Origin of the sequence: Actinocatenispora comari (assembly GCF_017312725.1) — a bacterium.
GTDB classification, from domain to species: domain Bacteria; phylum Actinomycetota; class Actinomycetes; order Mycobacteriales; family Micromonosporaceae; genus Actinocatenispora; species Actinocatenispora comari.
Genome location: NZ_BOPO01000037.1, coordinates 55,262 through 101,059 on the forward strand (window position 1 = coordinate 55,262; position 45,798 = coordinate 101,059).

At 73.5% G+C, this 45,798-nt stretch carries 40 protein-coding genes and 1 pseudogene (1 of these 41 running past the window's edge); 21 read left to right on the forward strand and 20 right to left on the reverse strand.

The genetic code is table 11. From position 1 onward, the window contains the following. The 4 genes from tig to clpX form a co-directional block, all read left to right on the forward strand. Positions 1-776 carry the 3' portion of a trigger factor gene (gene tig / locus NUM_RS11710; protein WP_207124829.1) on the forward strand. Its footprint begins 655 nt before the window's first position, so the window shows 776 of its 1,431 coding nt (coding positions 656-1,431); its start codon lies off the left edge, out of view; the stop codon is at positions 774-776. A gap of 223 nt (positions 777-999) precedes the next feature. Then, positions 1,000-1,623, forward strand: a complete 624-nt coding sequence (locus tag NUM_RS11715) for a ClpP family protease (RefSeq protein ID WP_207124830.1) — start codon at positions 1,000-1,002, stop codon at positions 1,621-1,623. A 91-nt stretch (positions 1,624-1,714) separates the two neighbouring features. Continuing rightward, positions 1,715-2,359 carry an ATP-dependent Clp protease proteolytic subunit gene (locus NUM_RS11720; protein WP_030447034.1) on the forward strand — a complete coding sequence of 215 codons (645 nt, stop codon included), beginning with the start codon at positions 1,715-1,717 and terminating at the stop codon, positions 2,357-2,359. A gap of 143 nt (positions 2,360-2,502) precedes the next feature. Continuing rightward, on the forward strand, positions 2,503-3,795 hold the full coding sequence (gene clpX / locus NUM_RS11725) for an ATP-dependent Clp protease ATP-binding subunit ClpX (protein WP_207124831.1): 1,293 nt from the start codon (positions 2,503-2,505) through the stop codon (positions 3,793-3,795). Between the two features lie 120 nt (positions 3,796-3,915). Here the strand turns inward: clpX and NUM_RS11730 are convergent, their stop codons facing one another. Next, positions 3,916-4,815 (reverse strand): hypothetical protein, encoded by a 900-nt coding sequence (locus tag NUM_RS11730; RefSeq protein WP_207124832.1) that lies wholly within the window; start codon positions 4,813-4,815, stop codon positions 3,916-3,918. 136 nt (positions 4,816-4,951) lie between these two features. After that, on the reverse strand, positions 4,952-5,866 hold the full coding sequence (locus tag NUM_RS11735) for a hypothetical protein (RefSeq protein WP_207124833.1): 915 nt from the start codon (positions 5,864-5,866) through the stop codon (positions 4,952-4,954). A 225-nt stretch (positions 5,867-6,091) separates the two neighbouring features. On the opposite strand from NUM_RS11735, the gene NUM_RS11740 reads away from it, so the two are divergent. Continuing rightward, a complete protein-coding gene (locus NUM_RS11740) occupies positions 6,092-6,592 on the forward strand; it encodes a hypothetical protein (RefSeq protein WP_207124834.1) in 501 nt (166 codons plus the stop codon). Between the two features lies 1 nt (position 6,593). On the opposite strand, the gene NUM_RS11745 is transcribed toward NUM_RS11740, so the two are convergent. Continuing rightward, a complete protein-coding gene (locus NUM_RS11745; RefSeq protein ID WP_207124835.1) occupies positions 6,594-7,652 on the reverse strand; it encodes a hypothetical protein in 1,059 nt (352 codons plus the stop codon). Next, positions 7,637-9,100: a phenylacetate--CoA ligase family protein gene (locus NUM_RS11750; protein WP_207124836.1), complete on the reverse strand. Its 1,464-nt coding sequence runs from the start codon at positions 9,098-9,100 to the stop codon at positions 7,637-7,639. Before NUM_RS11750 ends, NUM_RS11745 begins: the two co-directional genes overlap by 16 nt. A gap of 360 nt (positions 9,101-9,460) precedes the next feature. Between NUM_RS11750 and NUM_RS11755 the strand changes: the two genes are divergently transcribed. The 4 genes from NUM_RS11755 (at position 9,461) to NUM_RS11770 (ending at position 16,645) form a co-directional block, all read left to right on the forward strand. Next, entirely contained in the window at positions 9,461-12,007 is a 2,547-nt protein-coding gene (locus NUM_RS11755) for an ATP-binding protein (protein WP_207124837.1), read from the forward strand. A gap of 174 nt (positions 12,008-12,181) precedes the next feature. Next, complete coding sequence (locus tag NUM_RS11760) at positions 12,182-14,803, forward strand: valine--tRNA ligase (RefSeq protein ID WP_207124838.1); 2,622 nt, start codon at positions 12,182-12,184, stop codon at positions 14,801-14,803. 67 nt (positions 14,804-14,870) lie between these two features. Further along, complete coding sequence (locus NUM_RS11765; protein ID WP_207124866.1) at positions 14,871-16,145, forward strand: bifunctional folylpolyglutamate synthase/dihydrofolate synthase; 1,275 nt, start codon at positions 14,871-14,873, stop codon at positions 16,143-16,145. Further along, entirely contained in the window at positions 16,142-16,645 is a 504-nt protein-coding gene (locus tag NUM_RS11770) for a DUF4233 domain-containing protein (protein WP_207124839.1), read from the forward strand. Before NUM_RS11765 ends, NUM_RS11770 begins: the two co-directional genes overlap by 4 nt. A 58-nt stretch (positions 16,646-16,703) precedes the next feature. Here the strand turns inward: NUM_RS11770 and NUM_RS11775 are convergent, their stop codons facing one another. Further along, entirely contained in the window at positions 16,704-17,102 is a 399-nt protein-coding gene (locus NUM_RS11775; RefSeq protein ID WP_207124840.1) for a DUF3592 domain-containing protein, read from the reverse strand. Between the two features lie 146 nt (positions 17,103-17,248). Further along, a complete protein-coding gene (locus tag NUM_RS11780) occupies positions 17,249-17,641 on the reverse strand; it encodes a hypothetical protein (protein ID WP_207124841.1) in 393 nt (130 codons plus the stop codon). A 90-nt stretch (positions 17,642-17,731) separates the two neighbouring features. Here NUM_RS11780 and NUM_RS11785 point away from each other — a divergent pair, with 90 nt between their 5' ends. From NUM_RS11785 to NUM_RS11795, 3 genes are all read left to right on the forward strand, one after another. Beyond that, positions 17,732-18,940 (forward strand): ROK family transcriptional regulator, encoded by a 1,209-nt coding sequence (locus NUM_RS11785; protein WP_207124842.1) that lies wholly within the window; start codon positions 17,732-17,734, stop codon positions 18,938-18,940. A gap of 160 nt (positions 18,941-19,100) precedes the next feature. After that, the gene (locus NUM_RS11790; RefSeq protein WP_207124843.1) at positions 19,101-20,207 is read left to right on the forward strand and encodes a Gfo/Idh/MocA family protein; all 1,107 of its coding nucleotides are present in this window, start codon (positions 19,101-19,103) and stop codon (positions 20,205-20,207) included. Positions 20,208-20,255: 48 nt separating this feature from the next. Further along, positions 20,256-21,263: a sugar phosphate isomerase/epimerase family protein gene (locus tag NUM_RS11795; RefSeq protein WP_207124844.1), complete on the forward strand. Its 1,008-nt coding sequence runs from the start codon at positions 20,256-20,258 to the stop codon at positions 21,261-21,263. A 27-nt stretch (positions 21,264-21,290) separates the two neighbouring features. On the opposite strand, the gene NUM_RS11800 is transcribed toward NUM_RS11795, so the two are convergent. Then, positions 21,291-21,845: a DUF2087 domain-containing protein gene (locus NUM_RS11800; RefSeq protein ID WP_207124845.1), complete on the reverse strand. Its 555-nt coding sequence runs from the start codon at positions 21,843-21,845 to the stop codon at positions 21,291-21,293. A gap of 271 nt (positions 21,846-22,116) precedes the next feature. Between NUM_RS11800 and NUM_RS11805 the strand changes: the two genes are divergently transcribed. Next, positions 22,117-22,665: a HEAT repeat domain-containing protein gene (locus NUM_RS11805; RefSeq protein ID WP_207124846.1), complete on the forward strand. Its 549-nt coding sequence runs from the start codon at positions 22,117-22,119 to the stop codon at positions 22,663-22,665. Between the two features lie 64 nt (positions 22,666-22,729). Here NUM_RS11805 and NUM_RS11810 read toward each other — a convergent pair whose 3' ends face one another. Genes NUM_RS11810 through NUM_RS11820 form a run of 3 tightly spaced genes read right to left on the reverse strand, consistent with a single transcriptional unit; the run spans position 22,730 to position 25,583 of the window. Beyond that, positions 22,730-23,833, reverse strand: a complete 1,104-nt coding sequence (locus tag NUM_RS11810; protein ID WP_207124847.1) for a Gfo/Idh/MocA family protein — start codon at positions 23,831-23,833, stop codon at positions 22,730-22,732. Then, positions 23,830-24,594 (reverse strand): sugar phosphate isomerase/epimerase family protein, encoded by a 765-nt coding sequence (locus NUM_RS11815; protein WP_207124848.1) that lies wholly within the window; start codon positions 24,592-24,594, stop codon positions 23,830-23,832. The genes NUM_RS11810 and NUM_RS11815 overlap by 4 nt, the downstream gene beginning before the upstream one ends. A gap of 53 nt (positions 24,595-24,647) precedes the next feature. After that, a complete protein-coding gene (locus NUM_RS11820; RefSeq protein ID WP_225918506.1) occupies positions 24,648-25,583 on the reverse strand; it encodes a LysR family transcriptional regulator in 936 nt (311 codons plus the stop codon). A 137-nt stretch (positions 25,584-25,720) separates the two neighbouring features. Between NUM_RS11820 and NUM_RS11825 the strand changes: the two genes are divergently transcribed. Next, on the forward strand, positions 25,721-26,962 hold the full coding sequence (locus tag NUM_RS11825; protein WP_207124849.1) for an MFS transporter: 1,242 nt from the start codon (positions 25,721-25,723) through the stop codon (positions 26,960-26,962). Between the two features lie 11 nt (positions 26,963-26,973). On the opposite strand, the gene NUM_RS11830 is transcribed toward NUM_RS11825, so the two are convergent. Beyond that, entirely contained in the window at positions 26,974-27,489 is a 516-nt protein-coding gene (locus NUM_RS11830) for an ArsR/SmtB family transcription factor (RefSeq protein ID WP_207124850.1), read from the reverse strand. Between the two features lie 96 nt (positions 27,490-27,585). Between NUM_RS11830 and NUM_RS11835 the strand changes: the two genes are divergently transcribed. Beyond that, the gene (locus tag NUM_RS11835) at positions 27,586-28,506 is read left to right on the forward strand and encodes a S41 family peptidase (protein ID WP_207124851.1); all 921 of its coding nucleotides are present in this window, start codon (positions 27,586-27,588) and stop codon (positions 28,504-28,506) included. A gap of 67 nt (positions 28,507-28,573) precedes the next feature. On the opposite strand, the gene NUM_RS11840 is transcribed toward NUM_RS11835, so the two are convergent. Beyond that, positions 28,574-29,008, reverse strand: coding sequence for an RpiB/LacA/LacB family sugar-phosphate isomerase (locus tag NUM_RS11840; protein ID WP_207124852.1), 435 nt, complete (start codon positions 29,006-29,008; stop codon positions 28,574-28,576). 123 nt (positions 29,009-29,131) lie between these two features. On the opposite strand from NUM_RS11840, the gene NUM_RS11845 reads away from it, so the two are divergent. Next, the gene (locus NUM_RS11845; RefSeq protein WP_207124853.1) at positions 29,132-30,052 is read left to right on the forward strand and encodes a GNAT family N-acetyltransferase; all 921 of its coding nucleotides are present in this window, start codon (positions 29,132-29,134) and stop codon (positions 30,050-30,052) included. On the opposite strand, the gene NUM_RS11850 is transcribed toward NUM_RS11845, so the two are convergent. Beyond that, complete coding sequence (locus tag NUM_RS11850) at positions 30,045-30,314, reverse strand: VOC family protein (protein ID WP_207124854.1); 270 nt, start codon at positions 30,312-30,314, stop codon at positions 30,045-30,047. The two genes, NUM_RS11845 and NUM_RS11850, sit on opposite strands and share 8 nt — an antisense overlap. Positions 30,315-30,439: 125 nt before the next feature. Here NUM_RS11850 and NUM_RS11855 point away from each other — a divergent pair, with 125 nt between their 5' ends. Further along, positions 30,440-31,408, forward strand: a complete 969-nt coding sequence (locus tag NUM_RS11855) for a helix-turn-helix transcriptional regulator (RefSeq protein ID WP_207124855.1) — start codon at positions 30,440-30,442, stop codon at positions 31,406-31,408. A 72-nt stretch (positions 31,409-31,480) separates the two neighbouring features. Here NUM_RS11855 and NUM_RS11860 read toward each other — a convergent pair whose 3' ends face one another. After that, a complete protein-coding gene (locus NUM_RS11860) occupies positions 31,481-33,652 on the reverse strand; it encodes an NEW3 domain-containing protein (RefSeq protein ID WP_207124856.1) in 2,172 nt (723 codons plus the stop codon). A gap of 173 nt (positions 33,653-33,825) precedes the next feature. Here NUM_RS11860 and NUM_RS11865 point away from each other — a divergent pair, with 173 nt between their 5' ends. Further along, entirely contained in the window at positions 33,826-34,791 is a 966-nt protein-coding gene (locus NUM_RS11865) for a class I SAM-dependent methyltransferase (protein WP_207124857.1), read from the forward strand. An 87-nt stretch (positions 34,792-34,878) separates the two neighbouring features. On the opposite strand, the gene NUM_RS11870 is transcribed toward NUM_RS11865, so the two are convergent. The 5 genes from NUM_RS11870 to NUM_RS11890 all read right to left on the reverse strand — a co-directional run bounded on the left by NUM_RS11870 (position 34,879) and on the right by NUM_RS11890 (position 40,441). Continuing rightward, positions 34,879-36,798, reverse strand: coding sequence for a putative Ig domain-containing protein (locus NUM_RS11870; RefSeq protein ID WP_207124858.1), 1,920 nt, complete (start codon positions 36,796-36,798; stop codon positions 34,879-34,881). 327 nt (positions 36,799-37,125) lie between these two features. Next, positions 37,126-37,920, reverse strand: coding sequence for a DUF3152 domain-containing protein (locus tag NUM_RS11875; protein ID WP_225918507.1), 795 nt, complete (start codon positions 37,918-37,920; stop codon positions 37,126-37,128). A gap of 105 nt (positions 37,921-38,025) precedes the next feature. Next, a complete protein-coding gene (locus tag NUM_RS11880; RefSeq protein WP_207124859.1) occupies positions 38,026-39,012 on the reverse strand; it encodes a HAMP domain-containing sensor histidine kinase in 987 nt (328 codons plus the stop codon). Continuing rightward, a complete protein-coding gene (locus tag NUM_RS11885; RefSeq protein WP_207124860.1) occupies positions 39,009-39,686 on the reverse strand; it encodes a response regulator transcription factor in 678 nt (225 codons plus the stop codon). Before NUM_RS11885 ends, NUM_RS11880 begins: the two co-directional genes overlap by 4 nt. A gap of 134 nt (positions 39,687-39,820) precedes the next feature. Then, positions 39,821-40,441, reverse strand: coding sequence for a DUF5134 domain-containing protein (locus NUM_RS11890; protein ID WP_207124861.1), 621 nt, complete (start codon positions 40,439-40,441; stop codon positions 39,821-39,823). A gap of 322 nt (positions 40,442-40,763) precedes the next feature. Between NUM_RS11890 and NUM_RS11895 the strand changes: the two genes are divergently transcribed. Further along, positions 40,764-41,516, forward strand: a complete 753-nt coding sequence (locus tag NUM_RS11895; RefSeq protein WP_207124862.1) for an NRDE family protein — start codon at positions 40,764-40,766, stop codon at positions 41,514-41,516. A 493-nt stretch (positions 41,517-42,009) separates the two neighbouring features. Here the strand turns inward: NUM_RS11895 and trpS are convergent, their stop codons facing one another. Further along, a complete protein-coding gene (gene trpS, locus NUM_RS11900) occupies positions 42,010-42,990 on the reverse strand; it encodes a tryptophan--tRNA ligase (protein WP_207124863.1) in 981 nt (326 codons plus the stop codon). Between the two features lie 464 nt (positions 42,991-43,454). Between trpS and NUM_RS11905 the strand changes: the two genes are divergently transcribed. Then, a complete protein-coding gene (locus tag NUM_RS11905; RefSeq protein ID WP_207124864.1) occupies positions 43,455-45,392 on the forward strand; it encodes a hypothetical protein in 1,938 nt (645 codons plus the stop codon). Positions 45,393-45,395: 3 nt separating this feature from the next. Further along, a pseudogene (locus tag NUM_RS11910) lies at positions 45,396-45,798 on the forward strand (hypothetical protein); the annotation flags it as partial.

Genomic DNA, 45,798 nt, shown 5'->3' on the forward strand with positions numbered 1-45,798 from the left:
TGGGCGGCCCGAACGCCGGCGAGGACGCGCAGATCGAGGTCACCGTGCGCAGCGTCCGGGAGAAGGAGCTGCCCGAGCTGGACGACGAGTTCGCCCAGCTGGCGAGCGAGTTCGACACCCTGGACGAGCTGCGCGCCGACAGCCGTGGCCGGGTCGAGCGGCAGAAGAAGCTCGACCAGGCGTACCAGGCGCGGGACAAGGCGCTGGAGGCGCTGCTCGCGGCCACCGATGTCCCGATCCCCGAGGGCGTGGTGACCGAGGAGGTCGACTACCGCAAGCAGAACATGTCCGAGCAGCTGGAGCAGATGGGCTCCAACCTCGACCAGTACCTTGCGGCCGAGGAGAAGTCGGCGGAGGACTTCGACGCCGAGCTGAAGGGCAACGCCGAGGAAGCGGTGAAGACCCAGCTGGTGCTGGACGCGCTGGCCGACGCCGAGGAGGTCGGCGTCAACGACCAGGAGCTGACCGAGGAGGTCGTGCGCCGGGCGCAGCAGGCCGGCGCACCGCCGCAGCAGTTCGCCGACCAGCTGGTTCGGTCCGGGCAGCTCGCCGGCGTGGTGGCCGACGTGCGCCGCGGCAAGGCGCTGTCGATGGTGCTGGAGCACGCCAAGGTGACCGACTCGGCCGGTAACGAGGTCGACCTGACCGCGGTGCTCAACCCGGCCGGTGAGCCGCGCGCCGAGGGCGACACGCCCGAGGGCGACGCCGCCGAGGCCGAGGCGCCGGAGGCGCCCGCCGAGGCGACCGAGCAGGAGGCCGCGGCGAAGGCCGAGTGAGCTGGTTCGTTTCTGCACCGACCGGCCCGTCACCCGTGTCCCGGGGGCGGGCCGGTCGGTGTTTGTCGTCCGGTTGTCGTTGCGTGCCCGCGGCGATGCGCTGAGAGCGAACACCCGGCCCGTCGGCGGCAGCCGGGCGCACGTACCGGCTAGGGTCGATGACGAAACCAGCGCCGGGCCGGCACATCGCCACCGGTGCCGTGTGGGCCGAGAGGATCGCAACATGACTGACCTGTACACGCCTTCCGCGCGCTCCGCGGACTCCGGCGCCGGTGGCGGATTCGACGACCTGGTCTTCAACCGGCTGCTGCGGGAGCGGATCATCTTCCTGGGCAGCGAGGTCAGCGACGAGTCCGCGAACCGGGTCGTCGCCCAGCTGCTGCTGCTCGCCGCCGAGGACCCTGCGCGCGACATCTCGCTCTACATCAACTCGCCCGGCGGTTCGGTCTACGCCGGTATGGCGATCTACGACACCATGCAGTTCGTCAAGAACGACGTGGCGACCTACGCGCTCGGCATGGCAGCCTCGATGGGGCAGCTGCTGCTGTGCGCCGGCACCACCGGCAAGCGGTACGCGCTGCCGCACGCGCGGATCATGATGCACCAGCCGTCCGGCGGCATCGGCGGCACGGCGGCCGACGTGGCCATCCAGGCCGAGCAGATGGTGTACACGAAGAAGATGTTCCAGGAGTGCGTCGCGCGCCACACCGGGCAGACGCTGGAGCAGATCGAGACCGACTCCGACCGGGACCGGTGGTTCACCGCCGAGGAGGCGAAGGACTACGGCTTCATCGACCACGTGGTGACCGGCGCCTCGCAGGTCCCCGGCGGCGCCGGGCTGTCCTGAGTCAGCATCGTCCCCGAGTCAACGCCCGGCCTCAACGAAGGAATTCACCATGAGTCTCTCCACACCCGGCAGCCCGCTCGGCGGGGTCGCCATGCCGACCGGTTTCGCGCCGGTGCAGAACCGCTACATCCTGCCGTCGTTCGTCGAGCGCACGTCGTACGGGGTGAAGGAGTCCAACCCGTACAACCTGATGTTCGAGGAGCGGATCATCTTCCTCGGCGCGCAGATCGACGACGTGTCGGCCAACGACGTGATGGCGCAGCTGCTCGCGCTGGAGTCGATGGACCCCGACCGCGACATCACCATGTACATCAACTCGCCGGGTGGCTCGTTCACCGCGATGACCGCGATCTACGACACCATGCAGTACATCCGGTGTGACATCTCCACCGCCTGCCTGGGCCAGGCCGCGTCCGCCGCGGCGGTGCTGCTGGCCGCCGGCGCGCCCGGCAAGCGGATGGCGCTGCCCAACTCGCGCATCATCATCCACCAGCCGGCGACCGAAGGCGGGTACGGTCAGGGGTCCGACATCGAGATCCAGGCGCGGGAGATCATGCGGATGCGCACGCTGCTGGAAGACCTGATCTCCAAGCACTCGGACCGCGACGTCGAGCAGGTCAAGCGGGACATCGACCGTGACAAGATCCTCACGGCCGACGAGGCGATGGCGTACGGGCTGGTCGACCAGGTGCTGCCGAGCCGCAAGAAGAACGCGGCCGCGGCGGTGGCGGGCTGAAAGCCCCGCTCGGGGGTCCGTTTCGGGCCTCCGAGCGGGTACGGTCGAAGAGTCTGTTCGACAGGTACGGCGCTGGAGCAGGTGCAGCGCGAATCAGTCAGGAGCGGTCGGGTGCCCCGGCCGCCGGTGCAGGGGAGTCGTAGGTGGCACGGATCGGCGACGGCGGTGACCTGCTCAAGTGTTCCTTCTGCGGGAAGTCTCAGAAGCAGGTCAAGAAGCTCATCGCGGGCCCTGGGGTCTACATCTGCGACGAGTGCATCGACCTGTGCAACGAGATCATCGAGGAAGAGCTCAGCGAGTCGGGCGACGTCAAGTGGGACGAGCTGCCCAAGCCCAAGGAGATCTGCGAGTTCCTCGACCAGTACGTGGTGGGCCAGGACGGGGCCAAGCGCGCCCTGTCGGTGGCGGTCTACAACCACTACAAGCGCATCCAGGCGGATGCCGCCGGGCACCGCACCTCGGGCGCCGACCCGGTCGAGCTGGCCAAGTCGAACATCCTGCTCATCGGGCCGACCGGGTGCGGCAAGACGCACCTGGCGCAGACCCTGGCCCGGATGCTCAACGTGCCGTTCGCGATGGCGGACGCGACCGCGTTGACCGAGGCCGGCTACGTCGGTGAGGACGTGGAGAACATTCTCCTCAAACTCATCCAGGCAGCCGATTACGACGTCAAACGCGCCGAAACGGGCATCATCTACATCGACGAGATCGACAAGGTGGCCCGCAAGAGCGAGAACCCGTCGATCACCCGCGACGTGTCCGGCGAGGGCGTGCAGCAGGCGCTGCTGAAGATCCTGGAGGGCACCACTGCGAGCGTCCCGCCGCAGGGCGGCCGCAAGCACCCGCACCAGGAGTTCATCCAGATCGACACCACCAACGTGCTGTTCATCTGCGGTGGCGCGTTCGCCGGCCTGGAGAAGATCATCGAGCAGCGGGTCGGCCGTAAGGGCATCGGCTTCGGCGCCCAGCTGCACAGCAAGGAAGAGCGCTCCACCGACGACGTGTTCGCCGACGTGATGCCGGAGGACCTGCTCAAGTTCGGCATGATCCCGGAGTTCAACGGCCGCCTGCCGATCGTCACCAGCGTGCGCAACCTGGACCGCGACGCGCTCATCCGGATCCTGCAGGAGCCGAAGAACGCGCTGGTCAAGCAGTACGTGCGGCTGTTCGAGCTGGACGGCGTGGAGCTGGTGTTCGACGCCGAGGCGCTGGCCGCGATCGCCGACCAGGCGATCCTGCGCGGCACCGGCGCCCGCGGCCTGCGCGCCATCATGGAGGAGGTCCTGCTCCCCGTGATGTACGAGATCCCGTCCCGGCTGGACGTGGCCCGCGTCGTGGTGACCCGCGACGTGGTGCTGGAGAACGTCAACCCGACGATCGTGCCGCGCGAGGCGCGCGAGACGCGGAGCCGGGAGCGCCGCGAGAAGTCGGCCTGACCGAGGAAGACGACGAACGGCCCGGGCGATCGCCCGGGCCGTTTCGCGTCTCCGGGTGCCGGTCCCGCCGCGCCGAGGTCCTGGTGTGTCGGGCCGAGCCAGGCCGGGTCCGTCGTGTTCTCAGCTGCCGCCCTTGTGCACGACGTCGGGGAGCAGCGTGCCCGCGAGCGTCTCGACGGTCGGTTCGTCGCTGGTCAGGCTCATCACGCCGACGAGGGCGACCCGGTCGGCCCAGGCGCAGACCCCACCCTTCGCACCGGCCGACCCGAAGTCGACCTTGGCGCACTCCATCGACCCGCCGACCGCGGACGGCGGGTCCACCGAGTGCTGCCCGCTGACCGTCACCGAGTCGCCGGACAGGCCGGAGAAGAAGTCGTCGAGGTGGTTCTCGACGCTGTCCGCCGAGCTGTCCATGGTGCCGCCCCACACGTAGACGGTGGTGTCGGAGCCGTCGGTGTACGCGGCTCCGATGGTGGTGGCGAACTCCTTCTCGCCGTCGAGCTCGCGTTTCATCGAGGCGGCGACCCGGTCGCTCGGCTTCTTGGTCAGCCCGCCGGCCGAGTCGGGGGTGGACAGCTTCGTGGCGGAGTTCTTGGCGCCGAGCCCGATGCCGACCGACCCCTGCACCAGCGCGTACCCGCCGATGCCGCACAGCACCAGCAGCACCGCGCCGGCGCACACCAGCGTGATGATCAGCCCGGTGTGGGACTTCTTCGCCGGTACCGGCGCCGGCGGGTACCCCGGCGTGGGGTAGCCGGGCGCGACCGGCGGCGGGCCGTACGCGGTACCCGGCGGCTCGGCCCCGTACGGCCCCGGGTACCCGCCCCCGCCGTACTGCGGGCCGGCCGGCTGGCCCCCGCCGTACTGGGGCGCCGGCGCTCCGCCGTACTGCGGGGCCGTCGGCCCGTACGACTGCCCGCCGGGGGGCTGGCCCTGGTCGCCGAACGGCGAGACCTCGTACTGCTGTGGCTGCCACTGCGGATCCGGCCCGGGGGAACCTGGGGGGTACGGCGAGGACATCGGTGCTCCGATCGGGGTGCGGGTGCCGCCAGGGTACGACCCGGGATCAGGGATCAGTCGCGGTGCACGAGGTCGGGCAGCGCCCGCCGGGCGTACCGGATCGTGTCGTCGAGGTCGTGGTCGACCATCGTCGTGCTCACCAGCGCCACCCGGTTGGCCCACATGCACACACCCCCGTGCGCGGTGGCCTGGGGAACATCGGTGCTCCGATCGGGGTACGGGTGCCGCCAGGGGTACGGTCCGCACCCATCGGGTCACGCCCTGCTCGCCGCGGGTGTCCGCCCGCCCAGCCGGACGGGGTACGGCCGGGTCGGTCACGGTGGACCAGGTCGGTGAGCATCGCGGCAGCGGTGCCGGCGAGTTGGTCGGCGGAGCCGGCGCCCACGAAGCCGACGGCCGCCTTGTGGTTGCCCCACAGGCAGAACGCGGTGGCGCCGCCCCGCGCGCCACCGTTCGCCTGGTCGGCGCACTCCATCTCGCCGCCGATCGAGCCGGGTGAATCGACCCGGTGCAGGTCGCCCCAGCGGCCGAACGCGGCGGAGTCGAAGAAGTCGCTGTCGTCGAGGACGCTGCCCGGTTGTGCCTCCGCCAGCTCGCCGCCCCACACCAGTACCAGCGTCTTCGCGCCGGGCTTGCGGTAGGCGGCGCCGATGCTGTGGGCGAACACGCCGGCGCTCGACATCTGCTGGGCCAGCGTGGTGGCGGTGGCGTTGCCGTCGACCTTCGTCAGCCCGCCGGCCCGCGCCGGGGTCCGGACGGTGGTGTGCGCGTCGGCCGCGAGGTCGGCCCGGTGGTGCAGGTAGCCGGCGGTGATCGCGCCGACGACCAGCACCACGACCCCGAGCGCGATGACCGCGATCAGCCCCTTGCGCGACTTCCGGTCCGAGGGCGGTGCGTCGGGGAAGCCGGCCACCCACTCGTCGTCGGCCGCCCTCCCGCTCCGCGCGGCTCCCCGCTCCGGTGGGCTGGTGGCGGGCGCCGCCGGTGGGGTCGCCGGCGATCCGCCGGGCGGCGCCGACCCGGTGGGGACGGTGTCCTCTGCCGAAGTCATGGTGCTCCTACGAGATGCGCGGGCCCCGGGGATGCGGAAGTGCCCCGGGACGGGCGCAGGGCGGTACGCGTAGGGGCGTGCCGCCGGGGCGTCGCTGGGGATCGGCGTGGGGCCGAGACACGTTATCGTCCGTTCCGGCGTCACGGCCTCGGCCTTTCGGCGGATTCGGACGGTCGGCACGAAAGGCCGACGGCTCGGGTGGAGCCGGGCGGCTATCTTGCGATCATGGCGTACCAGCCGTACCAGCCCGCAACGGCGGCTCCACTTCGGTCCCGGCCGCCCGGTGTCACCGGCGCCGGGGTCGCACTGATCCTGTCCGGCGGCGCGAGCTTCGTCTGCGCGGCGCTCTGGATGGCCGCCGACCTGTCCGTGCTGCACGACGACGTGCAGCAGCAGGTGGGCATCGGCGGCAGCGAGATCTTCGCGTACGTGGTGCTGTTCTCGCCGGTGCTGTCGGTGTTCCTGTCGCCGGCGACCATCATCGGCGGGGTGCAGCTGTTGCGCCGCCGCAACCGCCGGTTGACCACGGTCGGTGCGGTGCTTGCGATCGTGCCGCTCACCGGATGCTGCCTGCTGGCCGGCATCCCGTGCGGCATCTACGCGCTGTTCGTGCTGCGCCGGCCGGAAACCATGGCCTGGTACCGCTCCGGCGCGGTGTCGCAGCAGCCACCACCACCCGACCCGTACGGCCAGTACGGGCAGGGGCCGTACGGGCCCTGGCGGTAGCTCAGCCGGCTGGCGCGAGCGTCAGCACCGGCGTCGCGTCGGGGCGGGCGGCGCCGGCGTCACGCAGTACCGCGGCGGGATTGGCGCCGGTGGCGAGGACCGCGCCGTCGTGCACGGCCTGGTAGCGGACCGGTCCGGCGCCGGCGTGTGCGGCCAGGTCCACCGCGACGAGCAGGTCGTCCAGCGGCCGGCTGGGCGCCGGGACCAGCGGCGGCAGCTCGGGATGCAGCCGTACCTCGTGCTCGCCGGCGGTGCGCTCGCGCGGGTGCCGGTGCCGCAGCCACAGGTAGTGCGCGAGGATCGCCGGGCCCATCAGCACCATCCCCGGGATCGCCACGGTCAGCAACCCCAGCTGGTACGACGCGGTGACCGCGGCGACGCAGCCCAGCGTCACCGCGATCGCGGCCCGGCCGGCGGCCGCCGAGTACGCCTTCTCGGCCACCAGCGGCCACAGCACGATGAACAGCAGGTCGCCGAGGCCGGTGAACACCGCGGCGGCGCCGCTGCCCCAACCCATGGTCGGCGCGAACGGCAGCGCCTGCAGCTGCCCGACGAACTCGGCGGTGGTGGGCAGCAGCCCGGTGGCGATCGCGTCGTAGCCGGTGACGACGGCGGCGAACACGGCCATGTCGCGGGCCCGGATGCCGCTCTGCGCCCAGGTGTTGCACACCCCGACGACCACGATCAGCAGCACCACGTCGTTGATGCCGGTGAACCACGCGGACCGGGCCAGCCCGGTGAACTCCAGCGCGACCTCGGTGCCGGTGAGCAGTACCGCGAGCCCGACCGCGGCCGGCCGGCGCACCAGCGGGGTGAGGGTGAAGTAGAGCAGCCCGGTACCGAACAGGGCCAGGATGGTGCCGATCAGCCCGCGCGGCAGCTGCAGGTACAGCGGCGGGACGACGACCAGGACCAGGAAGCTAAACCCGACGTCGCGCAGGTTGAACACGCCGACCGGCGGCCGCTCGATCCGGACCCGGTGGAAGTAGACCCGGGCGGCGGCGAGGGTGGCGACGACCAGCACCACCGTGACGGCGAGCGAGCTCAGCGGAGCATCCATGTACCGGTCTCCTCGTTGCGGGTGGCGACGGTCTCGCGCAGCAGCGCCCGGACGAACTGCGGCCGGGCCAGCGCCGCCGGATCGTCGTGCAGCACGATCTTGCGGATCGGCAGGTCGTGCTCGGCGGCGTGCGTCTCCAGCCGGGCGACCAGTGCGGGGTCGTCCTCCGGGCCGAGCACGTGCAGGTCGAAGCCGTCCGCGGCGGCCGCCACCTGGTAGCGCACCGGCAGCGGCACGGCCGGCTGGCGTTCCAGCAGCTCCAGCACGTCGCGCTGGTAGAGCCGCAGGTCACGTACGGTGGGGCTGAACTCGGCCTTGCCCAGCAGGGGCGAGGTCGCCGGCTGGCCGGCCATCTCGCAGCTCGGCGTCTCGGTCAGCACCCGCACCAGGTCGCCGGTGGCGTAGCGCAGCAGCAGCGTCGTCTCCCGGAACGGCGGGTACGGCGTGACCACGAGCTGGCCGACCGCACCCGGTGCGGCGGGCTCGGCGGTGACCGGATCGAGCACCTCGATCAGCCCCTGCTCGGCGCCGAAGTGCAGGTGGCCGGCCGAACAGTTCTGGCCGGAGATCGGGAACGCCTCGGTCATCCCGTACGTGTCCTGCACCCGGGCGCCGAAGGTGCGCTCGGCGCGCTCGGCGAGCGCCGTGCTCAGCACCTCGCCGCCGCAGCCGATCAGTTCCAGGCCGAAGTCGTGCGGCCGGTAGCCGTCCCGCTCGGCCTGCCCGACCAGCGCGGCGAGCTGGCTGGGGTTGATCGTCAGCGCGCTGACCCGCGGTTTCTTGCCCGGCAGGTGCACCGGCGTGGTCAGCCGGGCCAGCGTCTCGGCCGGATCGATCACCCCGGTCTGCACGTACCCGGCGCCCACCATGCCGATCGCCCGCAGCGTCGTGCTCACCGCGAGCGCCGCCCGCGAACTGACGCACACCTGCAGCACGTCGGCCGGCCCGAGCCCGGCGGTCATCAGCCAGTACATCGCGCTGTAGGCGGCGGCCAGATCCAGCTCGTAGGCGGAGAACCAGCACGAGGTGGGGGTGCCGGTACTGCCGGTGGTGAAGGCCTGCAGGACCGGTTCGGACCGGTCGCTGACGAACGCCTCGGGCAGCGCGCGCAGGCTCGCCTTGGTGGTCAGCGGCAGTTCGGTGCGCCGGGCCAGGCTCAGCTCGTCCGGCCGGATCCCGAGCCGGTCGAACAGCCGCCGGTAGTAGACGGTGTGCCGGTACGCGGTGGTCACGCTGCGGCGCCAGTGCCGGGCGTCGGCCGCGGCCCGTACGTCCGGGTCGGTCACCCGGCCCATCGCCTCCATCACCCGGTCATGGTCGAGCCGACCGAACTCGGCGTGGGTACGCCGGATGTGCTGCACCAGGGCGGCCACGTCGCCGGGGCGGATCCGGCGGCCGGTGGCGATCGCGAGCCCCTGTCGCAACTGCCGCAAGGCGGTGTCGAACATCGCGCGTCCTCCGTTCTCGGCAGCTGCGGTACTCGGTGGTACTGCCGGCGGGCGAGGGGCCCGCCGGCAGTGGCCCGGTGCCTAGGAGCAGAGCTCACACATGAACACGACAGCCGAGAACGAGCTGAGCACGTACTTCAGGTGCTTCGCCGACGCCAACATGGGACACACCTCCCTCCGCGGTCACGGTCGTCCGCCCCCGGGCCGTGGCTGGCCGGTCGTACGCCGGGTGCGGCTGCCACCATCGAAACGCCCGCGGTCCGGTACGACCAGGAAAGGCGACCGGAGGTTTCGCTCGCGGTTTTCCGGTCCGTTCCGGCGTTCCTTCCGGTTGTGGCGGCCGAGAACTACCATCGGCGCGTGTCGGAGCGGTCCACAGGGGCGCTGGCCGAGCTGCGTCGGGCCGCCGGCGTGACCCAGGAGGAGCTGGCCGAGCGCTGCGGGATGAGCGCCCGGGGCATCAGCGCGATCGAGTGCGGCCAGGTGCGTCGACCGCACCGCCGCTCGCTGCTCGCGATCGCCGCCGCGCTCGGGCTCGCCGCCGCCGACCGGGACCGGCTGCTCGGCCACTACGGGCGCTGTCCCGCCGGTCCGGCCGATCCCGCGCCGGCGACCGCGGCGGAACCGGCGGGCCCCGCCCCGACGATCGAGGGGCTGGCCGACGTGGCGCCGGTCGGGTGGCCGCCGGCGCAGCTGCCGGCGGCGACCGCGAGCTTCGTCGGCCGGCGGGCCGAGACCGCCCGGCTGGACGCGCTGCTGACCGGCCTCGGTGCCGCGATGACGATCGTCGCGGTGGACGGCGCGGGTGGGCTGGGCAAGTCCACCCTGGCCCTGCAGTGGGCGCACCGGGTCCGGCACCTGTTTCCCGACGGCCAGCTCTACGCGAACCTGCGCGGTTACGGCCCGACCCCGCCGGCCGACCCGACGGCGGTGCTGGCCCGGTTCCTCACCGCGCTGGGGATCCCGGCCGCGCGGCTGCCCGCGGACCTGGAGACCCGCTCGGCGCTGCTGCGCAGCCGGCTGGCCGACCGCCGGGTGCTGGTGGTGTTGGACGACGCGCGCACCGCCGACCAGGTCCGGCCGCTGCTGCCGGGCAGTCCCGGCTGCCTGGTGCTGGTCACCAGCCGCAACCGGCTGGTCGGGCTGAGCGTGCACGAGGGTGCGCACCGGGTGCCGCTGGGCCCGTTGCCGGGTGCCGAGGCCAGGGCGCTGCTCGGCCGGTTCGTCCAGCCCGACCGGCTCGACGGCGAGCAGGCGGCGGTGGCACGGATCCTGCACGAGTGCGCGGGGTTGCCGCTCGCGATCAGCCTGGTCGGCGAGCTTGCCTCCGGTGGCCGGTCGTTGCCCGAGGTCGCGGCCGGCCTCGCCGACCAGCGGACCCGGCTGCAGCTGCTGGACCGGTCGGCCGATGAGACGGACCGGCCGGTGAGCCTGCGCGCGGTGTTCTCCTGGTCGTACCTGGCGCTCGGTGCCCCGGCGGCACGGTTGTTCCGGCTGCTCGCACTGCATCCGGGGCCGGACTTCGACGCCGCCGCGGCGGCCGCGCTCGTCGACGAGTCTCCGGCCGGGATCGGCGCGCTGCTGACCGTGCTGACCGGCGGGCACCTGCTGGAGGAGCGTGCCGGCGGCCGGTACGACCTGCACGAGCTGCTGCGCAGCTACGCCGCCGAGCTGTGCCGGCGGGACGATCCGGAGCCGGCGCGACGGGCCGCGCAGGGCCGGCTGCTCGACCACTACCTGCGCACCGCGGCGGCGGCCGACCACCGGCTGGATCCGTACGGCGGGAGCCCGGTGCCGGCCGACGCCGACCGGTTCGGCGAGCTGGCCGACGCGATGCGCTGGCTGGCCGCGGAGCGCACCAACCTGCTCGCCGTCGCCCGCTCCGCCGCGGCCCGCGGCGAGGACGACCGGGTCTGCCGGCTGTCCGAGACGCTGTGGCGCTACCTGCACCAGGTCGCCGCGCACGAGGACGCGGTCGTGCTGCACGGCGAGGCGCTGGCGGCGGCCCGGCGGCTGGGCGACCGGGGCCGGGAGGCGACCGCGCTGACCCTGCTGGGTACCGCCCGGCACCGGCTGGGCGACAACGAGCAGGCGCTGGCGCTGCTGGAGCGGGCGCTCGCGCTCGGCGCCGAGCTGGACGACCCGATGATCGGTGCGCGTGCCCTCGACTATCTCGGCCTGGTCCGGGCGTCGGTGGGTGATCTGCCCGGCGCGGTCGAGGCGCACCAGCAGGCGCTCGACCGGTACCGCCGGATCGGCCACCGGGCCGGCGAGGCGCAGACGGTGAACAACCTGGGGTTGGTCTGCTGGCGGTCGGACCGGTCGGAGGAGGCGCTGCGTCACTTCACCCGGGCGCGGGAGCTGGCCCGTGCGGTCGGGGACGCGGCGACCGAGGCGGGCAGTACCAACAACATCGGGCTGATCCTGCGCGGGCTCGGCCGGTACGAGCAGGCCCGGGACCATTTCGAGCAGGCGCTCGCGCAGGCCCGTGACCTCGGCCACCGGGAGGGCGAGGGGTTCGCCACCTGCAACCTGGGCATCGTGTCGGCGCTGCTCGGCGAGCACGCCGCGGCGCAGCGGTACCAGCGGGAGGCGCTGGCGATCGCCCGGTCGACCGGGATGCGGGAGCTGGAGGTCTCGGTGCTCAACCAGTTGGGCCGGCTCGCCGAGCTCACCGGTGACCCGGCCGAGGCGGTCGAACTGCACACCCGGGCGTTGCGGCTGGGCGAGCGGATCGACGAGGCGCACGGCCGGGCGGTCGCCCTGGACGGGCTGGGTCGGGCATACCGGGCGCTCGGTGACCGGGCGGCCGCGCGGCGCCACTTCGAGCAGGCGCTGGCGGCGCGACCGGGGCTGCGGCCGGTCGAGGCGGACGAGGTTCGTGCCCTGTTGACCGGCCTGGGCTGAGCGTGCACCGGGCCCGTGATCGGTGCCGTTGGTGTCCGGTTGACCGCGCCGCGCCCGGCGGCCGGGGCTTGGCGATCGGTTCGCCGGGCCGGCGGGTGACCGCCCGGCCGGTCGGGCTGCCGGGCGGCGGCGCCCCGTGGCACCGCGTGACGTGGGCTCCGTAGACTCGTTGGGGTGACCGTGACTCCGCAGACCCAGCCCGACCTGTCCGCTGCGTACCAGCCCGGCGAGGTAGAGGCCCGCCGCTACGAGCAGTGGGTATCGGCGGGGTATTTCGGGGTGGACGCGGCGTCGCAGCAGCCGCCGTTCTCGATCGTGATCCCGCCGCCGAACGTGACCGGTTCGCTGCACATGGGGCACGCGCTGGACCACACCATCCAGGACTCGCTGATCCGCCGTCGCCGGATGCAGGGCTACGAGGCGCTCTGGATGCCGGGCATGGACCATGCCGGCATCGCCACCCAGAACGTGGTCGAGCGCCAGCTCGCCGAGCAGGACGGCAAGTCTCGGCACGACCTCGGCCGGGACGCGTTCGTCAAGCGGGTGTGGCAGTGGAAGGAGGAGTTCGGCGGTCGGATCCTCGGCCAGATGCGCCGGCTCGGCGACTCCGTCGACTGGAGCCGCGAGCGGTTCACCATGGACGCCGGGCTGTCCCGCGCGGTGCTGACGATCTTCAAGCGGCTCTACTCCGAGGGCCTGATCTACCGCGCCGAGCGCATCATCAACTGGTGCCCGCGCTGCCTGACCGCGCTGAGCGACATCGAGGTGGAGCACTCCGACGACGACGGCGAGCTCGTCTCCATCCGGTACGGCGAGGGTGACGACGCGATCGTGGTGGCCACCACCCGGGCCGAGACGATGCTCGGTGACACCGCGATCGCGGTGCACCCCGACGACGAGCGGTACGCGCACCTGGTCGGCCGCGAGATCGAGCTGCCGTTCACCGGCCGCCGGATCCCGGTGGTGGCCGACGCGCACGTCGATCCCGAGTTCGGTACCGGCGCGGTGAAGGTGACCCCGGCGCACGACCCGAACGACTTCGAGATCGGCCAGCGGCACGACCTGCCGTCGATCACGGTGCTCGACGAGCACGGCGTGATCACCGTGCACGGCCCGTTCGAGGGGCTGGACCGGTTCGAGGCGCGGCCGGCGATCGTGGCGGCGCTGCGCGAGCAGGGCCGCATCGTCGCCGAGAAGCGGCCGTACGTGCACGCCGTCGGGCACTGCTCGCGCTGCAACACCACCGTCGAGCCGCGGTTGAGCAAGCAGTGGTTCGTCAAGGTCGGGCCGCTCGCTGCGGCGGCGGGTGACGCGGTGCGCGACGGCCGGGTCACCATCCATCCGGTCGAGCAGCGCAAGCGCTACTTCGACTGGGTCGACAACATGCACGACTGGTGCATCTCGCGCCAGCTGTGGTGGGGCCACCGCATCCCGATCTGGTACGGGCCGGGCGGCGAGATGGTGTGCGTCGGTCCCGACGACGAGCCGCCGACCGGCGACGGCTGGGTGCAGGACTCCGACGTGCTGGACACCTGGTTCTCCTCGGCCCTGTGGCCGTTCTCGACCCTCGGCTGGCCGGAGCAGACCCCGGAGCTGGCGAAGTTCTATCCGACCAGCGTGCTGGTCACCGGGTACGACATCCTGTTCTTCTGGGTCGTCCGGATGATGATGTTCGGGCTGTACGCGATGGACGGTCGGCAGCCGTTCGATCACGTGGTGCTGCACGGTCTGGTGCGTGACCAGTTCGGCAAGAAGATGTCGAAGTCGCGCGGCAACGTGGTCGACCCGCTGGAGTGGATGGACGCGTACGGCGCGGACGCCACCCGGTTCACCCTCGCCCGCGGCGCGAACCCCGGTTCGGACGTGGCGGTCAGCGAGGACTGGGCGCAGGGCTCCCGCAACTTCTGCAACAAGCTGTGGAACGCGACCCGGTTCGCGCTGCTGTCCGGCGCCACCGTCGAGGGTGACCTGCCCGCGGTCACGGAAATGTCCACTGTGGACCGCTGGGTGCTGTCCCGGTTGCAGCACACGGTGTCGCAGGTCGACCGGCTGTTCGAGGCGTACGAGTTCGGCAAGGTCTGCGACCTGCTCTACCACTTCGCCTGGGACGACGTCTGCGACTGGTACCTGGAGCTGGCCAAGCCGGTGCTGTCCGCCGACGGCGACGCCGCGCGGGTCACCCGGCGGGTGCTCGGGCACGTTCTCGACACGCTGCTGCGGCTGCTGCACCCGGTGATGCCGTTCGTCACCGACGAACTGTGGTCGACGCTGACCGGCGCGGACAGCGTGATGGTGGCGAGCTGGCCGACCGCCGACGAGGCGTTGACCGACCCGGGAGCCGAGGCGGAGGTCGCCACCCTGCAGCGGGTGGTCACCGAGATCCGCCGGTTCCGCTCCGACCAGGGGCTCAAGCCGGGGCAGCGGGTCGCGGCCCGGCTGACCGGCTTGGAGGCGGCCGGCATCGGCGGGCACCAGCAGCTGATCGGGTCGCTGGCCCGGCTGAACGACCCGGCCGACGGCTTCGAACCGACCGCGAGCGTCACCGTCACCGGCGTCACGGTCGAGCTGGACACCCGCGGCAGCATCGACGTCGCCGCCGAGCGGGCCAGGCTGGAGAAGGACCTGGCCGGGGCCCGCAAGGAGCTCGACGGAACGACGAAGAAGCTGGCCAACGAGGCGTTCCTGGCCAAGGCGCCGGAGCAGGTGGTGGCGAAGATCCGGGACCGGCAGGCCGCCGCGACCGCCGACATCGAGCGGCTGACCGCCGCGCTGGCCGGGCTGGCCGGGCGTGGCTGACCGCGGCGACGACTCGGCGGACTTCGCGGCGGTCGACGCGGAGCTGCTGGAGCGCGGCTTCACCCGGATGGTGTTCGAGCCGGAGCGCATCCGCACCCTGCTCGACCTGCTCGGCAACCCGCAGCGAGCGTTCCGGGCCATCCACCTGACCGGCACCAACGGCAAGACGTCCAGCGCCCGGATGATCGACTCGCTGCTGCGCACGCACGGGGTGCGCACCGGCCGGTACACCAGCCCGCACCTGGAGACGGTGCGGGAGCGCATCTCCATCGACGGCGAGCCGATCAGCGAGCGCCGCTTCGTCGAGGTGTACGAGGAGATCGCGCCGATGGTGGCGATGGTCGACGCCGAGTACCCGGAGCCGGTGACCTACTTCGAGCTGACCACGGCCATGGCGTTCGCGGCGTTCGCCGACGCGCCGGTGGACGTCGCGGTGGTGGAGGTCGGGCTCGGTGGGGCCACCGACGCCACCAACGTGCTGCACGCGCCGGTGTGCGTGCTGACGCCGGTCGGCCTGGACCACTCGGAGTGGCTGGGCGACACCATCGCCGAGATCACCACCCAGAAGATGGGCATCGTGCACGAGGGCGCCACGCTGATCGCCGCCGCGCAGGTCGAGGAGGCGGTCCGGCCGATCGTCGAGCGCTGCGCCGAGATGGACGCCACGCTGGCCCGGGAGGGCAGCGAGTTCGGGGTGCTGCGCCGGCAGGTCGCGATCGGCGGCCAGCTGCTCAACCTGCAGGGCCTCGGCGAGGTGTACTCCGACGTCTTCCTGCCGCTGCACGGCGCCCACCAGGCGCAGAACGCGGCGGTCTCGCTCGCCGCCGTGGAGGCGCTGTTCGGTGCCGGTGCCGCTGGCCGCGCGCTGTCCGCCGACCTGGTACGGGAAGGGTTCGCGCAGGTCAGCTCGCCGGGACGGCTGGAGCGGGTGCGCACCTCGCCGACCGTGTTGCTGGACGCGGCGCACAACCCGGCCGGGATGACCGCGACCGTGGGCGCGCTGACCGAGGAGTTCGAGTTCCGCCGGCTGGTGGTGCTGGTCGCCGCGCTCACCGACAAGGACGTCGGTTCGATGCTGGAGCTGCTGGAGCCGGTCGCCGACGAGATCGTGGTCAGCCGCAACTCCTCGTCGCGGGCGATGCCGGTGGCGCAGCTCGCCGCCCTGGCCACCGAGATCTTCGGCGCCGACCGGGTGCACGTCGAGCCGCAGCTGCCGGACGCGATCCAGGAGGCGGTCGGGCTGTCCGAGCAGGGCGAGGACCCGGCCCTGGGCGGCCTCGGCGTGCTGATCACCGGGTCGGTGGTCACCGTGGCCGACGCGCGGAAGCTGCTGCTGCGATGACCGACGACCACCCCGACCACCCCGACCACCCCGACCAGCCTCGCGAGCCGGGCAGCACCGGCGCCGCGAACGACGCCCCCGCCCAGCCCGCGAACGACGCCCCCGCCGAGTCCGCGAACGGCGCCGAGCCGACGGAGGTCGGTACCGGTGCGGGCGGGGCACCGGTGTCGGGGCTGCGGAACCCGGCCGGTGCGCTGCGCGGCGCCGGCGCCGGGGTGCTGTCGATCGAGGCGCTGGTGCTGCTGCTCGCGGTGTTGCCGCTGCGGATGCTGAAGGCGCCCGGCTGGGGCATGGCGGCGGTGGCGATCCTGGCCGTGCTGGCGATCGTGCTGATCGGGCTGCTCAGGCGGCGCTGGGCCTGGTACGCCGGGATCGTGTTGCAGGCGCTGGTCATCGCGACCGGCCTGGCGCACTGGGCCATCGCGGTGATCGGCTGCCTGTTCGCCGCGATCTGGCTGTACGTGCTGCACGTGCGCCGCACCGTCCTCGGCCGCATCTGACCGCCGCGCCGGCCGCCAGGACGGTCCCCGCCGGGGCCGGCGGGCCATTCGACCGGGATCAACGCAGGCCGGTGCAGAGCGCGCCGAGCACGCCGACGGCGAGCGGGATCAGACTCCAGTACACCGTCGGCCACGAGCTCAGCTCGACCGCGACCGGACGGTACGGACGTTTCGGCGCCACCGCGAGCCGGATCGCGGTGCCTTCCCGCAGGCCGGCGTTGGCCGTGTAGTTGGCCAGCCGGGCGTCGTACCGGTGCCCGTCGAGGGTGTAGCCGACGGTGGGGATCCGCCAGCTGCCGCCGTTGCCGACCCGTTTGAGGTCGTTGCCGGTGACCGTCCCCGTCACCAGGGTGCCGGTGCGCCGCACCCTGGCACTGCGCACCATCGGCACCAGGTTCGACAGCAGGAACGCCGCGCCGGCGGCGGCGATGGCCAGAAACATGATCAGCACCAGCACGGCGCGGAGCGTACCTCGCGCCGTCCAGGCCGGTCACCTGGCCGACGAGTGAGTCAGCGCGCGACCGGTCGGCGGGTGCCGAGGCTGCGCCTGGTCGATGGCTGCCGAAGGCGGGCCTGGTCGGTGGGTGCCGAGGGCGGGTCTGGTCAGCGGGCGCCCAGGCGGGCGCGGAACCGGTCGCTCAGGACGACCTCGTGCGGCAGCCGGGCCAGCCGCGCGGCGTCGACGGTGACGCCGGCCCGGCGCAGCACGTCGGCGAGCTGCGCCCAGTGGTCGGCGGCCATGTCCGCCGCGGTGTGCCCGTCGAACGGCTCGTCCGGGCCGACCACGGTCCGCGCGGTGGCCTCGACGTCCGCGACGCTCGTCGCGGCCCAGATCCCGGGCGGACCGGAGGCACCCCAGCCGCGGTCGTCGAGCAGCAGCACCCGGCGCCCGTCGGCCAGCACCGCCTCGTGCCGCACGCTCGCCGACAGGCGGCGCCCGCTCGACGCCGCCTCGTCCACGTCCACGATCGTGCGCAACCCCACCACTGCCGCCATGTACCCATCGTGCCAGCGCGGCCGGCGTCCACGGCCGTGGGTGATCGATCGCCGGTTCGAAGGTTGTGTTCGGGGCTACTTTCGTTCAAGATGGCAAAAGTTGGGTTGCGTACGACCGAAGGGGCCGCAGTGGCGGAGGGGCTGGCGTACCAGGTGCTGTGCCTGTTGCGGGAACACGGGCCGCTGTCCCGGGTCGAGCTCGCCGACCGGCTCGCGGTGCCGCGCGCCCGGCTGCTGGCCGAGTTGACCCGGCTCACCGAGGCCGATCGGGTACGGGAGGCCGGGCCGGCGGCGTCCCGCGGTGGCCGGCGTTCCACCCTGGTCGAGCTGTCGCCGAAGCACCGGTTCGGCGCGGTCGACCTGGGCGCCACCTCGGTACGGATCGAGGTCACCGACCGGCGCCTCGACCCGGTGGCCGCCGTCGAGGAGCCGGTGGACATCAGGTCCGGGCCGCGGCCGGTCCTGCGGGTGGTCACCGAACTGCTGGAGAAGCTGCGCGCGGAGGGTGCGTACCGGCAGCTCGACGGGCTCGGCGTCGGCCTGCCCGGCCCGGTCAGCTTCCGGGACGGGGTGCCGGTGTCGCCGCCGATCATGCCCGGCTGGGACGGCTTCGGCGTGCGGGAGATGCTGGCGCACGAGCACAACTGCCCGGTCGTGGTCGACAACGACGTGAACATCATGGCGATCGGCGAGGGCTACGGGGGAGTGGCCCGGTCGGTCGACGACTTCCTGTTCGTCAAGCTCGGTACCGGCATCGGCTGCGGCATCCATCTCGGCGGTGAGGTGTTCCGGGGCAAGGACGGGTGCGCCGGCGACATCGGCCACATGCAGGTCGTCGCGCACGGCCCGGTCTGCGCCTGCGGCAACACCGGCTGTCTGGAGGCGGTGTTCGGCGGCGCGGCGCTGGCCCGGGACGCCGTCGCGGCGGCGCGGGCCGGCCGGTCCGAACCGCTCGCCGCGCGGCTGGCGGCGGCGGGCACGCTCAGCGCGTACGACGTGGGGCAGGCCGCGGCGGCCGGGGACGCGACGAGCGTGGCGCTGATCCGGGCCGGTGGCGCCGCGCTGGGTGGCGTGCTGGCGAGCCTGGTCAGCTTCGTCAACCCGTCGATGATCGTGATCGGCGGCGGCCTGGCCGGGCTCGGTCACCGGCTGCTCGCCGAGGTCCGTGCGGTGGTGTACGGGCGGTCGTTGCCGCTGGCCACCGGCAACCTGCCGCTGGTGGTGTCCGAGCTGGGCGAGCGGGCCGGCGCGCTCGGCGCCGCGAAGCTCGCCAGCGACCTGGTCTTCCGGCAGTCCTGATCGAGCGCACCGAGGAAAGGCGGGCCGTGTGTCCAGCGTTGACGGAGCCAACCGCGCGTCCGGCGCCGACGGAGGCGACCGGGTGTCCGACTCCCCCCGTGTGTCCACTGTAGACGGAGCCGGCGATGCGGTCGGTCGAGGTCGCACCATCGGCGTGGGAATGGTCGGTACCGCGTTCATGGGCGCCGCGCACTCCCAGGCCTGGCGTACCGTCAACCGGGTCTTCGAGCTGCCGGTGGCCGCGCGGATGGCGGCGATCTGCGGCCGCGACCCGGCGCGCACCGAGGCGGCGGCGAACCGGTTGGGTTGGGCCGCAACCGAAACCGACTGGCGCGCGCTGGTCGCCCGGGACGACGTCGACCTGGTCGACATCTGTACGCCCGGCGACACGCACGCCGAGATCGCGCTCGCCGCGCTGGCCGCCGGCAAGCACGTGCTGTGCGAGAAGCCGCTCGCCAACACCGTCGCCGAGGCCGAGGGGATGGCCGCCGCCGCCCGGGATGCGGGCACCGTGGCGATGTGCGGCTTCACCTACCGGCGGGTGCCGGCGGTGACGCTGATGCGCGATCTCGTCGCGGCCGGCCGGATCGGCCGGATCCGCCAGGTGCGCGCCTGCTACCTGCAGGACTGGCTGATCGATCCGGCCGCACCGTGGACCTGGCGGCTGTCGGCCGACCGGGCCGGCTCCGGCGCGCTCGGCGACCTGGGCGCGCACGTGGTGGACGCGGTGCGCTTTCTCACCGGGGCCGAGTTCGAGGCGGTGAGCGCGCTGACCGAGACGTTCGTGGCCGAGCGGCCGCTGCCCGACGGTACCGGCAGCGCCCCGGTCACCGTGGACGACGCCGCGCTGTTCCTGGCCCGGCTCTCCGGCGGTGTCGTCGGCACGTTCGAGGCGACCCGGTACGCGACCGGGCGCAAGAACGCGCTGCGGATCGAACTCAACGGCACCCTCGGCACCCTGGCGTTCGACCTGGAGCGGCTGAACGAGCTGGAGTTCTTCGACGGTACCCAGCCGGCGGCCGAGGCGGGCTTCCGCCGCATCCTCGTCACCGAACCCGACCACCCGTACCTGTCGGCCTGGTGGCCGCCGGGGCACCTGCTGGGCTACGAGCACGCGTTCACCCACCAGGCCCGTGACCTGCTCGCCGCGATCGGCGGCGGGCCGCCCGCGCGCCCGTCCTTCGACGACGGCCTCGCCGCCCAACGGGTACTCGATGCGGTGGGCCGCAGCGCCCGCGACCGCACCTGGACCACCACCGTCCACTGAGGATCTCCGCGGCTCACCGAGCCGAGGAGTACGAAGGGAGCACGCGCCATGGCGCGACCGATCACGCTGTTCACCGGCCAGTGGGCGGACCTGCCGTTCGTCGAGGTGTGCCGGTTGGCCTCGCAGTGGGGCTACGACGGGCTGGAGATCGCCTGCTGGGGCGACCATTTCGAGGTCGACAAGGCGCTCGCCGATCCGTCCTATGTGGAGGGACGTAAGCGGATCCTGGCCGAGCACGGCCTGTCGGTGTACGCGATCTCCAACCACCTGGTCGGCCAGGCGGTGTGCGACTTCCCGATCGACGAGCGGCACCAGGCGATCGTGCCGGCCGCGGTGTGGGGCGACGGCGACGCCGAGGGGGTGCGGCAGCGGGCCGCGGAGCGGATGAAGGACACCGCCCGAGCCGCCGCCGCACTCGGCGTGTCCACGGTGGTCGGCTTCACCGGCTCGTCCATCTGGTACACGCTGGCGATGTTCCCGCCCACCCCGGAGGAGATGATCGAGCGCGGCTACCAGGACTTCGCCGATCGGTGGAACCCGATCCTGGACGTGTTCGACGCCGAGGGCGTGCGGTTCGCGCACGAGGTGCACCCGACCGAGATCGCCTACGACTACTGGACGACGGCCAAGGCGCTGGAGGCGATCGGGCACCGGCCGGCGTTCGGGCTCAACTTCGACCCGTCGCACTTCATCTGGCAGGACCTCGACCCGGTCGGTTTCCTGTGGGACTACCAGGACCGTATCTACCACGTGGACTGCAAGGAGTCGAAGAAGCAGTTCAACGGGCGCAACACCCGGCTCGGCTCGCACCTGCCGTGGGGCGACCCGCGACGCGGCTGGGACTTCGTGTCCACCGGGCACGGCGACGTGCCGTGGGAGGCGTGTTTCCGTACCCTCAACGCGATCTCGTACGACGGGCCGATCTCGATCGAGTGGGAGGACGCCGGGATGGACCGGCTCATCGGCGCACCCGAGGCGCTGGCGTTCGTCCGCCGGCTCGCCGCGATCGAGCCGCCGGCCGCCTCGTTCGACGCCGCCTTCGGCTCGAACGACTGACCGTCTCGCCCCGCGTCGGTGCCCCGGTCAGCTCGGCTGGGGTGGCCGGTCGGCGGCCGGTACGACCCGGTAGCGGGCGGAGCCGTCGCGGGTGACGCGGCCGAAGTCGGCGAGCAGCCGGCGCAGTGCGGCATGGTCGTCGTACAGCTCGTGCAGCGCCGCGTTGACCTCGGCCTCGGTCAGCGTGGTGTCGGCCGGGAGCAGCGTGGCCGCGAGGTCGGCGAGCCGGTGCCGCAGCGCGAGATCGTCCGGCACCGCGCGGAGCCGGCCGTGCCGGAAGTGCCGCGCCAGTACCGGATCGTCGGCCAGCATCGGCGCCGTGGGCTGTGCCGCGTCCAGCGCGTCGGCGGCGCCGGCCAGGACGGTGAGGTCGGCGGACAGCCGCTGCCCGGCCAGGTCCAGCAGCCCGCAGTCGGCGAGCCGGGCCGCCTCCTTGACCACCTGCCGTACCGGCAGGCCGGTCTCGGTGGCCGCCTCGGCGACGGTGCCGGCGCGGCCGGAGCCGACCGCGGCGAGCAGGGAGAGGCGTTCGGCGGAGCCGAGCGCGGCGAGCAGTGCCGCCGCGGTACTGATGTCACGCATGGCCGCCGACGCTATCGTCGCCGGCGGCCGTCTTCAACGCGTTTCCGACGCCTTCGCCGCCACGCGCCTTCGCCGCCACGCGGCTTCTGTCGATGCCTGTCCGGCGCCTTCGACGCCGTCCGGCGATCCTCGCGCGTTTCCGCGCCTTCGATGTGTGCCCGGTGCCAGCGTGTCCGGTGTCAGCGTGTCCGGTGTCAGCGTGTCGGTGTCGGTCCACGCGTGCCCGGCGGCCCTCGACGCGGGTTGGGCGTCGCTGTGGCAACCTGAACGGATGGGCGAGACACCGGTGGAGCTGGCGCGGGCCACCGAGCGGCGGCTCGGGGTCGACGAGATGGTGGCGCGCTGCGTGGCGCTGCTGCGGCACGGTGACCCGTTCGCCGAGGTCGAGTTCATCGTCTGGCTGGCCGGTGCGTCCGCCGCGAGCGAGATGCGGCTGCGCACCCCGGAGGACGACCCGTCCCTGCTCTACTGGCCGCGGGTCTGGGCGGCCCGCGCGCTGGTCTACGTGTGGGACGACGCGGCGATCCCGGCGGTGCTCGACGCGCTCGGTGACGATGCCTGGCGGGTACGGGAGATGGCGGCGAAGGTGGTCATCGCGCACGAGCTGGGCGAGGCCGGCGATCGGCTGGTGCCGCTGCTGTCCGATCCGGTACCGCGGGTGCGGGCCGCGGCGGCGCGTGCCCTCGGTGTGGTGGGCGAGGCGGAGCACGCGCCGGCGCTGCGCGAGGCGACCGCGGACGACGAGTCGCAGGTGTCCACCCGGGCCGCGGCGGCGCTGCGGTCGATGTCCCGCCGCCTCGACCGCGACCTGCTCGACTGACCGAACGGTCCACTGTGGATGGTGGGCTCGCCCCGATCCGGTCTCGACGGGTCGGGGCGGTGCCTCACAGCGTCGCCGCGTACGGGTCGAACTCGTCCGGCAGCAGCGCCGGTGCCGTGCAGGTGGAGTCGATCGGAACGAACGCGCCGGTCTCGGCCGACCCGGCGATCGCCGTCATCAGCTCCAGTACGTGCTGCGCCAGCTCACCGGACGCCCGGTGCGGCGTGCCGGCCCGCAGCGCGCGGGCGAGGTCGAGCACGCCGAGCCCCCGGCCGGTGTCCGGTCCCTTCGCCGGTACCGCGGACCAGTCGTCGTCGCCGGCCCGGCGCAGCCGGATGGTGCCGGTGAACGTGTTCGGGTCGGGCAGCGCCATCGTCGCCTCGGACCCGGTGATCTCCACGAAGCCGGCCCGGGCCAGCGGGGAGTCGAAGCTGAGCACGCTGGTCGCGGCCTGGCCGCCGGTGAAGTCGAGCAGCGCCGCCACGTGCGTCGGCACCTCCACCTCGAACGCGGTACCGGCCAGCGGCCCGGAACCGACCACCCGGCTGTCCCGGGAGCGCCGGCCGACGGCGGCCACCGAGCGCGCCGGCCCGAACGCGCCGACCAGCGTGGTCAGGTAGTACGGGCCGATGTCGAACAGAGGGCCGGCGCCGCGCTGGAACAGGAACGCCGGGTTCGGGTGCCACGACTCGGGTCCGGGGCTCTGCATCAGCGTCAGCGCGGTCAGCGGAGTGCCGATCGCACCCTCGGCGATCATCCGGTACGCGGTCTGCAGGCCGGCGCCGAGGAACGTGTCCGGCGCGTTCGCCACCCGTACCCCGGCGGCGTCGGCGGCGGCGAGCAGCGCGGCACCGGCGTCGGGGGCGAGCGCGAGCGGCTTCTCCGAGTACACGTGCTTGCCGGCGGTGACCGCGGCGTGCGCGACCTCGGTGTGCACCGCGGGGATGGTCAGGTTGACCACGATCTCCACGTCCGGATGGCCGATCACCGCGGCGGTGTCGCCCACCACCGGGATGCCGTACCGCTGCGCGGCGTCCCGGGCCCGGGAGAGCTCCAGGTCGCTGCAGGCGACCACCCGCACGTCCGGGAACGCGGTCAGGTTGTCGAGGTACTGGGTGGAGATCGTGCCGCAGCCGACGACCGCGACGCCGACCGGCCCCGCGGTCACGAGGCCACCTCGCGCAGGTACCCGATGCTGTCGGCCAGCGCGGTGAACATGTCGGTGTCGCACCGGTCGAGCTCGACGATGCGGCGCGCCTGCGGTGCGGCGGCGAGGATCGCCGGGATGTCGAGCGTGCCGGCGCCGACCGCGGTCATCGCCGCCTCGGGGGTGGTGGCCGGGCCGTCCTTGACGTGCAGGTAGCGGACCCGGTCCCCGAGCCGGCGCAGCAGCGCCGGTACGTCGAGGCCGCCGACCGTGGCCCAGTAGACGTCGACCTCCAGGAACACCTCGTCGTCCAGCGCGTCGGTGAGCACCTCCAGCGCCGGCCGCCCGTCGACCTGCTGCTCCGGCTCGAACCAGTGGTTGTGGTAGCCGACCGCGATGCCGCGCTCGCCCGCGCGCTTCGCCGCGTCGTTGAGCCGCCGCGCGGTCTGCTCGACGGCGGCGCGGTCGGCGAACCGGTCCGGGTCGAGCCACGGGACGACGACGGTGTCCGTACCGACCGCGGTCGCGGCGTCGAGGATCGCGTCGGTGTCGTCGAGCAGCGGCGCGTGCGTGCTCCACACGGTCAGGCCGTACCGGTCGACGAGGGTGCGCAGGCCGGCCGGGTCGTCGGTCGGGTTGAACCATTCGACCGCCTGGTAGCCGAGCTCGGCGACGCGGCGCAGGGTCGCGTCGCGGTCGGCGGCGAGGCGGTCGCGGACTGAGTACAGCTGGACACCGAGCATGGTGCCTCCGTAGGACGGCGTCGTGACGGTCTCGCTCACGCTAGAAGTCTTTTGCTGCCGAGGTCAATAACTTTCGACGATTCAGACAGAAGTCACCGAGCGTGCGGCGCCCAGGAAGGGCGCCAGGCGGGCTCGGCCGGCGCCGCCACGCCGGCCAGGTGGTCGATGATCGGCCGCAGCCCCGGATGCGGGTTCGCGCTGGGCACCAGCAGCGACAGCGGGTACGCCAGGGTCCGGCCGGCGACCGGGATGCGGCGCAGGTCGTGGCTCGCCGGCCAGACGTACCGGTCGCGCGCGCCGACGAGCGTCGCGACGTCGGCGGAGTCGGCGATCGTGTCCAGCAACACCTCGGTGCCGAAGTTCGGCCCGGCCGGGTCGATGCGCAGGTCGAAGGCTGCGACCAGCTCGTCGTAGAACCGCGCCCACTCGCTGCGCGGCGTGATGCCCGGGACCCAGATCCGGTACCCGCGCAGCCGCGCCGGGGTCAGCGTGCGCGCACCGGCGAGCGGGTGGCGCGGCCCCACGAGCAGTTCCAGCGGCGAGTCGAACGCGCGCACCTGCCGTACCTCCGGGGGCAGCGCGGCGCGGTCGGTCACGGTACGGAAGGAGGCGTCGACATCGCCGGTCCGGACCGCGTCGACCGCCGCCCGCGGGTCCTCGACCCGCAGCGTCACCACGTCCAGGTCGAGGCCGGGATGCGCCCGCCAGTAGTCGTGCAGCACCACCGCCTGCGCGGACCGCAGCCCGAGCACGTCGATCCGCAGCGCCCGCGAGCCCGGCCGTACCGCGGCGACCGCGCGGTCGGCGCCGGCGACGATGGTCCGGGCGTGCGGCAGGAACGCCTGGCCGTCCAGCGTCGGTTCGACGCCCCGGGCGTTGCGGGTGAACAGCCGCACGCCGAGTTCGCGTTCCAGCGTGGCGATCCGCTTCGACACCGCCTGCTGGCTGACCCCGAGCTCGTCGGCGGCGCGTTGCAGCTGCCCCAGCTCGGCCGCCCGGACGAACGATCGCATCGCCTCGGTGTCCATCGCGGCAGCCTACGGCCTCCGGCTGAGGGAGACCCAACCGATGGTTGTGGCTCGCCGGAAGACGGGTTGTTTGCTCCCGTGGTGGCGCTGCTGGTGTGATCCGGACGCACGAACGTCGGTTGTGGCAGGGGAGCGGGATGCGGGCACGGGTGGGGAACGACGTCGGCCGGTTGTGGGCGGCGTACGCGGTCAGCACGTACGGGACGTGGCTCGCGTTCGGCGCGTTCCCGCTGATCGCGGTGCGGGTGCTGCACTCGTCGGCGTTCGCGGTGTCGTTGCTGGAGGCGGCGGGTCTCGCCGTCGCCGCGCTCGTCGCGTTCCCGCTCGGGCCCTGGGTGGCGCACCACGCCAAGCGGCCGGTACTGGTGGCGATGGACCTGGTCCGGTTCGCTGCGATGGCGAGCGTCCCGCTCGGCTACCTGCTCGGCCTGCTGTCGTACGGGCAGCTGCTGGTGGTCGCGGTCGTCTCCGGCGCCGCCGGGATCGCCTTCACCGCCGCGTCCGGCGCGTACCTCAAGCATCTCGCCGCCAGCCCGGACCTGCTCGTCGCGAACGGGCGGTTCGAGGGTACGAGCTGGGTGGCGACCGCGGTGGGCCCACCGCTCGGCGGGGCGCTGGTCGGGGTGCTCGGCCCGGTCGCCACGGTGGCCGCCGACGCGGTCAGCTACCTGCTGTCGGCGCTGGGCGTGCTGCGGATCCGCGGCGGCGACGTCGTGACGCCCCGTGCCACGACGCGCGGGGTACGCGCGGCAGACCTGCTCGCCGGCGTGCGGTCGATCGCCGGTGATCCGGTGCTGCGCCGGCTGTTCGCCAACTCGGTACTGGTCGGCGGGCTGATCATGGCCACCGTGCCGCTGCTGTCGGTGCTGCTGCTCGGCCGGTACCGGATGCCGGTCTGGCAGTACGGCCTCGCGTTCGGGGTGCCGGCGCTGGGCGGGTTCCTGGGCGCCCGGCTGTCCGCGGGCCTCGCCGCCCGGTTCGGCCGGTACCGGGTGCTGCGCGTCGCGGGCTGGCTGCGCTCGCTGTTCCCGCTCGGGCTCGCGTTCGTGCGGCCCGGGGTGGTCGGGCTGCTGGTCGTGATCGCGGTCGAGGCGCTGCTGATCACCTGCATGGGCGTGTACAACCCGATCCACGCCACCGAGCGGCTGCAGCGGGCCCCCGCCGGCCGGGCCGCGCAACTGCTCGCTACCTGGAGCGTCGCGAGCAAGCTGGTGCAGGCCGGCCTGACGGCGCTGTGGGGCCTGCTCGCGACGGCGACCAGCCCGCTGGCCGCGATCACCGTGTCGGGGATGCTGCTGCTCGCCACCCCGCTGCTGCTGCCCACCCGGGCCCGGCTGGCCGCGACCGATTCCGTGCCGACGCAGCCGGCCGTCGCCTGACGGCGGCGGGCTCAGGCCGGGTCGGTGTCGGTGGCTCGTTGCCGGTACATGGTGACGAGCAGGCCGTGCCGGGGCGCTCCGGCGCCGTCGTCGGTGGCGCTCTCGGCGATCTCCTCCAGCGCCGCCCGCAGCCGGTCGGCCTGCGCGTCGCTCAGCCGTACGTGCCGGAGCACCAGCAGCGGATCGTCGTCGGCGACGGACAGCTCGTCGGCGAGGCCGGACAGCATCGCCGCCGTCGCGGCGTGGCCGGGGTCGTCGAGGTCCATCCGCCGGGCCGTGCGCTGGTAGTACTGCTCCGTGCCGCCGCGCACCTGCCGGGTCTCGACGACACGGACCAGGCCGGCCTCGCGCAGCGTCTTGAGGTGGTGGCCGACGCTGCCCTTGGCGGCGCCGAGCGCGGCGGCGAGCTGGCTGGTCGTGGCCGGCTGCTGACCGAGCCGGAACAGCAGCCGTTGCCGCAGCGGGTGGCCCAGCGCCCGGTGCTGGGCGGCGGTCTCGATGCGCAGTGACTCCTCCGGTTCGAGCACGAATCAAGCGTCTAGAACTCTTGACGCTTTGTCAAGGCGCCTGCTCTACTGACCGCAGCCGGGGCAGCCCGCCCCGGCCGGACCAACGGGAGACCCATGCACCGCGCGGACATCGACCGGATCGTCGCCGAGGTCGGCGAGCTCGTCGCCACCAAGTACGTCTTCGCCGAGCTGGGCGAGCAGATCGCGGCGCGGCTGGCCGCCGCGGCCGAGGCCGGCCGGTACGCCGCGGTCGCGGACGAGGCGGCCCTCGCCGAACTGGTCACCGTCGACCTGCAGCGCGGCAACGACGACGGGCACCTGCGGTTGATCCACCACGACGAACCGATCCCCGAGGACGGCGACGACCACGCGGTCGCCGAGGCGCTCTACGAGCGTCGGGTCCAGCGCACCATGAGCGGCATCGGCCGGATCGAGCGGCTGGACGGCAACGTCGGGCTGCTGGAGATCTCGCCCGCGCTGTTCGGCGTGCACCTGGTCGGCGACGAGATCACCGCGGCGATGCAGATCCTGCGGTACACCGATGCGCTCATCCTCGACCTGCGGGGATGCACCGGCAGCGACCCGGGCTCCGTCGCGTACTTCCTCACCTACCTGTTGCCGCCCGAGACGCACCTCAACGACGTGTACGACCGCGGCACCGACTCGACGATCCAGTTCTGGACGCTGCCGCACGTGCCCGGCCCGCACTACGGCACGACGCGGCCGGTCTCCGTGCTGACCAGCCACCAGACGTTCTCCGGCGGCGAGGAGCTCGCGTACGACCTGCGGCACACCGGCCGCGCCACCCTGGTCGGCGAGACCACCGCCGGCGGCGCCCACCCGCGCATCGGGGTACGGCTCGGCCCGCACCTGGAGGCGAGCATCCCCACCTGCCGCGCGATCAACCCGATCACCGGGACCGACTGGGAGGGCACCGGGGTGGTCCCGCACGTCGCGACCCCGGCCGCCGATGCGCTCGCCGTCGCGCACGAGCGCATCGTCGCCGACCTCGCCGCCGGTACCCAGGCCGGTTGATCGACCCGCCCGGGTCAGGTTGCGGGCGCGACGAGGCGTTCTCGCTGGCCGGCTCGGGCTCGACCGGTCAGATGTCGGCGGTGTGCGCCACGTTCGCGGCGTCGTCCGGATCGCTGCTCGGCGTACCGGCGAACCAGGCGTCCAGGATCTCCGCCAGGGTCGGCTCGGACACCGTGCGCAGGCTCAGCGCGAGCACGTTCGCGTCGTTCCAGCGGCGGGCGCCGGTCGCCGTGTACGCGTCGGCGCACAGCGCGGCGCGCACCCCGGCCACCTTGTTGGCGGCGATCGACGCGCCGGTACCGGTCCAGCAGCAGACCACCGCCTGGTCGGCCCGGCCGGCGGCCACGTCGCGGGCCGCCGCCTCCGCCGACCACGCCCAGTCGGCCCGGTCGCCGGCGGCGAGCGCGCCGTGCACGAGCACCTCGTGCCCCCGCCGGCCTAGCTCGTCGACCAGCACCGCCGCCACCCCGTCGGTCGAGTCGGCCGCCACCGCAATCCGCATCCCCCGAGCCTACGTCGGAGTGCCCGCCAGCCCCGCCCGCGACCGGATCGTTCCGGCGCTCCGACCGCGGCGGCGACGCGAATCCACTGGCCAGGGCGCGTCCCCGGCGGGCAGGCTGGGGCCATGACGCGGGTGTACCGGGACGAGAACGTGACGGTGTTCCAGCAGCGGGCCGGCGCCTGGCTCGCCGCCGACCCGCTGCTGCACGCGGTACCGGCGTCGCTGGTCGGCCAGCGCGTCGCCGGCACCGTACCGGTCGAGCCGGACGCCTGGTGGCTGCGGGTCTGCGCGGACGACGGTGCGGTGCTCGGGGTGGCGCTGCGCACGCCGCCGCACGAGTTGCTGCTCGCCGCGATGCCGGCCGAGGCGGTCGCGGCGGTGGTCGACTGGTGCGTCGCCCAGAAGGTTCCGCTCGGCGGCGCGGTCGGCCCGTGCGTGTCCGGTGACCCGTTCGTCGCCCGGTACTCGGCGGCGACCGGGCTGCGGGCGGAACTCTGGATGGCGCAACGGATCTACCGGCTCGACGCGGTCACGCCGCCGACCGGCGTGCCCGGTGCCGCCCGGCCGGCGGTACCGGCGGAGATCCCGCTGCTGTCCGGCTGGGTGTCCGCGTTCGCGGCGGAGACCGGTACGGAGGTGCCGGATCCGCGCTTGGCGGAAAGGGTGGCCGCAGGCCGGTTGTGGGTCTGGACCGACACCGACGACCGGTCCGGTTCGGGTCCGGCCGGATCGCCGGCGGTGGACGGCGATCCGGCGCCGGCCGGCTCCGCGGCTGGCGGCCCGGGAGCCCAGCCCGTTGCGATGAACTGGACGTCGCCGCCGGCGGCGGGCGTGGTACGGGTCAGCGCCGTGTACACGCCGCCGGAACGGCGCGGCCACGGGTACGCCAGCGCTCTGGTCGCGGCGACCAGCCAGGCGGCGCTGGCCGACGGCGCGACGGCCTGCACGCTGTTCACCGACCTGGCCAACCCGACCTCGAACGCGATCTACCAGCGGATCGGCTACCGCCCGGTGGCCGACGCCGGCCGCTGGCGATTCACCTGACCATCCACAGTGGACGGACAGGTCGTGGCTGGTCCGCGGTGCGGTGGGTCGGCTGGTAGAGCGGCATGTCGCCGGCGCCGGGCACCACGACCCGGGCGGTCCGCCCGAAGCTCTCCGTCTCGACCTGCTGGGTGATCCGGGCCCCGCGGGCGGCCAGGTCGGCCACCGTCTGCTCGATGTCGTCGCACATCAGCGTGACCTCGGGCAGCGGCTGCGGTTGGCTGCCGTCCGCGCGGGTGGGGTGCACACCCAGTTCGGACACCGGCGGTCGATTCCGGCGCCGGGCCCGACAGCGGGCCCGCGCGGGGTGGATCCCGGTACGAACCGGGCGGCCGGTACCGCAAGCAGGATCAGGCGGCCGGCCGACACGGCGCCGATGATGAACCCATGGCCGATGCGGGACGAGACCGGCTCCGCGAACTGCTCGACGTGATCGTCGACAGCGTCGCGGACCAGACCGGTGGGGAGAGTGCCGGCGACGAGACGGACGGCGCGGCGCTCGCGGCCCGTGCGTACCTGTCGCGGTACCACTTCGATCGGCTGGTGTCGGCCGCGATCGGTGAACCGCCCGGCGGGTTCCGGCGGCGACTGCTGCTGGAGCGCGCGGCGTGCGAGCTGCGCGACGGCGCACCGGTCACCGAGGTCGCCTACCGCGCCGGCTACGGCTCGCCGGAGGCGTTCACCCGGGCGTTCGGCCGGGCGTACGGGCGGCCACCGTCGGCGCTGCACGGCGACCCCGGCAGCCGGGTGCACCTGCCCGCGCCGAACGGCATCCACTTCCATCCCCCGGGCAACCTGCGGGTGCCCGGCGATCCGAGGAGGTCCAGCATGGACGTCACCACCACGATCCTGGCCCACGACAACTGGCTGGTCGGCGAGATCCTGCGGCACGCCGAGACGCTGCCGGACGAGGTACTCGACCGGCCGATCACGATGAGCGTCGACGCGCTGGACGCCGGCGACGGCCTGCGCGGCCTGCTGCACACCCTGGTGTCGACCAAGGAGCGGTGGACCGCGGCGGTGCAGGGCCAGCGGCCACCGGGCGGCGACCCGCTCGGCTCCGCACTGCCGGAGTCCGAGCGCACGCTGCCGGCGTTGCGCCGTCGGTACGCGGTGGCCGGGCCGGCGTTCCTGGACCTGGCCAACGGGATCCGCGCCCGCGGCGAGGAGGACACCACGTTCATCGACGTGACCTGCGATCCGCCCCGTACCTTCAGCTACGGCGAGATGATCGCGCACGTGCTGAACTTCTCCGCCTACCGCCGGACCCTCGCCGTCGGTGCGCTGCACGAGTACGGCATCGACGCGCTCGGCTTCGGCGACCCGGTGTCCTTCACCACCGACCGTCCACAGTAGACGATCCGGGGTGCCGTGGGTGGCAGCCCGCGGCACCCCGTCGGCCGGTCGATCGCGGCGGCCGAGGTCCGGTCAGCCGGCCGCCACCGCGAACACGTGGATCGCGGACTGCGCCGGCAGTGTCACGCTCGCCACCGTCTTGTCCGGCGGCAACGAGACCCCGACGTAGAAGATCCGGTACTGCACGCCGAAGTTCGCCGGGCCGGACTGGGTGTTGCGGTGATCGGCGGTGGCCACGATGTCGTAGCCGGTCGTGTCGCTGCAGCACCAGTTCGGGAACGACAGGTCGGCCTGCTGGGTGGTCCCGTCGGTGAACGTGATGGTCACGGTGCCGGTGCTGAAGCCCGCCTCGGACCCGAGGAAGCCCAGCGTGCCGGTACCGTCGACGGCCACCTTGCGAGCGCCGCCGGCCACGTTGTCCGGTGTACCGGCCGCCGCGGCCGGCCAGTGGAACGTCAGCCCGTCGTGCGTCAGGCTGGCCCCGGGCGTGAGCCCGGCCGCCGCCAGCGCCTGCGCCGAGTAGCTGTTGCCACCGCCGTCGAAGTTGCCCGGCGCCGGGTTCGACTCGTCGGTGATGCCGACGTTGTTCGCCGCCGCGTCGATGCTCGGGTAGGGGGTCGGCGAGGCGAAGTCGAGCCCGCCGGCCGCGTGCTGCGACGACCCGTGCCAGCGGTACGCGGCGGTTCCGGTCAGGTGCAGCATCGCGCCCGGTGGCGGGGTGTTCGGCGTGACGTCGAAGTGCGCGGTCAGCGACCCACCCGGCGGTACGGCCCGGGCCGGCGCGGCATCGGTGCGGGTCGCGGTCCACCCGTCCGGTACCGTCAGCCGCACCGTGGCGTCGCTGATCGCGCTGGTGCCGTTGTTGGTCAGCGTCACCGTGGTCGGCGTGGTCGTACCCGCGGTGTACCCGTGCCCGTCGACACCGACCACAGTGGACGGTGGGGTGCTCGGGGATGCGTTGCGGTGCACCCGGTACAGCACGGCGGAGTGGCCCGGGACCGAGGCGGCGATCGTGCCGGCGGTCGAGGCCACCTGCTTGGACCACAGGTCGGTGAGCCGGTAGCTGTGCGCGGAGCCGGTGAAGCCGGCCTGCGCCGCGGTCACCGACGCGGTCTGCTCGCTCGCGCCCTTGTTGAACAGCACCACGGCCCGGTCCCCGTTGGAGAGCGGCCGGGACAGGACATCCACGTCACCGGTGGACTTGACGATGGTGCCCTGCACGCCGAGCCGGTCCTGGTCGACCGCGATCACGTCGGCGTTGGACAGGATCCGGACCGTGTCGGCGGAGGCGCCCTTCAGCGCGGTGGAGAACAGCAGCGGCGAGGCCATCACCGACCACACCGACAGCTGTGCCTGGTACTCGTCGGTGGTCATGCCACCGTTGCCGACCTCCAGCATGTCGGCGTCGTTCCAGTGGTTCGGCCCGGCGTACGCGGCGAGACCCGGGGTGTTGCCCTCGGCGTAGTTCTCCAGCACCGAGTCCCAGTTGTCGGCGATGTCGGAGCCGTACCGCCACAGCTGGCCCTCGTCGGCGAGCCAGCCCAGCTCGTTGGTGAAGTCCGGGCCGGAGCAGCACACGTACGCCGGGGCCGACTCGCTGAACACGATCCTGCGGCCGGTGTTCGCGAGCGCCTGGCTCGCCTCGTGGTAGACGAGGTGCGCGACCTCCGCGGGCGACTTGCCGGGGAACTGGTCGGTCGGCTGGTAGCAGTAGTCGAGCTTGAGGTAGTCGACGCCCCAGGAGGCGTAGTCGTCGGCGTCGGTCTGGAAGTGGCCGTAGCTGCCCGCCGCGCCCTGGCACGTCTTGTACCCGGCGTCCTCGTAGATGCCGAACTTCAGGCCCTTGGAGTGGATGTAGTCGCCGAGCCACTTGAGCCCGTGCGGGAACCGGGTCCGGTCGATCTGCAGGTGGCCGTTCGCGTCCCGGTCGTGCTGCATCCAGCAGTCGTCGATGTTGACGTAGTGGTAGCCGAGCTTGTCCAGGCCGAGCCGGACGATCTCGTCGGCGGTGTCGACGAACAGCTGCTCGTTCATCGCCTCGTTGCACTCGAAGCCGGCCCAGTCGTTGAAGCCCATCGGCGGGGTCGGTGCGAGGTCGTCGCCGTTGGTGGCGTGCGGTACCGCGGCGGGCGGGGGTGCGGCGGACGCCGGTGCGGCCGCGGCCACCAGCGCGCCGGCGGCGAGCACCAGCGCGCCGAGGGTGGCCAACAGGCGGGGTCTCCGAACGCGGGTGAGAGAACGCATGGGTTGCTCCTTGCCACGCAGACTGCCCAAAGCTGGTTGCATCAGGCAATGATTGAGCACAATTGCGCAATCAAAGGTCGGATGTCAAGGCTCCGCCCCCGGTCGTACCGATGTCGGGAACGCCCCGGCCCGCCCCTGCCCACGGGCCCGGCCACGGCGGGCAGAATGCGGCCATGGACGCGCACCAGCACCAGCACGGCGGCAGCGACACCCCGGCCGGCGACAGGCAGCGGCCCGACGGCGGCCACGCCCACAGTGGTCACGAGCACGGCGGTCACGAGCACGGCGGTCACGAGCACGGCGGTCATAAGCACGGCGGTCACGAGCACGGCGTGGGCCACGGGCACGGGCACCATCCGTACCTGCCGGCGCACATCGACCTGACCGCGCTCGCGGTGCCCGACACCATGGCGCTGCTGCGACCGGTACTGCCCGAGCCGCCCGCGGCGATCTGCGAGGTCGGTGCCGGACTCGGCGCGCTCGCCGCCGCGCTGGCCGGCGCCGGATACCGGGTCACCGCGGTCGAACCGGATCCGGACTCGGCGGCGGCCGCGGCCGACCGCGGGCTGGACGTGGTCAACGCCGAACTGCGCGACCACCAGGCGCCCGGCCGGTACGAGGCGGTGCTGTTCACCCGCTCGCTGCACCACATCGAGGACCTGCCCGGTGCGATCGAGCACGCGCTCGGCCTGCTCACGCCCTCCGGCGTGCTGGTACTGGAGGAGTTCGCCCGGGAGCGCGCGAACGAGGCCGCGGCACGGTTCCTGTACGACGCGATCGATCTGCTCGCCGCGGCCGGCGTCGCCTCGACCAGCCAGGAGGACGACGAGGGACGGCCGCAGCCCACCGACCCCTGGCAGCGCTGGCAGCACAACTTCGTACCGAGCGGGCACGAGTCGCCGGAGGAGGCCGCCCACCGGCCGCTGCACACCGGTACCGACATCGTCGCCGCGCTGCGCGCCGCCGGGCTGACCGTCACCGACGAGCCGACGATCGGGCTGTGGCGGATGGTCGCGCAGCGCCTCGCCGACACCCCGGTGGCCAACGACGTCGCCCGGCGGGTGCGCGACACCGAGGCGCGCCGGCTCGCCGACGGCAGCCTGCCGGCGCTCGGCCGCTTCCTCGTCGCCCGCCGCTGACCGCAACGGTGTGACGCCGCGGCTCGGTCGGACACGGAACGACGGGGCGCCCGCGGGAAGCGGACGCCCCGTCGCCGGGGGAGCGGATCAGGACGCGGTGGTGAACGCCACGTCGTCGATCAGGAACGAGGTCGCCAGGTACGAGTCCTCGGTGCCGGTGAAGGAGACCTTCACCGACAGGCCGGACGCACCGGTCAGCGTGAACGACTTCTTCACGTAACCGCCGGTGGCGTTGGCGTTCGAGTACGTCGCGACCGTGGTGGAGTTGGCCTTGACGGTCAACGTGTCGTACGGGGTCGAGCCGGACTCCTGCGTGTCGATGTAGACGTAGAAGGAGAACGACACCGTGTCACAACCGGCCGGTACCTGGACCGTCTGGCTCACCGTGTCGGTGTGCGACGAGCCGTAGCCGTCCAGCCAGGCGTAGTAGCTGCCGGTGTGCGCGACCCCGCCGTCGGCGTTCGACGACACGACCCCGGACGAGGCCGACCACGGAGCTGCCGATCCCGTCTCGAAGCCCGGGTTGCCCAGCAGCTGGCTGCCGCAGGTGCCGCCGCCACCGCCGGTGGTGATCGCCCAGGAGAACGACGCGGTGCCGGTCTTGCCGGCGGCGTCGGTCGCGGTGGCCTTCACGGTCGAGGTACCGGCCGTGGTGGGGCTACCGGTGATCTTGCCGGAGGACGAGGCGGACAGCCCCGCCGGCAGCCCGGTCACCGACCAGGTGTACGGCGCGGTGCCGCCCGACGCGGACAGCTGCAGGCTGACCGAGTCGCCGACCTTGTTGCTCTGGTTGCCCGGGTTGGACACCGTCACGTCACCGGGCGGCGTGGTGCCACCCGCCGCGAACGCGGCGGTGCCGTTCGGCGTACCGAGGCCGGTCGGGCCGTCCCAACCGGAGCCGGCCGAGCACATCGGCGACCCGCAGCTGCCGTTGCTGCCGCTGGTCACGTCGTTCAGGTTCGACTGGTGCGCGTACGGGTAGCTCGCCGGGTAGTCGCTCGCGCCGGGCGTGCCGGCGAGCGCGTACACCGAGGCGATGATCGGCGCGGATGCCGACGTGCCGCCGTACACGGCCCAACCGCTGCCGCCGTAGGTCTGGTAGACCGCGACGCCGGTGTTCGGGTCGGCGACCGCGGACACGTCCGCCTCGGCCCGCTTCGAGCAGCCGGTGCTGACGTTCTGCCAGCTGGCTTTCGCGTCGTAGGACGAGCAGCCCGAACCGGCACCGCTCCACGCGGACTCGGTCCAGCCGCTACCGGACCGGGACAGCGAGGTGCCGCCCACCGCGGTCACGTACTTCGACGTGGCCGGGTACTCGGCGCCGTTGCCGTCGTCACCGGAGCTGACCGTGATGGCCACACCCGGGTGGTTGAAGTGCGAGTCGTCGGTGGTCTGACCGGACGACTCGCCGCCACCCCACGAGTTCGAGACGTACTTGGCGCCCAGCGCCACCGCCTCGTCCTCGGCCTGGTACAGGTCGGCGTCGCTCGGCGCGTCCGCCTCCACCAGGATGATGTTGGCCTTCGGCGCGACCGCGGACACCATGTCCAGGTCGAGCGAGATCTCGCCGGCCCAGCCGGAGTCCGCGGTCGGCAGCGGGCTGGTCTGGCCGTTCTGGTTGACCTTCCGGAACTGGCCGGAGGTCAGCGCCGGCAGACCGAACGCCGACCGGTAGGCGGCGAGGTCGCTGGCCGCGTTCGGGTCGTCGTACGCGTCCACGATGGCGATCGTCGCGCCGGCGCCGCCGTTGGCCGGCAGGCTGTACGCGCTCTGGAGGTCGGACGGCCCGTAGCCGGACGGCAGGTCCGGGTGGATGCCGGTGCGCTTCAACGCCATGCAGTGCATGGTGTGCGGCGCGGCCGGCGCGTCGCAGACCCGCTGGACACCGGAGGTCGTACTGCTTGCCGGTGCGGCCCAGGCGGACTGGGCGAGGCCGAGTGAGGTCAGGGCGGCAGCCGACATCGCGGCGACCGAGACGACCATGGCTCGGCGCAGGGGAACACCCATGGTGCTTCCTCTCGCTGGGGCAGGCCGATGCCGAACGGCATCGGCGAGGTTGCCGGTGCCGTCGACGGCGCCGGCGTGGGGAGTGCCGGCGCCTCGGACGAGGCCCCGGCGACCGGTGCGGAGGGACGCACCGGTTGATAGGGGTGAAACCTCCTCAATCCCAGATGGTCGGGAAGGATCGAGCTTGACACCCATAAGGCGCCATTAAGGATGTACACGAAAACAACCCCGCGCGATAGGGGTAATTTCGTCGGTTCACCCGACCTGCATGGCGTAATTACGGTTCGCGGCGGGAACCCGCCAGATCGGACCGGTTCGAGCGGTTCGTCAGCTCGGCCGGTACCAGGTCGTCGGATCGGTCGGGACGATCAACGGGTACTCGCCGGCCGGGCCGGCGTAGCGGTGCCCGTGCGGGTACGGCCACGGGTTCGGGGTGCAGCCGTGCAGCCCCAGCGTCTGCTGCTCCATCGTCGGCGCCGGCTTCCCCTTGCCCGGACACAGCTCGTGCCCGTGGCCGAGCCGGTGCCCCACCTCGTGGCTGAGCGCGTAGTCCCGGTACGCGGTCAGGTCGTGGTAGTAGGGCACGCCGTGCAGCCAGCGGGACACGTTGATCACCACCGCGTCGCCGTTGCGGCACGACGTGTACCGGTCGTTGACCGCGCCGCACAGCACGTCCCGGGTCGCCGGTGTCGCCAGGTAGATCACGAAGTCGTGCGGCTGGCCCGGGCCGACCCGACGCAGCCGCCAGTCGCCGCCGGCGGTCCAGCCCTGCGGATCACCCAGGATGTCGACCACCTGATCGGCGAACCCGGACACGGACAGGTGGTCGATGCCGTGCTCCACCGCGACCTGGAAGCGCAGCAGGGTCCCGCTGCGCCCCAGCGTCGCGCTGTGCCCCGGCGCGATCGCGTACGAACCGGTGCCGCGCAGCGGGTAGCTGACCGGACTGGGCGACGGGCTCGGCGACGGGGTGGGGGAATGCGTGGCCGGGCTCGTCGCCGGCCGCGACGGGCGCCGCGAGTGGTCACCGGTGGCCGAGTTGGCGGTCCGGTCGCAGCCGGCGGGCAGCGCGATCGCCGCCACGGCAAGCAATCCGGTCAGCAGAACCCGCACGGTACGCACCGGCCCAGGCTACGGCACCCCGCCGCGCTCCGTTGATCACGGTGCGGTGTTTGCCCGACGATCGTTGCCGCCGCACGCCGCCTCCCGATCGGCGGGCCAGGGTGGTCAGGCGGCCGGCAGGGTGACCCGGATGAGGCAGCCGACGCCGCCGCCGACCACCCGGATCGTGCCCCCGTGCAGGTCGACGGCCCACCGTGCGATCGCCAGCCCCAGCCCGGTACCGCCGACCCGGTCGCGGAACGGCTCGCCGCGGGTGAACCGCTCGAACACCCGCTCCCGGTCCTCCGAGCGGATGCCCGGCCCCTCGTCCTGCACCTCCAGCACCACCTCGTGGTCGTGCCGGCGGGCCCGCAGGCTGACCAGTCCGTTCGGCGGGCTGTGCCGGCAGGCGTTCTCGACCAGGTTGGCGAGCACCTGGTGCAGCCGCTGCGGATCGGCGTGCATCGTCAGTTCGGGCGGCGTCACGTCGACGGCGAACCGCACCGCCTGGCCGGCCACCGAGGTCTGCGCCACCACCTCGGCGAGGAGGTCCTCGGCCGTCACCTGCTCGCGGCGCAGCGGTACCACCCCGGCGTCCAGCCGGGACATGTCCAGCAGCTCGGAGACCAGCCGGCCGAGCCGCTCGGTCTGCGCCAGCGCGGTCTTCAGCTCGGACGGTTCGCTCACCCCGTCCACCACGTTCTCCAGCACCGCCTGCAACGCCGAGATCGGGGTACGCAGCTCGTGCGAGACGTTCGCGATCAGCTCGCGCCGCTGCCGGTCGGCCACCGCGAGATCCTCGGCCATCTGGTTGAACGCCCGGCCCAGCTGGCCCACCTCGTCCGACGAGGTCGCCCGTACCCGCCGGGTGTAGTCGCCGCGCGCCATCGCCTCGGCGGCCGCGGTCATGTCGCGCAGCGGCGAGGTCATCCCATGCGCCAGGATCTGCGTCACCGTCAGGGCCACGGCGACCGCGAGCACGGCGAGCAGCATGCCGAGCCCGTTGGTACCGATGCCGAGCCAGAACACCCCGGAGGCGGCGCAGATCGCGGCGGTGACCAGGACCCCGATCTTCAGCTTGATCGAGCCGATCCGGTCCAGCGGGCGGATCACGGCGCCGGCTCCAGCGCGTAGCCGACCCCGTGCACGGTACGGATCAGGCCCGGCCCGAGCTTGCGACGCAGCGCCTTGACGTGGCTGTCCACCGTGCGGGTGCCGGAGCCGTTGGCCCAACCCCAGACCTCTTCCAGCAACTGCTCGCGGCGCAACACCGCGCGGGGCCGCTCGGCCAGCCGGGTGAGCAGGTCGAACTCGGTCGGCGTCAGGTGCACCTCCGCGCCCGACCGGGTCACCCGCCGCTGCGCCTTGTTGATCGCCAGCTCGCCCACGGTGAGGATCTCGTCGCTGGTCTGCGCCGCCCGGTCCACCCGGCGCAGCAGCGCCTGCACCCGTGCGCACAGCACCCGCATACTGAACGGCTTGGTCAGGTAGTCGTCCGCGCCGACGCCGAGCCCGACCAGGTGGTCGGTCTCCGAGTCGCGCGCGGTGAGCATCAGCACCGGTACCGGCCGGTCGGCCTGGACCCGCCGGCACACCTCCAGCCCGTCGAAACCGGGCAGCATCACGTCGAGCACGATCGCGTCGGGCGGGCGCCGCCGGGCCGCGTCCACCGCGCCGGGCCCGTCGCCGGCGAGCTCCACCTCGTACCCCTCGGCGCGCAGCCTGGCGCCGACGGACTCGGCGATCGTCGGCTCGTCCTCGACGACCAGGACCCGTCGCTGCTTCATGATTGGGCAATCTATGCCGCCCGCGTGGTGGTCCGCGATGCGCGCGGTGAAGATGTTGTGCCCGCCGCAGTGCGTGGACCCGTACCGGTGGCCGCGCGGCCGGGCGGCCCCGCCGGCAGTACCGGCTCGGATGCTCAGGCCCGCAGCATGGGGTAGAGCATGGCCAGCATCAGCAGGCTCATCAGTACGTGGCAGGCGGCGGTGGCGCGCGGCGCCGGTGCGGTACCGGGCAGCATCGGGGCGGCCAGCCGGGTGGCGCCGAGCGCGGTGAGGACCGCGGAGCCGGCGACGAAGCCGATCAGCACCAGATCGGCGCCCACCAGCAGCGGGGCGGGCACGGTGCCGGTCCCGGACATCGACATTCCTGGCATCGCCGTACCGGCATCGACCTGCGGTAACGCCAGCAGGTAGGCCATCGCGAGGGTCGCGCCGACGTGGTGCAGCCGGTGCGCGGCGTGGCCCCCGGCGGTACCGGTGGGAGCACGAGCCGGCCGGGACCCGGGGTGGTGCGGCCAGCCGTGCCGGACCAGCACCAGCGTCGACCAGGTGGAGCCGGCGGCGAGCAGGGCCGGTGCGCACCACCGCGGTACCGCGGTGCCCGCCGCCATCGCCGCCATCGCCGCGGCCATTCCGATCCGGGCCACCTCGACGTCGCGGCCGGCGCGATCGCCGCGCAGCAGCCGGAGCACCCCGACGGCGACCAGCGCCGCGGCGGCCGACCCGGTCGACCAGGCCGGCACGCCGGCGTCGGTCACCGACAGTGCCCGCCGCACTGGCACGGGCCGCCCGACTGGCAGCCGCAACCGCAGCCGGAGCCGCAGCCGCACCGCGCCGCGGCGAGCGGTTCGGCCAGCCCGACCCGCGGGTGGGCGGGTCGGACCGGGGCGGTGTCGGGGTGCACGCTGGTGGGGTGCGCAATCGGGTGTTCGGACATCGGAGCCTCCCGGTGACGGTGGTCGCGGACCCCCACATCATGATCCGGGAAATCGGACGAATCGCCGACGATTGGTGCCGTCTAGTGACAGATCACGGACACTGTGTTATCGCTGGTTGCGCTAGCCGTCGGGTGGTGTGCTGATGTGCACGGTGCTGGTCAGCCTGCGCCCGGCCGCGGACTGGCCGGTGCTGGTGCTCGCCGTCCGGGACGAGATGCTCGGCCGGCCGTGGCGGCCGCCGGCGCGACACTGGCCGGACCGCCCCGGGCTGCTCGGTGGCCTGGACGAGCAGGCCGGCGGCACCTGGCTCGCGGTCGACCCGGCCGCGGGCCGGATCGCGTGCGTGCTCAACGCCGCCGGCCGGCCCGCCGAACCGGCCGGGCGCCGGTCCCGCGGTGAGCTGCCGCTGGCGGCCGCCGCCGGCGAGGCCGCGCCGGCCGGTTTCAACGGGTACGACCCGTGTCACCTGCTGGTGCTCGACGGTGGCGGGCTGTGCGTGACGACCTGGAACGGTCGGCAGCCGCACCGGTACCGGTTGACGGACGGCGACCACCTGTTCGTCAACCAGGGCCGCTGGCTCGGGCCGGCGGACCGGCGGTCGCCGCGCGCGGCGCACTTCGGGCCCCGGTTCGCGGCGGTGGCCCGTCCCGAACCCGCGCTGGGGAAGCCGGTCCCGGACGCCTGGGCACCGTGGCTGGCGTTGCTCGACGGCCCGGACGTACCGGCGCCGACCGATCCGCGCGCGTTGATCGCCCGCTCCGTCCAGGACGACGGCTCCGTCTGGGGCACCAGCTCGGTCACCCTGCTCGGGTTGTCCGCCACCGGCGAACTGCGCTACGACTTCCGTCCCGGCGCCGCCGCCACGGCGGGTTGGCGGCCGATCGGAGCCGGCTGAGCTCACCGCCTCGGTCTCGGCCGTCGTCTCGGCGCCGGCGGTGCCCCGAGCGTCGGCCGCCGCTTGCGCTGCCGCCGCTGCAGAACCGCGGAGAGTACGACGAGTCCGAACGCGACCGCGATCGTGCACAGCGCCGGGATCCACGCGGCGCTCGCGCTGGGCGGGGGAGCGGCGAGCGGGACGGTCATGCCGGACACCGTAGCGGCGGAGCGCCACGCTGCCGCGACTGTCGCGCCCCGGCAAGAACCGACCGGCGATGATCGGCACTGTGGCGCCGCGCGGCACACCCCCCAGTTGCCGCGCGACGCCACCGCCGCCCGCACCGAGCGTCCCGGCGCGGAGTTGCCCGTTTCCGTGCGGCGGTAACGGACTCGCTCAGTGAACGCCGATTCGGTGGTCCACGTCACGACCCATGATCAACAATCACTCTCCGGTGTTAACATACGAACACGCAACGTAGTCACCGTGATGTCGCCCTCGGCGCGGTCGACGGCTACGCGGGCAGCAGGCCGATCGCCTGCTTGGCGCGACGAACCTTGCGCTGCGCGATCTCTCGTGCCCGGGCTGCCCCGGTACGCAGCACGCCGCGGACGTGCTCCGGATCGTCCGACAGCTCCTGGTACCGCTTGCGCAGCGGCCCGAGCGTCTCCACCACCGCGTCCGCCACCGCGCGCTTGAGCTGCCCGTACGAGTCGAAGCCGGGGGCGAGCCCGGCCGGATCGGTGCCGGTGCAGGAGGCGAGGATGTCGAGCAGGTTCGCCACCCCGGGCCGCCGGTCCGGGTCGTACACCACATCCCGGCCGTCGTCGGTGACCGCGCGCATCACCTTGCGCCGCAAGGTGTCCGGGTCGTCGGCGAGCCGGAGCGAACCGGCCACCGAGGAGGCCGACTTGCTCATCTTCGTGGTCGGCGCGGCCAGGTCCATGATCCGCGCGCCCACCGGCGGATGTACCGCCCGCGGCACCGTGAACGTCTGGCCGTACCGGGTGTTGAACCGGTACGCGACGTCCCGGGCCAGCTCCACGTGCTGGCTCTGGTCGTCGCCGACCGGTACCTCGTCGGCGTCGTAGAGCAGGATGTCGGCGGCCATCAGGATCGGGTAGGTCAGCAGCGACATCCGGATCTGCTGCTGCCGGCGCGATTTCTCCTTGAACTGGATCATGCGCTGCGCCTCGCCGTACCCGGTCGTGCACTCCAGCAGGTAGTGCAGCTCGGCGTGCTCGGGCACGTGCGACTGCACCAGGAGCAGGTGCCGGTCCGGGTCGGCGCCCGCGGCGAGCAGCAGGGTGGCGAACTCGAGCGTTCGCTCCCGTACCAGGGCGGGGTCGTGGTCGAGGGTCAACGCGTGCAGGTCGGAGATGAACACGACGGTGTCGGTGTGCCCGGTGCCGTCGACGATCGGCCGGATCGCGCCCAGGTAGTTGCCCAGGTGCAGCACGCCGGACGGGGTGAATCCGCTGATGCGGCGGGTCATGGTGGTGGCTCCTTGTCGGTGGGGCCGACCGGCCCGCGCCGCCGAAGCGCGTACACGCGAAACGGCCGCCCGAACCGGGCGGCCGCGTGTGTGCTGAGCACAATGCGCGGAGTGTGGTGCCGCCCGTCAGGGGCGCCACCAACCGAGACAATCGAAGCTCGTCCGCATGCCACCACCCTAGCGCACCCCGGCCCCGGACGGCCCTGTCCGCCTCGTCACCGGCCGGTGCCCCGAACCGCCTCGGCCGGCCGCGGCCCGGTCGGCTCGCCGGCTCGCGCGGTCTCGATGCCGTCGAACCCGGCGCGTGATCGGCATCGTCGGGTGCGCGTCGCCGTCGCGGCGTGCGACGTACCCGTCGTGCCCGAACCGGCCGCCCCGCACCGGTTCGTGAGTGTTGGACTGCCCATCGTGACCAGCTGATGCGGTACTGTCTGCGGGCCACGGCGGGGGCCGGGAGGTGGTGCATGGCCAGGGTACGGGCGGTTTTCGGGCAGGCGGTGACGGCGCACCGGGAGGCGGTGGCGCAGCTGCGCGCGGCGCGCGCCGCGCTGGACGTCGATCGTTCCGGTGACTCCGCCACCGACCGGGCCGGGCTCGCCGACCAGGCCCGGGACGCCGCCGGCCGACTGGCGCCCGGCTGGCTCGGCGCGGACTGGGCCGCCACCGCGGACCTTGCGGTCGGCCGGGACGCGTCCGCCGCCGCACCGGTACCGGTGCGCATCGGTACCGCCGTGCCGGGAGACGACCTCGACTACCCCGCGGTGGTGCCGTTGCTCGGAGCCGGTCACCTGGCCGTCGAGGCCGCGTCACCGCAGCCGTTCGCCGGTGTGCTGCTGCGGTTGCTGGCGGCGGCACCGGCCGGGCTGCTGCGGGTGTGCTGGCTCGGTCCCGGACTGCCGGCACCGTTCCGGCCGTTGCGCGCGGCCGGGCTGCTGGTCGAGGCCGACCCGGACACCGCGCTCGCCGCCGCCGACCGTCAGCTGCGGCACGTCGCCGACGCGGTACGGGCGGGGCAGGATCCGGCCGGCCTGCCGTACCTGGTGCTGGTCGCCGCGCAGCCGCTGCCGCCGGCGCGGCTGCGCCCGCTGGCCGAGCAGGGCCCGGCCGGCCGGCTGCACCTGTTGCTGGCCGGTCAGGCCGCCCCGCTGCCACACACCGTCTCGGTGCGATCCGGCGCCGTCCGGGACCCGCATGCCGGGCGGGAGCCGCACACCGGCCCCGATGCGCACCCCGACCGGGACTCGTACGCCGGCTCGGGCTCGGCGGGTGGCCGGTCGCCGGGGGCCACGGCGGCAGGAGCCGGCGGCACCGGGGCCGGGCGCGGTGAGCAGGTGACGGTCTCGTACGGCGAGGTGACGGCGCCCGCGGTGCGGCTGGATCCGGCGCCGCCGGACGAGCTGATCGCGGCGGTGTGCCGGCGGTTGGCCGATTCGCTGCGGCCGGGGTTCGCGCAGTTGCTGCCGGCACAGCGATGGGCCGAGAGCTCCGCGACCGGGCTGCGCACGCCGATCGGCGTCGGCGCGGGCGGTGCCGTCGAGTTGGCCTGCGCCGAACGGACCCCGCACTGGCTGCTGGCCGGGCCACCGCGGGCGGCCGGCGCGGTCGCGCTGACCGCCGTGTACGGGCTCGCCGCCCGGTACTCGCCGGACGAGCTCGCGGTCTACCTGCTCGACGCGACCGGGGCCGCGCTGTTCGCCGAGTTCGCGCCGAGCCGGGCCGATCCCAGCTGGCTGCCGCACGCCCGGCACGTCGGCGCGGTGGACACCGCCGAGGACCTGCGACCGGTACTGGCGGCGCTCGCCGGCGAGGTCGCGGAGCGGCGCCGGCTGCTGGCGCGCGCCGGGCACACCGAGCTGGCCGCGGCACTGTCCACAGTAGACAGGGCGATGCCGCGGATCCTGGTCGTCCTCGCCGGCGCCGACCTGCTGTGGGCCGCGACGCCACCCGCACCGGTACCGCGGGCGCACCCGGACGGTGGGCCCGGGCCGGCCCCCGATGCCGGGACGGTGCCGCGGATGCGGGGCGAGGACGGCGTGCGGCCGGGCCACGGCGAGCCCGTGCCGGCCTCGCGCGGCCGCGCTGACGGGGAACCGGACCCGCCGCCGGTCGAGGCGATGCTGGCGGAGCTGGCCACGATCGGGGGAGCGGTGGGCGTGCACCTGCTGTCGTGCGCGCAGCGGCCGGCGGTGCCGGTGCTCGCACGGTTGCCCGGGCGGCTCACGGTGTCCGATGTGGACGGTACCGCGGTGCTCGGCGGGCGGACGGTGCGGCTGATCGACCCGTACGCCGAACCGGCGGCCCGGGCCCGGTTGCGCGAGGCGCTGTGGCAGGCACGTACCCCGGGCAGCGCGCCGCCGGAGGTGCCGCACGCGACCGAGCCGACCAGCCTGGCAGGGGAGTGAGCCGTGGCGGACTGGGACGACTACCTGGCGGCGACCCGGCGCCTCGGCGTCGCCGCGCCGATCTCGGCCGAGGCCGCCGCGGCGCACCAGGAGCGGATCGTCGCGCTGTCCGACCGGGCGCTGACCCAGCGAGACGAGCTGACCGAACGGGCCGGCCGGTTGCGGTTGCCGGCCCCGGACTTCACCGCCGCCGGCCCGGGTGAGCTGCCGGACCTGCTCGAACCGGTACCGGTGGCCGATCGGCTCGCGCTGGCCGAACGGCGCCTGGCCGCCGCGACCGCCGCCGGCACCGAGGTCGACCGGCTCGCCGCCAGCCCGCCGCTGCTGCCGTCGTGGCGGCCGCGGCCGCGCGCCGCGGCGGTGTACGCGGCGTGCTCGTTCGCCGGCCTGGTCGGCCAGCTGGTGT

Excerpts from the sequence above, each read along its gene's own strand:
- NUM_RS11715 (WP_207124830.1), top strand. The coding sequence starts at position 1,000 with ATGACTGACCTGTACACGCCTTCCGCGCGCTCCGCGGACTCCGGCGCC.
- NUM_RS11720 (WP_030447034.1), top strand. The coding sequence starts at position 1,715 with ATGCCGACCGGTTTCGCGCCGGTGCAGAACCGCTACATCCTGCCGTCG.
- NUM_RS11730 (WP_207124832.1), bottom strand. The coding sequence starts at position 4,815 with ATGTCCTCGCCGTACCCCCCAGGTTCCCCCGGGCCGGATCCGCAGTGG.
- NUM_RS11735 (WP_207124833.1), bottom strand. The coding sequence starts at position 5,866 with ATGACTTCGGCAGAGGACACCGTCCCCACCGGGTCGGCGCCGCCCGGC.
- NUM_RS11740 (WP_207124834.1), top strand. The coding sequence starts at position 6,092 with ATGGCGTACCAGCCGTACCAGCCCGCAACGGCGGCTCCACTTCGGTCC.
- NUM_RS11745 (WP_207124835.1), bottom strand. The coding sequence starts at position 7,652 with ATGGATGCTCCGCTGAGCTCGCTCGCCGTCACGGTGGTGCTGGTCGTC.
- NUM_RS11750 (WP_207124836.1), bottom strand. The coding sequence starts at position 9,100 with ATGTTCGACACCGCCTTGCGGCAGTTGCGACAGGGGCTCGCGATCGCC.
- NUM_RS11765 (WP_207124866.1), top strand. The coding sequence starts at position 14,871 with ATGGTGTTCGAGCCGGAGCGCATCCGCACCCTGCTCGACCTGCTCGGC.
- NUM_RS11770 (WP_207124839.1), top strand. The coding sequence starts at position 16,142 with ATGACCGACGACCACCCCGACCACCCCGACCACCCCGACCAGCCTCGC.
- NUM_RS11780 (WP_207124841.1), bottom strand. The coding sequence starts at position 17,641 with ATGGCGGCAGTGGTGGGGTTGCGCACGATCGTGGACGTGGACGAGGCG.
- NUM_RS11785 (WP_207124842.1), top strand. The coding sequence starts at position 17,732 with ATGGCAAAAGTTGGGTTGCGTACGACCGAAGGGGCCGCAGTGGCGGAG.
- NUM_RS11790 (WP_207124843.1), top strand. The coding sequence starts at position 19,101 with ATGGTCGGTACCGCGTTCATGGGCGCCGCGCACTCCCAGGCCTGGCGT.
- NUM_RS11795 (WP_207124844.1), top strand. The coding sequence starts at position 20,256 with ATGGCGCGACCGATCACGCTGTTCACCGGCCAGTGGGCGGACCTGCCG.
- NUM_RS11800 (WP_207124845.1), bottom strand. The coding sequence starts at position 21,845 with ATGCGTGACATCAGTACCGCGGCGGCACTGCTCGCCGCGCTCGGCTCC.
- NUM_RS11805 (WP_207124846.1), top strand. The coding sequence starts at position 22,117 with ATGGGCGAGACACCGGTGGAGCTGGCGCGGGCCACCGAGCGGCGGCTC.
- NUM_RS11820 (WP_225918506.1), bottom strand. The coding sequence starts at position 25,583 with ATGGACACCGAGGCGATGCGATCGTTCGTCCGGGCGGCCGAGCTGGGG.
- NUM_RS11825 (WP_207124849.1), top strand. The coding sequence starts at position 25,721 with ATGCGGGCACGGGTGGGGAACGACGTCGGCCGGTTGTGGGCGGCGTAC.
- NUM_RS11835 (WP_207124851.1), top strand. The coding sequence starts at position 27,586 with ATGCACCGCGCGGACATCGACCGGATCGTCGCCGAGGTCGGCGAGCTC.
- NUM_RS11840 (WP_207124852.1), bottom strand. The coding sequence starts at position 29,008 with ATGCGGATTGCGGTGGCGGCCGACTCGACCGACGGGGTGGCGGCGGTG.
- NUM_RS11845 (WP_207124853.1), top strand. The coding sequence starts at position 29,132 with ATGACGCGGGTGTACCGGGACGAGAACGTGACGGTGTTCCAGCAGCGG.
- NUM_RS11855 (WP_207124855.1), top strand. The coding sequence starts at position 30,440 with ATGGCCGATGCGGGACGAGACCGGCTCCGCGAACTGCTCGACGTGATC.
- NUM_RS11860 (WP_207124856.1), bottom strand. The coding sequence starts at position 33,652 with ATGCGTTCTCTCACCCGCGTTCGGAGACCCCGCCTGTTGGCCACCCTC.
- NUM_RS11865 (WP_207124857.1), top strand. The coding sequence starts at position 33,826 with ATGGACGCGCACCAGCACCAGCACGGCGGCAGCGACACCCCGGCCGGC.
- NUM_RS11870 (WP_207124858.1), bottom strand. The coding sequence starts at position 36,798 with ATGGGTGTTCCCCTGCGCCGAGCCATGGTCGTCTCGGTCGCCGCGATG.
- NUM_RS11885 (WP_207124860.1), bottom strand. The coding sequence starts at position 39,686 with ATGAAGCAGCGACGGGTCCTGGTCGTCGAGGACGAGCCGACGATCGCC.
- NUM_RS11895 (WP_207124862.1), top strand. The coding sequence starts at position 40,764 with ATGTGCACGGTGCTGGTCAGCCTGCGCCCGGCCGCGGACTGGCCGGTG.
- trpS (WP_207124863.1), bottom strand. The coding sequence starts at position 42,990 with ATGACCCGCCGCATCAGCGGATTCACCCCGTCCGGCGTGCTGCACCTG.
- NUM_RS11905 (WP_207124864.1), top strand. The coding sequence starts at position 43,455 with ATGGCCAGGGTACGGGCGGTTTTCGGGCAGGCGGTGACGGCGCACCGG.